Genomic DNA, 57,360 nt, shown 5'->3' with positions numbered 1-57,360 from the left:
AGATGGAGGCTTTTTTATTTAACTAAAATCAATGAGTTTTAGGTTGAGTGAGTTGCTGGTATTTCTGGATATATTCTTCACGGATCGCCAGTCGTTCTTCTGGCGATGCTTTTTGCATCCGCGCACCTAACTCCTTACGTTCCTGACTGCTCATCATTTGCCAGGTTTCACGCATACGCCGCTTTTCAGCTTTAGGAAGCTGAGTGAACCAGTCCATGCGTTGCTGTAAATTAATACGTTGCTGTTCAGGTATTTCTTTTAAGGACTGATAACGTTTGATTAATGCCAGTTGTTCGGAATCAGAAAGAGTATCCCAGGTTTCATTGACCTGCGTATTGGCATCTTTGGAAAAAATCCAAAAACGTTCAAATCCCGCAAAGCTGGTTTGCAGGAAGCTGAATGCACAAAATGCAATTGCTAATCTTTTAGCTGCCATGTGGAACTTTGTCCTCACCTAAAACCATTAACATTTCCAGATCTTCAAGCATCTGTGGGGAGAGTTTGGGGGTAGATACTACCTGAGTCTGAGGTTCGTTATGGCTGACAATATTCGGTAGCACTACCACGCCAGCAATCGCAGCAGCCAAAGCAAAGCCAGACATTTTTAGAAATGCAAAGCGTGAATGTTGTGCGTCATGAATATGCTCCAGCACATGATTCATCACCACCGGTTTATCTTTGTGGTGCTGTGCCAGTCCATCAAGTTTGGAAGTTACTTGCTTTAAGAAATCATCTTGCTTCATTCGGATGATCCTCCCAGATATGGATTTAAGTGTGCTAGAGAGGCACGTAGACCTTGAATAGCACGGTGATAATGGGTTTTCACACTGCCTTCTGTACAGTTCATAATTTGCGCTGTAGTTTGAGTATCAAAGCCTTCCCAGGCTCTGAGCATAAATGCTTGCTGCTGACGCACAGGTAATTTGGCAACCGCCTCCTGAATTTCTTCAGCAGTTACTGCCTGATCCAGAAATTCTAAAGGTGAGGGCGTAGATTCATCTACCAGATTGTCAAATTCGACTTCGTCGTCATCGAAGCTGACTTTTTTGAAAAAGGAAAATGGCTGGTTGCGACGTGCTTCTTTACGACGCCAATCCTGTAATTTGTTATTCAGAATCGTATAGAACAGGGGATACCACTCTTCAGTGCTTTTCTCTGCATAAGATTTATGCAAAGAAATAAAAGCTTCCTGAACCAGATCCATTGCGATTCCATGTTGTCCTTGAGTCGCACTTTCCATCATCACCAAAGCACGCCCAGTCACGTCCTGCATGAAATTTTTCAGGCGAGACTCTGCCGTACTCTTTAGAATACTCGCATCTTGTGACTGCAACGGTTTCGGTGCTAAATCCATAGAGATGGAAAATCCTGTCATTGGATACCCACCATTATTCCCAAGTTCATGTGCATATAACGTTGGGAATAACGATTTGGTTGACAATAAAACTTATTATTTTTGTAGTGTAATCTATTTTATAAATACACTGACTGGAATTAAAACAATGTAACCTAAATACCGTATTAGATACGTTGACGTACCATCTCAAAGAAACAGATAGAGCCTGCAATCGCAACATTCAGGGATTCCTGTCCACCTGGCTGTGGAATAGTCACCGCTTCGGCATGTTGCAGGGCATAGTCAGATACACCTTGGCCTTCATTGCCCAGAATCCAGACGCAGGCTTTATGCAAGTCCTTGCTATACAGGCTGCTAGAACGATGTGAGCTGGTGACATATACCGGAATCTTGAATTGCGGTAAAAGGTCTTCTAGTGCAATATTTTCAAAAGTTTGCAAAGAAAAATGTGCGCCCATACCTGCACGTAATACCCGTGGTGACCAAAGAGATGCTGAACCCTTGGTACAAATGACCTGATCAATACCGGCAGCTGCTGCTGAACGTAGCAGGGTACCGACATTGCCGGGATCCTGCACATTTTCAAGGATCAGGGTGTCAGCCGTAAAATCAAGTGCCTGGTTTGAGCTTGGAATATCCACAATCGCCATACAGGCAATTGAAGTGCCTAAGGTACTCAGGTCTTTATAAAGCGATTCACCAATGACAAAGACCACACCAGTATATTTGTTTAAAATAATGTCGAAATCAGGATGCTCTAAAGCATGTTCAGTCGTGAAGATCGAATTGATTTTCTTGTTTTCATGTAACCATGCAAGACACAGGTGCGTGCCTTCAAGCACAGTCTGTCCTTGTTTTTTTCGATAAGAATTCTGTTCAATTAAACCGCGTAAGTTTTTGATTTTAGGATTGTCTTTGGATTCAAGGAAGATGGTTGGCATAAGAAGAAAGTCCACGGCAGTCAATCAAGGATCAACTGCCGTTTAAAAATTAGTGGTGGTAGCTGGTCACAAGCTCAACTTCATTTTTTGAGCCAATGATGACAGGAACACGTTGATGCAGATTTGTAGGTTCGATTTCAAGAATGCGGACACGACCAGTCGTTGATGCACCGCCAGCCTGTTCCATTAGCATACTCATTGGATTGGCTTCATACATTAAACGTAAACGACCTGCTTTAGTTGGGTCTTTTAAGTCGTATGGGTACATGAAGATCCCGCTACGGCACAGAATACGGTGAATATCGCCGACCATACAAGCAACCCAGCGCATATTGAAATCTTTGGCGCGAGGACCTGTTTTACCTGCCAGCAATTCATCGATATAACGCTGTACAGGCGCTTCCCAGTGACGCTGATTCGATGCATTGATTGCATATTCTTTAGTATCAGCAGCCACCTGAATCGCTTCAGAAGTCAGCAGAAACTCTTGAGTTTCAGGATCGAAAGTGAAGAATACCACACCAGCACCCACAGTAAGTGCCATCATGGTTGATGGGCCATACAGGACATAACCAGCAGCAACCTGATTGACACCAGCCTGCATGAAGTCTTCTGCCTGGGTTACACTATTTTTTGCAGGAAGAATCGAAAAAATGGTACCCACACACATGTTGATATCAATATTGCTTGAACCATCAAGTGGATCGAACAATACTAGATATTGACCATTTTCCTGAGCTGAAGTGAATTCATCCAGTTCTTCAGAAGCTAAACCGCCTACATGTGGATGTACTTTTAATGCATCAATCAGATAATCATTGGAAATCACATCCAGTTTCTTTTGCTCTTCGCCTTGAACATTTTCATGCTGAGCACTACCTAATACACCCGCTAGAGCACCTTTTTGCAGGAGTTGGTCAATACGCTTGCAGGTATTTCCAATTGTTTCAATTACTTGTGCAAGTTCAGGTGTGAGGTTCCCGTTTTGTTGTTGTAGAAATTGGGATAAGGTGCGGTATGACATAAGGGAAAAACTCCAAGACTTATAATCGGGGAAAAAGATCAAAACGATATACGGCTATATTTTAGATGAGAACGTTCGAAAAGGACAATTAAACTGAATTATTTGTTGTGATTTTGCCCTTGCAACTCCTGTGGAAAGTGCTATGTTGAATCAAAGGAAAAAATGATCATAGGAGCACAGAGATGACAACATTAAAGTTTGATGCGACTCCAACGCCGAGCGAAGCGATTAATCTCGATGAAATTTCTGAAGACAAAATGAAAGAAGCGTGGAAGGATTACGAAGCAAAACCTGAATATAAAAAATTCAATAAACACGACATGATTGAATCCATGCAAACTGCCGAAGAAGTTGAAGGCAAAGAGTAATTTTATTCTTTGATCTTTCAAATATCTTCCTAATAAAAAAGCACTCAATTGAGTGCTTTTTTATTAATGATGCATTATTTAAATGATCACTTATTTTAGTAGTGGTGGAACAGCTTCGTAGTTGATTTCTACACGGCGGTTTTCTTTCCATGCACTTTCATCATGACCAGGATTAACTGGCATTTCTTTACCATAGCTCACTGCTTCAAGTTGGCCTGCATTTACACCAGAGGTGATCAGGAAACTTTCTACTGCTTTGGCACGACGTTCACCAAGCGCCATGTTGTATTCACGTGTACCACGTTCATCTGTATGGCCTGTCAGAGCTACACGAGAGTTTGCATTTGCCATCAGGAACTGGGCATGTGCTTGCAGAGTGCGGATATCGTCATTGCTCAGTTCACTGCTGTCATAGTCAAAGTGAACTACACGTTTAGCTAAATAAGCCTTATTTTCCGCAGTTACACCTTTAGCAGATGCACCAGCCATATTTTGAGCGCTTAAAGCTGCATCTTCACTTAGACCTTCAGTGCTTACAGTGGTGGTGCCACTCGTATCTAGGTTGCCAGTTTGAACTTCAGCTGCTGGTTTACGGCTGGCACAACCAGTCATTACGATTGCGGCTGCAAGTAAAGGAAGTGCAAATAATTTTACTTTGTTCATTCTTCATCTCCATGAAGGTTGATTATGGGGTAAAGCATTTATAAATATTGAACTATTATTTTGGTGCCCAAGCAGGTTCGCGGACTTCACCTGTTTCACTTGGTAAATTCATGCGGAACCGACCATCAAGAGACATGATGGATAACAATCCACGGTTACCTTCGCGAGTGGCATAGACCACCATCTGACCATTTGGCGAGAAGCTAGGTGATTCGTCCAGGCTGGTTGGCGTCAGGATATTGGTCACACCTGAGCTAATATCCTGTACAGCCACTTTATAGTTACTGCCACTTGGACGATGAACCAATGCAAGTTTCTTACCATCTGCACTTAAGGTTGCACGGGCATTAAATGCGCCACGGAAAGTCAGACGTTTGGTACTTTCATTATTAAAATCATAGCGGTAAATCTGCGGAGAACCACCACGATCTGAAGTAAAGATAAATGATTTTCCATCCGGCGCATAACGTGCTTCTGTATCAATTGCGCTATCGTTGGTCATGCGTTTTAACTGGCGTGTTTCCAGATTCATCTGATAGATTTCCGGGTTACCATGCATAGACGCCGTAAATAGCATGCTCTTGCCATCTGGAGAGAAGCTTGGTGCACCGTTTAATCCACGGAAGCTGGCCAGCTTTTCACGTTGACCAGTCGCCAGATCCTGTACATAAATGGCCGGACGTTTGGTTTCAAAAGATACATATGCAATTTTTTTCGCGTCCGGTGTCCAGGCAGGTGACAGGATTGGATCACGCGAAGTCAAAATGGTCTTTGGCTGTTCACCATCCGTATCGGCAATCTGCAAGGTATAACGCTGATCAGGCGTTGCCGGGTTACGCAAGACATAAGCAATACGGCCAGTGAAATCTCCCGGAATACCAGTTAATGCCTGATAGATGGCATCACTGATCATATGGGCTGCGTGACGGGTACGTGAAGCAGGAACAGTCAGCAACTCATTCAGTAAGTATTGACGTTTTTCGACATCATACAATTGATACTGAATGCTATAAGAACCATCCGGATTGGTCTTGGATGAACCGGTCACCACATAAGGTACGCCTGCAGCTGCCCATGCTTCAGCATTTGGCGAATTCAGTTGTGCTGTAGCAGGTAAATTCTTCGAGGCACTGGCAAATTTTCCAGAACGATTCAGGTCATTTTCCACCACCGGATAAATACTCTGATCCTGGCTAAAAGGCACAATGGCAATTTTAGGGGCAGCTTCAGGAGCTTTGGTAATTTCCAGATGCAGTTGGGCCTGAGACTGGGTCGCAGTGACGGCACCCAAAGTGGTCATGATTGCAAGGCAGAGTAGGTGTTTGCGTGTCTTTTCCATCATTCGTTATTTACTCAAATCAACGGAGTTATTTATAAGTGATTGGGCTACATCATTGCATGGATTTATGCGAAATAGACCACGAATTTATCATCAAACTGTTATATCACTATGGAGAGTGATTATTATTTAATCTGTTTCAATTGAAGTTTAACTCAAAAAAACAGCCATAACACTTTTTCTTTATTATGGCTGTTTCTTATTAATGAGCTGTAAAGGTTGAAGTAAAACTTCGTGCTTCACGGCGTGCATCCGGATCTGAAGGCATTGGATAAGGTGCAGCAGCACGTACTGCCGCTTCTACACTGGCTTTCATATCTGGATCACTGGCACTCACCACCACAGAAACCACAGAACCACTATCGCTTAAAGTGACCCGAGCAGTCGCTTTCTGGCCTGAAGAGCCCACTGGGGTATCCCATGCACGTCTGATTTTATTTTCGAAATCACGTTTTGCAGTAGAGGCAATTCGTTTAGATTCCGCTTTTTTCTGTGCAGCTTCTTCAGCAGCCTGTTTGGCTGCAGAGGCTTTGGCATCAGCTTCTGCCTTGGCTTTCGCATCTGCATCTGCTTTAGCCTTTGCCGCAGCGTCAGCTTTATGTTTAGCATCCGCCTCTGCTTTAGCTTTTGCAGCGGCATCAGCTTTATGCTTGGCATCAGCATCCGCTTTGGCCTTCGCAGCCGCATCAGCTTTACGTTTAGCTTCGGCATCTGCTTTAGCCTTCGCAGCCGCATCAGCTTTACGTTTAGCTTCAGCCTCTGCTTTGGCTTTTGCCGCAGCGTCAGCTTTATGCTTGGCATCAGCATCCGCTTTGGCCTTCGCAGCCGCATCAGCTTTACGTTTAGCTTCAGCCTCTGCTTTAGCTTTTGCAGCGGCATCAGCTTTACGTTTAGCTTCGGCATCTGCTTTAGCCTTCGCTGCCGCTTCAGCTTTACGTTTAGCTTCGGTATCTGCCTTGGCTTTTGCCTCGGCTTTTTGCTTGGCGGCTAAATCAGCCTTTTTCTGCGCTTCAAGTTTGGCTTTTTGCGCAGCATCGGCTTTACGCTGTGCTTCTACTTCGGCCTTACGCGCTGCTTCAGCTTCAGCCTTAGATTTTTGTGCAGCCTCTGCTTTGGCTTTGGCAGCAGCCTGTTTTGCCTGTTCGGCGGCTTCAGCACGTTTTGCAGCTTCGGCTGCTTGTTGGGCAGCCTTGGCTTGAGCAAGCTCTGCTGCTTTTGCTTCTTGCTGAGCTTTTTGAATATCGATCTGTGGGGGTGCTGGTGCAGGCTGCGGTGCCGGAGGTGCCGGTGCAGCTGCCGTTGGAACCACAGGCGCGGGCTCTACACTCGGTTCAGCAGTTTGGGTAATTTCTTCTGCAATATTTTCATGTGCAGTTTCTTCAAACTCGGTTTCTTCACGAGTCACTGGCTTGAGGTCTTCAGGTTTAATTAAGACCGTTTTAATCTGTTTTGGCGGTTCAGGTGGCTTACTCATGCCCAGAAAAAGCAGGCCCACCAAAGCAACTGCATGGATTCCTAGCGTAAACCCAATTGCAATTGCTTTCTTCTGAAACGGTGGTTTCTGATAATTTTTCATACTTTATTCTAATGGCTTGGTTAGTAAGCCCACTTGGGATAAACCGGCATCCTGCAGGCTTGACATCAAGGCCATCACATCGCCATAAGGGCGAGTAGTATGACCATTGATCACGACATTTAGGATCTTGTTTTCACTTTCAGCAGTGCTTTGCGCTTCTATCAAAGTCTGCGTCAAAGCCTCTAGGGTGACAGGACCTGTGGTCTGATTTTTATATTCCAGAAAATAAGTACCATCTTCTTTTAAAGTGACAATAGTAGGCGCATCTTTGGATTCGATTGGCAAGCCATTGGCCTGCGGCAAATCGACCTTGATGCCACTGGTAATCATTGGGGCAGTCACCATGAAAATGACCAGAAGTACCAGCATTACATCGATGTAAGGCACTACATTCATGTCACTTTTCAGTGGTTTTTTAATACGCTCGAAGCGTCCTGAACGTTGAATGGCCATTAGTCATTGTCCTGCGTAGCGCCCACAGATTGACGTTGCAGTAGTGCCACCATTTCTTCAGCGAACAGAGCACGGTCAGAGTACAGTGCTTCACCTTTAGATGTGAAATGGTTAAAGGCTAAAACCGCAGGAATTGCAGCAAATAAACCAATCGCCGTTGCAATCAGGGCCTCTGCAATACCAGGTGCGACAGTGGCCAAAGTGACCTGATCCACATCTGCCAGACCAATAAAGGCATTCATGATGCCCCAGACGGTACCAAACAGACCGACATAAGGAGCAACTGAACCAATACTGGCCAGCGCACCCAAGCCTTGTTCCAGATGTCCCTGATCACGACTTAAACCTACACGCAGAATACGTTCGGTTCCTTCAATCGACTGGGCAGTTGGTGCATGGCGTTTTTTAAGTTTAAGGAACTCGCCCAGACCCTGATAGAAGATATCTTCCAGACCGGTACGTTTGGAATTGAGCTGGGCATTGTTATAAAGCGTCTTGAGTTCGGCACCTGACCAGAAAATTTTCTGGAAACGATCGTCGTCAGCCTGAGCCTTTTTATAGCTCATGGTTAACTTGGCAATCAGATACCAGCTGTACAACGAGGCTAACAGGAGAGAAAGCATCACCAGTTGTACGACAGGGCTTGCTTGTAAAATAAGATCTGAGACTTGAAGAGATGATTCTAACTGAGTTGCCATAGCTGTTACGTGTGCCAATAAATTTTTTTAGTCTTGTTCCAATTCTTTTTGAATTAGTTCGCGGATTTCATCCGGGAGTCGACGTGGTCGCATCTCTGCACTGATACATGCCAACTCAACCTCACCTGATGCAAGCATGATTTCACCACGATAAATATTTTGTTGCAATACAAATGATGAAGCTTTACATGAAATGACACGTGCAGTCACGGTAATCAGGTCATCCATGAGGATTGGGCGCATATATTTGACGTTAATTTTGTGCACAACAAAGTTGTAGTCGGACTGATGCCAGTAGTGACTCACTCCGGAAGCACGTAACCATTCAGTACGGGTACGTTCCATATAGCGAATATGGTTAGCGTGGTAGACAATGCCACCCGCATCAGTATCTTCAATATAGACGCGGATATTGAATTCAAAGTGATTCGCCATAGTTTTGTTCCATGCAGATTTTACGAAATTATTGCTTGTTTTTAGAGGCTGGAGCAGGCTTAGAATTTGCCTTATTTATTCCAAAAGTCAAGCAATTTAGCGCGTCAAAGTTTAGCACTGTGAGCTTTGAGACCAATGGCACAAGATGTCAAATCTGGATGGAGTAGGGGCTAAGCCAGTACGGAACGGCCAATTGCTTATTAATACGGCTAAGTAAAAGCATGAATGAGACCAGTCATTCATGCTTGAGGAACTAAGAATCAGCTTTTGTTATTTTGTTTCCAGCTTACTTGTACCTGATTAGCCACTTTTGGATAATCCAGAATAAAGCGGACATGACTTTCTACGCCGGTTTTTAAAGTCGCATCATCGACTATAAAATTCGGGTTATGGTTTGGTGCTGCTTTGGCTGGGTCCTGATCTGCTGGGGTTGCTCCGACGAACACAAAGAGCGATGGCATGAGCTTGCCATAATAAGCAAAGTCTTCACTGGCACTAGCATTGTTATCAAGCAGATGCAGTTTATCTTCACCATTCACTTTAGCCAGAGTCGGACGCATCAACTGGGTCAAGGTTTTATCATTGGTGATAACAGGTGCATAAGGTGCAATTTCTACTTTGACTTTGACATCATTGGCTGCGGCATTGTGTTCCAGCATTTTCGGCAAGTCTTTTAAAATACCTTGACGGACATCTTCACTATTAGAACGAATCGTACCGACCATATTCACCTGATTAGGAATTACGTTTCCTGTGGTACCCCCCTGAATACTTCCAATACTGACCACGCCCATGCCTTTGGTTAAATCAGCTTTACGACTTACCAGACTTTGTAAATTATTAATCATCTGTGCAGAAGCATAGATGGGATCACGACCTGCCCAAGGCATTGAACCATGTACCTGATGGCCATCTACCTGAATACGTAAATGATCCGCGCTATTGAGAATCGCACCATCTTTATAGAAAATATTACCGCTTGGCATACCAGCCATCACATGCATTCCAAAAATGACTTCAGGCTGGGGATTCTTGAGTGCACCATCGGCAAGCATTTTACGTGAGCCGATCTGATCGCCCTGGCTAAAGTTATCAATATCTGCACCGCCTTCTTCAGCAGGCTGGAATACAAATACCACGGTTCCGGCAATCTTATCTTTATTGGCAGCGAGCACTTTGGCGGCACCTAGTAGCATTGCAGTATGCGCATCATGACCGCAGGCATGCATCACATAAGTTTCCTTACCTTGATAAATGCCTTTCTGCTTGCTGGCAAAAGGTACGGCTGCCGTTTCCTGAATCGGCAAGGCATCCATATCTGCACGTAATGCCATGACTGGGCCAGGTTTTGAACCTTTTAGAACGCCGATCACACCTGTTTTGGCATAACCTTTACGTACTTCAATGCCATAGGACTTTAATTCTTTTTGTATTAATTCCGAGGTTTTAAATTCCATATTGCCCAGTTCAGGATATTGGTGAATATGCTGGCGCAGTTTGATGGTATGCGCTTCGGCTGCTTTAACTGAATCATCTACCCAATCTGCTAAAGCTAGTTGACTACAGAATAGAAGAGGGAGACAAAGTGAAAGCGTCTTATGCATGTTCATATCAGGGAGAACCTTAAAAATCTGAATAGAGTTAAAGTGATGCCTGAGCATTACATAATGCACTACATTTGACCAAAACCCTCTGAGTATGGGTTTCATACCTTTTTGGTATATTCATTTTTAGTACTTGCTGATAAAGGGAATTTTACAGAGGTAGATATTGTAAAATTATGTAATTATAAAAATCTAATGGTCTATTTTATTTAAAAAATTCAAACTAATAGGGAATTTTTGAAGGGAATTTATATCTGATTTAAAAAACTCTCATTATGTAAGTTTCAACTATTTCTCTAAGTTAAATACTATTTTGGCATAAAAGTTGCTTTGGTTATTTCATAATTATTATTGATAGAATTTTTAAAAGAAATAGCCTAAGTATTTGTTTGAAGGGCAATAATTATATAGCTAAATAAACTACTTAATAATAAAGATTTGAGTTTGTGCTTTTGGAGCTAATTGATTGCAGTAGTCAATTAGCTCTTTTTCTTTGCGATAAAAAATGGCTAAGCCAAAAGAATTTTATCTTTACTTTGGCTCAGGGGGCGTCATGCCAAATTGTAAATAAGCCATATTGGTCGCAATACGACCGCGCGCAGTACGCATCACATAACCTTGCTGAATCAGATAAGGCTCAATCACATCTTCCAGAGTACCTGAATCTTCTGCCATTGCTGCTGCCAAAGCTTCTACACCCGCCGGGCCACCATCAAAGCGTTCCAATAACATCGACAGGTAACGACGGTCAAGCGTATCCAGGCCATCTTTATCCACGTTCAACATATCTAATGCACGTTGAGCCATTTCCTGAGTGACTTCACCTGTGCCTTTGACTTGAGCATAGTCACGTACACGACGTAATAAACGATTGGCAATACGCGGTGTACCACGTGAACGACGTGCAATTTCTTTTGCGCCATCTTCGGTCATTGGCACATCCATCAAACTCGCAGAACGTTTCACGATATGGGTCAGATCATCAACCGAATAGAATTCCAGACGCTGCACAATCCCAAAACGGTCGCGTAGTGGAGAGGTGAGTAGACCAGCACGTGTGGTTGCAGCGACCAAAGTAAATGGTGGTAAGTCCAATTTAATCGAACGGGCAGCAGGGCCTTCACCAATCATGATATCCAGCTGGTAGTCTTCCATGGCTGGATAAAGGATTTCTTCAATCACGGGTGACAGGCGGTGAATCTCGTCAATAAATAGAACATCACCTTCCTCAAGGTTGGTCAGCATTGCCGCCAGATCGCCCGCACGTTCTAGTACTGGGCCAGAAGTCGATTTCAGGTTACCCCCCATTTCACGGGCAATAATATTCGCTAATGTCGTTTTACCCAGACCCGGAGGTCCAAAGATCAGGGTATGATCGAGAGCTTCAGCACGGCCACGAGCTGCACCAATAAAGATTTCCATTTGCTCACGTACCACAGGTTGACCGATATAGTCATCGAGGGAAGTTGGGCGGATGGCACGATCAAAATGATCTTCGGGTTTTTCAGAACCACTGATGAGACGGTCTTGCATATCTTTTGAGTCAATCTCTATGGTTTATTTGAGGTGAATAAAGTCATAGCCTCAAAATGCATTAAAAATTCAGATGCCATTGTGTAGGCGTTGTCTTACTTTTGAAAGATCAAAAGTAACAAAAATCTTTTTGTTGAGTTGAAGGTACGTCCTGTACCCCAACTCAACTGGCGACATCCATGTCGCGAGTAATTTATATAAATAGGAGAATAAACAGTCTTATTTAAAGTAAAGTCATTTTCCTATTATCTATTCATCGACTTTAATGCAGCACGGATGATGTCGCTGGCTTCGGTAAATTCACCTTTAGCTGCATTCACCAGTTTTTGCGCTTCAGCCGGTTTATAACCGAGAGACTGTAATGCAGCTTCCGCTTCAGCCATGGCTGAATTGCCCATAAACTGAATTTGTGGAGCTGTCGAATTGCTTGGAGCAGTGCCCGCAGACATGGCTTTAAAGCGGTCGCGCAGTTCAATCATCAAACGTTCAGCCGTTTTTTTGCCGACTCCAGGCACTTTGACCAAGGTATTTACATCTTCATTTTCAACAGTATGGATCAGCATCTCAACACTTAAAGTTGAAAGAATGCCAAGTGCCATTTTCGGGCCAACGCCGTTCACTTTTAATAAAGTGCGGAAAATGGTTTTTTCCTGAGCATTTAAAAAACCATACAGTAATTGTGCATCTTCACGTACGGCCAGATGTGTCCACAGGGTAATTTTCTGGCCTTTTTGCAACTGGCAAAAAGTGGTGAGCGGCATATCAATTTCATAACCTACACCATTCACATTTAATAATACAGTCGGTGCTTCCAGCGCCAGCACTTCACCAATCAGGCATCCAATCATCTTTTATCATTACTCAATTCAGTTTTGCAGCATAGTAATCAGCATTTTCAGGAAAGGCAAAATCTCCTTCTGCAAAACAGGTGATTTTGCTGCAATAAGCATCTAATCCAGCAAGATGTTTTATAACAATCCGGCTTTATTGCCTTGCAATTCCTGTGACAGGTTATAAGCCTGATGATCCGAAAATTTCGAGATAATATCCAGCACCTGCATGATATTGTCATAATGGCTGTCTTTAAAATTCGCCCCTGAACGTTGCAAAATCGACATTAAACGCTGTTCTTTAAAACTCAGGTTTTTATGCGGTGTGGTCAGAGGAATAAAAGCATCCAGAATATTTTGCAGACTTTGATGGGCAATGATTTCTAAGCCTGCTTTCTGTGGATGTTCAAAAATCTTGTCACGTGCCAGTTCTTTGGCGCGATTAATACCGCTTTCAATATCTGATGAACAATACTGCAATAAAGTGCCTTGTAACTGGCCAGATAGAATCTGGTCATGGTGACGTGCAAAAGCAGTGGTCACTTCATTCACCAGACGTTTCATCACACGGCCACGCAGTGCAGCAATTTTCTGTTGCCAGGTCGTGTCAGGCATGCCGATTTCAGAAGGCGTGCCATAATCTCCGAGCAGATTTAAAAATACCGGTTCCACTTCAGCATAGCTGAGTATGTTCAGGCTAATGCCATCTTCAAGATCAATCAGGGCATAGCAGATATCATCGGCTGCTTCGAGTAGATAGGTCAGTGGATGACGACAATATCGATACTCGCCGAGCTGGATTAGTCCAAGCTCTTCCGCGATCTGCTTTAAAATCTCTTTTTCTGCCTGATAACAGCCAAACTTGGCACGGCTACTGGCAGGCAAATCTACCTGCGATGCCATGGTTTTTGACAGCCACGGATATTTTAAATAAGCACCTAAAGTGGCATAGGTCAGGCGCATGCCACCATCATTTGGATGATAGTCAATTTTGGTAAGCAGGCGCAGGCCTTGGGCGTTACCTTCAAACTGACGTACATCTGCTTCCTGTTCAGGGCTTAAATCTTTTAAGAAGTCAGTATGTGATACATCATCAAACCATTCCCGGATCGCATATTCACCGGCATGGCCAAAAGGCGGGTTACCAATATCATGCGCCAAACAGGCAGCTTGAATGATGGCACCTACATCAGCGGGTGACACCCAGGGTGGAAGCTGATCTTTAATTTTCTCTGCGGCCAGCATCCCTAGCGAGCGGCCAATACAGGAGACTTCCAGTGAATGCGTCAGGCGCGTATGAATACCATCGTGCTGAGTTAAAGGATGCACCTGGGTTTTACGGTTGAGCTGCCGGAAGCTCTGGGAAAAAATAATACGGTCATAATCTTTGTGGAACGGGCTACGTGCCAGTTCAGTGCTCTGCTTTTTACTACCAATCCGAACTGTCGAAAGCAGTTCCAACCAACGCATTTGAGTCATTTATCATTATTCAGTTCTCTACTTTCTGCATCATGCCAAAAAAGAGCGTAAAGCACTAGGGCAGTGCGACATGAATTGTCTTGCTGCATATGGTTATTTCAGTCAGCTGGAAAAGACTGAGATTAAAAATCGAAATCATCAAATGAACAATAAAAAGCAGGCTCAATGGCCTGCTTTTTGTTTAAGGCGAAGAATCAGATTAGCTCTTCGCCATTTTTCTTGGCCTGTTGTGTGTCTTTATAGACATTCAGGCAAATCGTGAACAAGACCAAGCTTGCCACCAATGGCCAAAAAAGTACATATAGGGTCAATAATTGACTTGTCATCTGAAATCTCCTTATTTACTTTTCTCAGATAGCTGGTGAAACTCAATCACCATCTTATTGATTTGTTTAAAATCAAATCGTTCTTTACTGTAGACCAGCGTCAACACAGTACATACCAGTGCACTAGTGCCATAAGCTGTTAGTGAGCTTAACAAGGTGCCGTATTCGTGCAAGAAGCCGATGGTCCATGGCATGAAGCCAATACTGGCCAATATGCCAACGACCAGACCCACTTTCTTGCCGAAGAAACCAAAGGTCATCAGTCCCAGCACCACACCAATCCCCAAGGTTGCAACGAGTTCAAAGCCAAGTGCGATCAATCCCTGAATCGGAAGCCATTCAAAACGTACTATCAGAAAGCTGAAAAATGCGAGGCCCACTGACCAGTTAAAGGCCTGGGCATTCACCTTGTCCCAATACAGGCTGACAATCACTGGGAACACAATAGATCCCCAAAGCGCTCCCACAAAAATCAGCATCGATAAAATGTCAAATTTCAAGGTGGCAATCACAATTCCAAGCATGGTGGCAACGATCATGGTCATACGGCCAATGAATAGCATTTTCTTTGGATCAGGGCGGTTTTTCGCAATCTGTTTGCCATAAATGTCCGTCATGACAATCGCAGACAGGGCAGACAGATCCGAGTCAGCGGTAGAAGACAGGGCTCCAATCACCATGATAAATAACAGCGCAACCATAAATGGCGAAAGATAAGTCGCTGCCATTTGTGGAATCAGGTTATTCAGGTTGCCATCAATGGGCTGAATACCTGCAAATAACGCCAATAATCCAAGCATGCCTAGACCAATAACAATTGCAGCATAACCAATCGTTGCAGTGATAAAGCTTGGCTTAATCAGATCTTCACGGACTGCAAACAGGCGCTGGGCAATGGTCTGATTACCAATTGCGTAGGCCAATACGGCAACAAAAAATGGCGCGCCTTGTTCCAAGAAGGCTGTTTTAGAGAAAAAATCCAGCTGTTCCGGTTGCAGATGATGAATCCCGCTTTGAAACAGGGATGGCCCACCTAAGGTAAAGAATAAGGTTGGAATAATAATCACCGCCGCGACAATCATTGCCACCAGTTGACCAAAATCGGTAAAGACTGAGGAGCGGAAGCCCGACCAGAGGGTATAGGACAGTACACCGATACTGGTAATCAGCACGCCATGGATAAAGCTTAAAGGAGATAAAATTTCAACCAGTGCCCCGGCGGCAGTAAAGTTTACCATCAGGCTGATCACGCTACCCACAATATTGGAACCCGCCAGAATCATCTGGCTTTGATTGCCATGCCGGGCATGCATGATTTCCGCCAAAGTATGTGCATTAGGCGCCAGTTCACGAAAGCGCTTGCCAAAGGGATAGATAAATAAAATCATCAGCGCACCCCACAAACCATAGTGTAGGGCACCGGAAACGCCGTATGTATATCCGGATGAAGCTGCTGCATAAAACGAGGCGGCCCAGATCCAGGTGGCGGTCATACTGGCCGCAGACATTCCAAATCCGATGGAGCCATTCGAGACCATGTAGCCATCGACATTTTCATTTTTCTGTTTAATACGTAACGATAGTAAAAAGGTGATGCCATAGAAAAGCACCATCAATAGTACAGTTGCTGTACTAGTGAATTGAAACATACATACTCCTTAAGCGGGTCACCTTTTGTTCTTGAAAATTAAATCATTGGTGACAGATTAAGGCTCTAAAATAGACAGAGCAGTGAAGCTATAGAACATCAAAAAATTAGTGTCCGAATATAGAATTTATATTCATCTCTACAGCAGAAAGGAAAAACCATTGCTAGGCCCAGAATTTGGACATTTCCTCAGCAATTCGGCTAGAGCTTAACATAAAATCATCAAATTTACTGATGAAGTGTCTATTTGGTAAAATTCTAAGCTGATATAGACGTGTGAGTCTGTTCCTCTGTTAGTTGAATAAAAAATAAAATTTTAGATATTTTTTAAGTGATTACAAATATTTATTTTAAATTTTTCGAGTTAAATAAAACCTGAGAATATGGATTAAATAAAAAGGTAACAAAATTTTATTATTAATTATTTCTTCATTATTTTTTTATATAGGCCTCATAATTTTTTTTAAATTTTCTTATAAATACGAGTGGTGTTTTGCTATTTATATTGTGCTTTTTACGCATAATAAAAATAATGAATAAGTGATGAAATTTCAAAATATTGGATATGGTAGGGTAATTTTATCGATATCATTTTTGGTTGTTCAGATAAGTAAATTTCGCTTAATTATGATCTAAGAAAATAAATATCAAATATGAAAAAATAAAGGGATTAAATAAGGAATTTTATTTTTATTCTTTTAGAGGATGAGAATAGATATCTGGTTTTCCCCCTGCACATGATGCCAGATTAAAATACCACTCAGTATTAATTATTCTTTCATAGAGGGTAGTAATTTGCCTCTGGTGCTGTAATGGCGGAGATCAGCGGAGAACTGTTCCTTGTGGTGCAGAATGGCAGAAGACCTTTAACCAGTTTTCTAATCTTAGAAGTCAAAGTTAAGAGTCAATCAAAATAATTAAAAACAGTCTGCAAAAAATATGACTTCATGAAATCTTGTAATCAAGTATTTCATTTTGGCCTAATCGGCGCTTTGACAGGTCATGACAATAAAACCTGAATTTGATTTTGTCCCGATTGTTGTTGAAAAATAATACAATTTTTATGCAGAAAATTATTCTGAGGCGGTTTTGATTTTTCTTGAAAAAAATGTGTTAAGCTGTGCGACTACATTCAATTTTTTTATCTGAAAATAAAAGCATTATTTATAAAATGCTATAGCTTTTCGCTTGAGTTTTCTCATTTCCTCTCTAGCCGATTTATATATTTCACAGTAGAATATGCGCTCTCTCAAGTCACATTGTGGCATGGTCGCTCGATCATCCCGTGGAGCCAAAATCAGCATGTTTATCGTTGCCGGTGCACCTGCACATTCTTCTTTTAAGAAAGCTCAACTACTCACACGTTTATCGTCAATTAGTTCTGTTCAATCACTAGAAAGTCAATTTGTTTATCTTTTTGACCAAGCGCTCAACGAGCAACAACAGCAATCCGCTTTACAGCTTCTCAACGATGGTCAATCATTTGAACTGCACCAGGCTGCAAGTGATGAAATCCAGATTCTAGTGACACCGCGTGTCGGCACGATTTCACCGTGGTCATCAAAGGCAACTGATATTTTTGCCAACTGTAATACACCGATTCATCGTTTAGAACGCGGTGTTTTGTTTACTTTGAAGGGCGAAAAAGAGCTTTCTAAAGAAGCATTACAGATCTTGCATGACCGCATGACTGAAAGCGTTTTCAATGCGATTGAAGATGCTGCAGTATTATTTACTGAAACTGCTCCGAAACCCTTGAACTCGATTGATATTCTGGGTCAAGGTAAAGAAGCATTGGTTAAAGCCAATAATGAATTCGGTTTTGCGCTGTCTGAACAGGAAATTGATTACCTGACAGAGGCATTTACTAAACTGGGTCGTAACCCGAACGACATCGAACTGATGATGTTTGCTCAGGCAAACTCAGAGCACTGCCGTCATAAAATCTTCGGTTCTGAATGGACGATTGATGGTGAAGTTCAACCATTGTCATTGTTCCAGATGATCAAAAATACCTATAAAGAATCACCAACAGACGTATTGTCGGCTTATAAAGACAACGCATCGGTGATTGTTGGTTTTGATACGCAACGTTTCTATCCAACTCAAGAAGATAACGGTCAACACGTTTATAAATACAAAAGCCAGGCCGCTCACATCCTGATGAAAGTGGAAACTCACAACCACCCAACAGCGATTGCACCATTTGCTGGTGCCGCAACAGGTTCAGGCGGTGAGATTCGTGACGAAGGCGCGACTGGTCGTGGTGGTAAACCTAAAGCGGGTTTAACTGGTTTCACCGTATCTAACCTGAATATTCCTGGCTTCGAACAGCCTTGGGAAGAAAACTACGGCAAACCTTCACGTATGGCATCTCCATTGCAGATCATGATTGAAGGTCCATTGGGTGGCGCAGCGTTTAACAACGAATTTGGTCGTCCAGCGCTGACGGGTTATTTCCGTACTTTCGAACAAAACGTCAATGGCGAAGTGAAAGGCTTTCATAAGCCAATCATGATCGCGGGTGGTTACGGTAACATCCGTCCAGACCACGTTGAGAAAGATGCTATCCAGCCGGGTGATCTGTTAATCGTTCTAGGTGGTCCAGCCATGCTGATCGGCCTTGGCGGTGGTGCAGCATCTTCTGTAGATAGCGGTAAACTGGGTGAGAACCTGGACTTTGCTTCGGTTCAACGTGAAAACCCGGAAATGGAACGCCGTTGTCAGGAAGTGATCGATACTTGCTGGCGCATGGAAGATGGAAACCCAATTGTTTCTGTACATGACGTCGGTGCGGGTGGTATTTCGAATGCGATGCCTGAGCTGGTAAACGATCATGAGTTAGGTGCAGTACTGGATCTTCGTAAGATCCCATCGCTTGAGCCAGGCATGTCGCCAATGGAAATCTGGTCAAACGAAGCGCAAGAGCGTTATGTGCTTGCGATCCGTCCAGAATCTTTACCATTGTTTGAATCTATCTGTGCACGTGAACGCTGTCCGTTTGCGGTACTGGGTGAAGCAACTGAAGCACGTCATCTGACTGTTGAGGATCCATTGTTCGGCAACAAGCCTGTGGATATGCCAATGCAAGTGATGCTTGGTGGTACACCACGTATGAGCCGTTCATATGAAACTGCTCCGCGTAAAGGCGATGACTTTGATGCGTCTAAAGTCACTGATCTGAAAGATGCGATTTATCGCGTGATCAAGAATCCAACAGTTGCATCTAAATCATTCCTGATCACCATTGGTGACCGCTCGATTACCGGTATGGTTGCACGTGATCAAATGGTTGGTCCATGGCAGGTTCCTGTAGCAGATGCTGCAGTAACGACTACCAGCCTTGTCGGTTACACGGGCGAAGCAATGGCAATGGGGGAACGTCCACCAGTTGCATTGTTAAACCCAGCGGCTTCTGCACGTTTATCAGTTGCTGAATCGATCTCGAACATCATGTCTGCGAAGATTGATCAGATCAGCGACATCAAACTGTCTGCAAACTGGATGGCGGCTGCAGGTCAACCGGGCGAAGACCAAGCCTTGTTTGAAGGCGTAAAAGCCATTGGTATGGAAATGTGTCCAGCGCTGGGCATTGCAATTCCAGTCGGTAAAGACTCATTGTCAATGCGTACCACCTGGAATGACGAAGGCGAAGACAAATCTGTTACTTCTCCAATGTCAGGCGTGATCACTGCATTTGCACCTGTAACTGATGTTCGCAAAACATTAACCCCTGAGCTGAAAAATATTGAATCTGTACTGGTTCGTATTGATCTGTCTAAGGGTCAGTTCCGTTTAGGCGGTTCGATCTTGGCTCAGGTATACAAAGCAATTGGTTCAGTGACTCCTAATGTCGATAGCTTTGATGACTTCAAAGCATTCTTCGCACTGGTTCAAGACTGGAACAACCGTGGTCTGATCAAGGCTTACCATGACATCGGTGATGGTGGTTTACTGGCAACTGTTGCGGAAATGATGTTTGCTGCACGCCTAGGCGTAGCGCTAGAAGACCAATCAGTTGAAGCATTGTTCGCTGAAGAAATCGGTGCAGTTCTGCAAATAGCGAAAGCAGATTGGGAAGCATTACAAGCAGAAATCACTACTTCTACTCTAAAAGATGCGATCTCTGTAGTAGGTACAGTGAACAGCTCTGACCAGTTATCTGTAAATGGTTTAGTACTTGACCGTGCTGATTTACAAGTCGCTTGGACTGAAGTTTCTCATCAAATCCAGCGTCTGCGTGACAACGTAGAAACTGCAGATCAAGAATTTTCGTTGGTTACTGACAAATCACACAAAGGTTTGATTGCTCAACCGACATTTGATCTGAACGAGCAAATCGAAGCGCCGTACATCAATTCACGTCGTCCAAATATGGCAATTTTGCGTGAACAGGGTGTGAATGGTCATGTAGAAATGGCAGCAGCATTCGACAAAGTCGGCTTCAATACTGTTGACGTACACATGAGCGATCTTCTAGCTGGCCGTATCAGCCTGGATGACTTCGAAGGTCTGGTCACATGTGGTGGCTTCTCTTACGGTGACGTATTGGGTGCAGGTGGTGGCTGGGCGAAATCAGTATTGTTCAATCAGCAACTTCGTGACCAATTCGAGAAATTCTTTAACCGTCAGGAGACCTTCTCTCTAGGGATCTGTAATGGTTGTCAGATGCTGTCACAATTAACTCCACTGATTCCAGGTGCAGATGCTTGGCCTCGTTTCCATCGCAACAAGTCAGAAGTATTTGAAGCACGTAGCGTTAATATTCGCGTAGAGAAATCTCATTCTGTATTGCTAGAAGGTATGGAAGGTTCAATTCTTCCAATCGCTGTGGCACATGGTGAAGGTCGTGTGGTTGCATCAGCTGAAAGCATTGCTGCATTGAATGCCAATAACCAGGTGATCATGCGCTATGTGGATAGCCAAGGTAATGCGACTGAGCAATATCCATTGAACCCGAATGGTTCGCCTGAAGGGATCTCTGGTGTAACTTCGAAAGATGGTCGTGCGACGATCCTGATGCCACACCCTGAGCGTAACTTCCGTGCGATCCAGCACTCTTGGAAACCAGAAGACTGGGATCAGGACGGTGCATGGTTACGTATGTTCCGTAATGCGCGTAAGTTCATTGGCTAATCTGATTTAGCTTCAAAAAAGGGTCGCAGTAGCGGCTCTTTTTTATTATTAGAATTTTAAGTGACCCAGCAAAGCTAGAAAAATCATTTACTTTTGTTTAGACTAGCTTCATCAATTGCCACCAGTGGGTGGCTTTTTGCTTTTTAAGCAGTTTGAAACATTTATTTAATTTTCTCCCGCTGAACTGGTTTAGATTTTGCTTTTATATCTGCACAGAAATGATATTGTGTAAATAATGCACAATATTTATGCACTTTAAAGGAAAGATGGTATAGATCAGTTCAGTATCAACACTCAAGAATGAGGTGATGACATGGCTAAGACGCTCAGAATAATGGATAGAACAGAATTACGTCAGAAAGGTTGGTGGTTATTTGGTTTTGTTGTTGGCCTACAGGTACTGTTCTTGGTAGGTAGTTATTTGCTACAGGGTTCTTGATCAACAGATTTAAAAAAGCCACCGAGAGGTGGCTTTTTCATTTTTAAAATTATATATTTGTTGAAAATGGGTGAAAAATATAAGATGGATAATCAGGAAAAATTAATAAAAATAGAAACTATTCAGAATTTACTTATAGCTCGTGCTACAGGTAGTAATGAAAATACTAGCGAATATGAAACTTTAAGATTCTATTTATTAAAAGAAGCTGATATTAAAAATTTATTACCAAAATACATTCTAACGTGTAGAAATCTACAGCAATTTTGGCAATTTATTAAATTTGAATATGCAACATATGCTGAAAGACGGGATTTCATTTGGAAGTCCTTTCAACCCATATTAGAAAAACTAGAATTTAGTAGTGAAGTCCCTTCTGATCAAATTATAAAGAATGTCGTTCAAAATATAGATTCATATTATATCCATACAATCTGGAACAAAGCCTTAGAAAGAAGAACGACTGATCCAGATGGTGCAATTACTCTGTCTAGAACTCTTTTAGAGTCAACATGCAAACATATCCTAGATGAGCTAAGTGTAGAATACGGTAATGCTCCAGATATAAACCAGTTGTATAGATTAGTCAGTAGTAATTTAAACTTGTCTCCATCACAGCATACAGAGCAGATATTTAAGCAAATCTTAGGTGGCTGTAGTGCGATAGTTGAAGGTTTAGGCTCATTAAGAAATAAAATCAGTGATGCTCATGGTCAAGGTAAAAATAATGTGAAGCCTTCTCCTAGACATGCTGAGTTTGCAGTAAATTTAGCAGGAACAATGGCAGTTTTTTTATTTTCTACTTGGGAAATGAAAAAAGAAAAGACATAAAACAGACTACCTTTTGATGGTCTTTGACAGGATACTTACACAGCCAGTTGAATTTCCTTTAACCTCACCTTCAGCGTATTTTCATAATCAAACTGATCATTGGTACTATCCTATAACGCCAAACTACATAACCATCCGGACGAACCAGAACTGCCACAGATTCATGAATTTCAGACTTAGCAATCCAGGTGCTATACACATCATGAGAAACAATCCGAATCACATCCAAATATGGCAAGTTCAGTGATTCAGCTGCCTGACCCCCGCTTTCACCCGATTCAGTGTCGAATACTGTGTCATGCAAGACACCATGTGTAAACTTGATACAGGCATAAATGTATGAGGGGGCAAAATCTAGCCATGTATAAAAGGTAGTTATATGAGTATTAGCATAAGCTATTGATCTATTAATATTTTCAATATGTTGGCCTAAATCTAAGATAAGTACCTATTTTTTGAAGTGAGCAATCTATGGAACTTCGACATTTACGCTATTTTATTACCGTGGCGCAGGAGCAGAGTTTCACTAGGGCTGCTGAAAAACTGTTTACGGCTCAACCTTCTTTAAGCCAGCAGATTAAAGATCTGGAGCAGGAAATTGGTGTTAACCTGTTTGAACGTTCTTCACGAAAAATACAGTTAACCGATGAAGGCAAGGCCTTTTTAATCTATGCAGAAAAAGCTCTGGAAAATGCCAAATTGGCTGTTGCATCAGCACGACAGGTGGCCCAGCAGAAAAATAATCAGATTCATATTGGCTTTCTGAATGTTGCCGAACTAAAAGTTATGCCACATATTTTGGCCAAGCTGAAAAAGACCATGCCAGATTTAAAAATTCATCTGCATAGCCTGTTCTGTCTGGAACAGCTTCAACATCTAAAAAATGCTGAATTAGATCTAAGTATTACCCGTTTTCAGCTGGATCATCCGGATTTTGAAAATATCCATTTATTGACGGAACAAATTCACTTGGTTGCAGCCAAGCATTTGCACCCAACCGATCGGATACTGAAATTACAGGAACTGAAAAATCATACGATTATTATGTGTGATCAGAATGCATCACCCATATTTTACGAAAGACTCAATGCCTTGATGTCCTTTGATCAGCTAAAGCACGATCAGGTGCTGTGGGCGACCAATGTGCTACAGCATATTAACCTGATCAATATGGGGATGGGTTTTAGTTTTGCTCCCGATTATCTATTACTGTTCCTGAATGATGAAGTGAAAGTGATCCAGACAGATCGACCTTTACCCCAGGTAGAACTATATGCAACATTTAACAAGAACTCTCAAAATCCATCATTGAATATTATTACCGAAGCCCTTAACAATACGGTAAATGCTTGAAAAACTTGTAGAGATATATGCTTAAACTGATTTATTACGTACCAGATGAAAACCTAGAGGAAACCAAGAAGGCCGTTTTTGCAGCAGGTGCGGGTGGGATTGGTGAATATATCGACTGTGCCTGGCAAGTGCTGGGAACTGGACAATTTAAGCCGCAGCAAGGCGCAGATCCTCATATTGGGGAAATTGGCCAATTGGAAAATGTGGAAGAATGGCGGGTCGAAATTCTTGTACCTGATGAAAAGGCGGTTGAAGTGGCTAAGGCTCTAAAAGACAGTCATCCTTATGAAGAACCGGCATTTGAATTTATCCAGCTCTTAGATATAAAAGTTTAAATTTTAGAAGTGATAGGCTTTGTTGCACAAACCTATCTTTAAAGGCTTATTCCACCATATAATTTTCAAATGAATAAGCTTACACCTAAAATTTATCGTACAACCAATTGGTCTTCATATAACCGAGCACTCATTAATCGTGGAAATATTGCCATTTGGTTTGATCCTGCTACGCAATGGTATGCCCCATCAAAAGGCAAACAAGGACGAAATCAAACTTACTCTGACACAGCTATCCAATGTTGCCTAATGATTAAATCTCTCTTTCGATTGTCCTTACGTATGGTCACTGGCTTTGTTCAAAGTCTCATCCATCTTTGTGGGTTAAATTGGGTAGCGCCAAACTACACTACAATTTGTAGACGACAACAGCGTATTGATACTACGATTGGCTATCAAAAAAGTAGTGATGGACTACATCTACTTGTCGACTCTACTGGTTTGAAGTTTCTAGGTGAAGGTGAACGGAAACGAAAGAAACATCAGCCTGAATATCGTCGACAATGGCGCAAACTTCATATTGGTATTGATATGCCGACACCTTGCAAATACGTGCAGTACAGCTCACTACAAATAATGTGAGCGATTCACAAGTACTCGATGATTTAGTTACTCAAATTCCTTTAGACGAACGAATTGATTCGGTCTATACCGATGGTGCTTATGATACGAAGTACTGCAGACAAGTCATTTTAGATCGAGATGCACATGCGGTCATTCCACCAAGAAAAAATGCGAAGCCATCGAAAGATAAAAAGATGGGCTCGCTAGAACGCAATGAATTGCTTCGAACAATTAAGCGTTTAGGAAGAACTATTTGGAAGAAATGGTCAGGCTATCATCGGCGAAGTTTGGTTGAAACCAAGATGCATTGCATCAAATTGTTGGGGGATAAACTCAGTGCGAGAAATTTTCAAAGCCAAATCAATGAGATTCATGCACGTGTGGCAGTATTAAATAAATTTACGGACTTAGGCAGACCACATACCCGAGTTGTCACTTAAATTTGAGTAGATATGAGAAATCTTTACTTTTAATTCTTTGTGCAACAAAGCCTTTTTCTAATATACTTAATTAATCGACATCCATGTCATCAAATATTAAGTAAATTAATATTCTTAAATCCTTTAAATACTATTTTTAAACTCAAACCTTCTGAATAAACAGCTCACGATCAAAACGATACTGTGGGAAGAACACACCATCTTTGGCACGTTCACCAGCACCAATCACCATCACTGGATATTGCTGGTCATTCAGATCTAGAAGTTCACGAACCATTGGTTCATCGAAGCCTTCCATCATACAGCTATCAAAACCATAAGCACGTAAAGCCAGAACCAGATTTTCACATGCCAGTGCTGTGGTTTTACTTGCCCATAGCTTGGCATCGGCTGGACTAAATGCAGAAACTGGCATTTGTTTATCGAGTGTACGAGCTACTTTGAAAGCAACTTTCTTAAAGTTACCAAAGGCATTCAAATAACCGGTCTTGTAGTTGTAGGGAATGTACTTATAGTACTTTTTAATGGCTGGAGGCGCCTCAGGAAATGGAAACTCGCTGATATTCAGTTTTGCCATTTCATCTATACGGTCAGTACGTGCCACACAGATAATCAGCTCTGAAGCCGTTTTAGCAGCAAGCTGGCTCATACATGCTTTAACCAGACGTTTTTTCTTGGATGGGTTCTGCACCACATAAAAAGTCCACGGCTGCAGGTTTGAGGAGTTTGGCGCCAGCAAGGCTAAATCCAGACAGGCATCGAGGACCTCGGCAGGAATTGGCTTTTTGGTAAATTTACGTACAGAACGGCGGCTTTCGATGACCTTTCGGAAATTGTCTACATCAATATCCTGAGGAGCAGGTTCATAATAACGTTTCTTTTCAGGATTTGAACTATCGGTTGTTTGAGAAGTCGTTTGGTAGTTTTCATTATTCATAAGCTAGATTCTTTCAAAAAAATAAAAGATTGAGGCAGTCTAAACTGCCTCAATTAAAAGATAAGTTTCAGAATTAGTTGAATTGTGTGAAATCAGGTTTCCGTTTTTCCATAAAGGCCTGAACAGCTTCCGTCATTTCAGGTGAACCCACACGTTTCATAAATATCTCAGCTTCATCATCAATACACTCGATAGTTTCAGCCAGATTATGCTTCATCAGTGCTTTGGTTTGTTTAATAGAAGCCAGGGGTAAAGCAGCAAGAGTTTTTGCCTGTTTTTCAGCAGCAGCATAGACATCTTCTTCAATGCTATTTACCAGACCTGCACCCAATGCCTTTTCACTATTAAACCGTTGTGCAGTAAGTAACAGTTCAGCTGCTTTATGATAACCCGCTTGTTGTACCAGCAGCTTGCTTGAAGCACCTTCAGGCGACAGGCCAAGGCTAACAAACGGAATCTGGAACAGGGCAGTATTGTCACTATAAACCAGATCAGCATGCAGCAGAATCGTTACCCCGATCCCAATCGCAACGCCACGAACGGCAGCAATTAAAGGCTTGGAAAATTTTGCAGCGGACTTCAACAGCACAAAAGGAGGGGTATCGCCAGCCTTACCTTGTAGAGGCGTCTGAATAAACTTCATGAAGTCCTGCATGTCATTGCCGGCACTAAAGTCTGCATCCTGACCACGTAGAATCACGACACGCACACTACTATCCTGATCTGCTTCATCCAGTGCCTGTGCGATCCATAGATATAGTTCGCCGTAAAGCGCATTTTTTGCCTCAGGACGGTGAATGGCTAAGGTCAGTACGCCATTGTCTACATTCGCATTTAAATGCTGATGCGGTTGTTGAATACAGCTCAGTGTCATCGTACTATCCTTGCTTTATTAATATGAATTTATTGGCGCTTATTATGTCGCAAAAAATTCCCTGTGGCATAACTGATGCGTTCATAAAAGTAAGATGTGCTATGAAGTATAAATTTGATTACCTAGTGTTTATTGGTCGTTTTCAACCTTTCCATCTGGCCCATATGCAAACGATTAAAATTGCCTTGCAGCAAAGCCAGCAGGTGATTCTGGCATTAGGCTCAGCACAGCAAGAACGCAATATTAAAAATCCATTTCTAGCCACTGAACGTGAAGAAATGATCCTGTTGAATTTTTCTGAAGCAGATCAGAAGCGCATTAAATTTGTCCATGTCATTGATGTCTATAATGATGAAAAATGGCAAAAACTGGTGAAATCGTTGGTATCTGAAGTAGTTGAAGCAGAAGCAAAAGTTGGTCTAATTGGACACTTTAAAGATGAATCTTCTTATTATTTAAGTTTGTTCCCAGAGTGGGAAATGGTGGAACTCGATAGCTTGGTGGGTGCAATTTCAGCCACCCCGTTACGTGAAGCGTATTATCGTGGGGAAGTAGTGGAATCAGCTTTTCCTTTAGGCACCAGTGAATTTTTACATAAATTTAAAAATAATGAGATCTATCAACAATTGGTCAACAAGTTTGAACTAAATGATAAAACAAATCTGGGCTGAAACCGTTTTAAGGTAGTGAGTTCATTTGATTGTTAAGGATGAACACAATGAACCTATTGCTGAAACATATAGCTTATGCAGGCACTCTATCTGCTATGTGTATATCGGCTGCGTATGCTAAAAGCTGGACATTGACGCCTCAAAGTAGTGTCGGCTTTAGCATTAACTCCTTGGGTTTGAATGTGGTAAAGGGAAATTTTCAAGAGTTCAAGGCAACCATGCAGTTTGATCTTGATCGGCCACAAAAGTCATCTACTGAGTTCACTATGCAGGTCGATAGCCTTGAGGTTTCCAAACCTAGCCTTAAAAATATGATTATGGATGAGGACCTGTTTCATGCATCGCGCTATAAAACAGTCAATTTCAAAAGTACGCAGTTTAAGCCAAATGGTACGAATCGTTATCAGGTCATGGGTCAACTCACCCTAAGAGGTGTTACTCGACCAGTGGTATTCGATACCACGCTGATACCGAACAAGGGTAATCCTAATTTACTCGATGTGAAATCCACTACTGTAATTAATCGCTCAGATTTTGGGATGAAAAAAGCCACTGCAGGCGTGGGTGAAAAAGTTAATATTCATTTAATGGGGCAGTGGAAAACTCAATAATGTGATATCCAATTTCTGTAAATTCGGCAGGACATAATAGAACTATTTATTGAATTGGACTATTCATGCACTGTTCTGACTGTTCCAGAATGACTTTGGTTAAATGTTCTAGAGCGGGAGACTGCTGTTTCCAGTGATGCCAATATAAAGGTACATCACAACTGCATTCAGGTAGTATCTCGATCAGTGTCCCATTTTGAATCCGGTCCGCAATTTGATAGTCTGGCACCAAACCGTATCCCAATCCTGAAAAAATGGCATCCGCAAAGGCGGTTGAGGAGGGGATATAGTGAAAAGGAAAACATTGCTGGTTTAAGCCAAATTGAGCCAACAGCAGATAGCTATGTAAATGATCCTGATCATTATAAATCACAGCGGGTGCCTTACGCAGTGATTCCCGGTGAATGCCTTGTTTAAACCAGGAATGCACAAAGGCAGGTGTTGCGACCATTCTATAATGCATCTGTCCAATAAAATGAGCCTTACAGCCCGGCATGGCTTCACTTTCACTGCTAATACAGGCATTGACTTGACCCTGCTCTAGAAGCTTATGAGTTTCACTTTGAACAGCAACCTGAAGATTCAAAGTAATTTTCTCTGCAAGCAGAGTGGTGTTCAGACAGGGAAATAACCAGGTTGCAAGAGAATCTGCATTTACCGCAATATGAATCGAGCTAAATTCTGCTTTATTTTGACCATTTAATTGCTGGATTAATTGTTGCTGCAACAGACGTTGATGCTGCAAATAATTCAGTAAGGTTTGACCGGCATTGGTCACTTTACAAGGACGCTCACGTAACACCAGAACTTGCCCCAAATCTCTTTCTAGATTTTGCACTCTTAAAGTGACTGCCGAAGCCGTTATATTTAATACTTTTGCGGCAGCATCAAAACTTTGGGTTTCTGCAACAGCCAGAAAAGCATCACAGTTTTTAGAATTAAGTGGCATAGCTTACCTAAATAAAATTTAGTCTGAATGATATTTTCTTAATTATATTTAATTGAAAAGAATAACATAGATAATGATCTCCATCTTTATAATTCCATGATATTCCAATGTTAAATGCATATATACAAGGTCTGGCGGTAGGCTTTAGCCTGATTATTGCCATTGGTGCGCAAAATGCTTTTGTATTGAAACAGGGCTTGAAACAGCAGTATGTTTTTGCGATCTGTATGTGTTGTGCCTTATCTGATGCAATATTGATTTTTGCCGGTGTTTTGGGATTTTCACAGTTGATGCTGGTCAATCCACACTGGATCAATATGGCGAAATATCTGGGCGCGACTTTTCTGGCGATCTATGGCGCTCAGCATTTTTATCAGGCCTGGAAGAATGAGCAGCGTCTGGACACAGATCAAAAAGATGTGCCTTCTTTATATAAAGTTTTGCTGATCTGTTTGATGCTGACCTGGCTCAATCCGCATGTCTATCTAGATGCTTTGGTCTTGATTGGTTCTATCTCCACCCAGTATTCCAATGCACAGATACAATTTGCCTTAGGAGCGATTAGTGCGTCCTTTGTATTCTTTTTTGGACTGGGCTATGCAGCACGTTATTTGCAACCTATTTTTCAGCGACCACAAGCCTGGAAAATATTGGATATACTTATTGGCTGTGTAATGTGGTCGATTGCGGTTTCTTTAGTGAACTGAATTATTCTTTGCAGCAACTCTAAAGAAAAAGGCATGATATTTCTATGCATGCCTTTTTGATTCTATGAAACACCTTAAGCAGCCTGTAAAGCTTTCAAATCTTCTAAAATCTGTTCAGCATGGCCAGCAGCTTTCACCTTACGGTATTCTTTGACCAGTTTGCCATTATGGAAAATGAAGGTAGAGCGCTCAATGCCCATCACTTTCTTGCCATACATATTCTTTTCTTTAATGACATCAAAGTGTTTACATAACACTTCTTCTTTATCACTGATCAAATTAATGGTCAGATTCTGTTTTTCAGTAAAGTTCTGATGCGCTTTAACTGAGTCACGTGATACGCCCAGAATAGTCGTATTGAGCGCATCAAACTGATCTTTTAAACAAGAGAAGCCGACTGCCTGAGTAGTACAGCCAGGTGTCGAATCTTTAGGATAAAAATAGATAACCAGCCATTCTGCATTTAATTGGGCCAGATTAATTTCACCTGTAGTGGTCGGAAAAGTGTGCTCAGGTAAGCTGATCTCAGACATGATCTCTCCAATTTTTCTAAATTTTTTCAAAAAAATAAGCCACATTATAGTGGCTTATTCTAGAAAAATATCCGTCAGGATTATTTCTTTTGAGCGGCTTTATTGGCTTCTGCAGCAAGTGAGTTTAATTTACCTGCGAGCTGTGGGCCTACACAAGACTGCACGTTTTGGCTTTGTTTTTTAACAAAGTCTAAAGTAGCAGGGTTTTTCTTCTGGTTAATGGTGCTTTGAATCTGCCATTTCTGAGCTTGGGTCAATTTACCTTCTGCATCCACTTCACATGTACAAAGCTTATTCACATCAGACTGGGTCAGTTTTTTGTACTTCACTGCCTGTTTGTAGGGAATAGCGCAGGCTTTAATTAAACCGTCACGCACATTTGAACTGCTTCCAGCATTTTTCATAGCAGTTGTATATTCTTTTTTCATCGCCTCAAATTCTGCTTTTGCCTTAGCTTGATCATTATTTGCAAAAGATGCAGTTGAAAAGAGGGCAGACAAAGAGAGTAGGCTAGTCGCAAGTAATTTGGCTTTAATATTCATAATATGGATTTATAACCTTGATCGATTTTAAAGGTAATAACGTGTCGGGTCTTCAACACCTGCATCAGCAAAACCTTGCTTGCGTAAACGACAACTGTCACATGTTCCACACGCACGTCCTTGGTCATCTGCTTGGTAGCAAGATACCGTTTGACTGTAGTCTACGCCATGTTCTAGGCCTAAGCGAATGATATTTGCTTTGGATAAATGTAACAAAGGTGTTTCAAATTTCAGGGCTTGACCTTCAACACCGACCTTGGTTGCAAGGCGTGCCATATTGGCAAAAGCTTCAATAAATTCCGGGCGGCAGTCTGGATAACCTGAATAATCCACCGCATTAATCCCGATCACAATTGCCTCTGCACCGAACACTTCTGCAGCGGCCAAAGCATAAGATAAGAAGATGGTATTTCGTGCAGGCACATAGGTTACAGGAATACCTTCCTGCAATTGATCCGGTACCTCAATGCTATGATCAGTAAGGGCTGAGCCGCCCAGGTTACCTAAATCAATATTGATGACACGATGTTCTACTCCCGAGCGTTGAGCCAGCGCACGAGCTGCATCAAGTTCTGTAGTGGAACGTTGGCCATACATAAAACTCAGTGCGATACATTCATAGCGTGCCTGCGCCCAAGCCAGACAGGTTGTTGAATCTAATCCGCCAGATAACAATACAATGGCACGAGGGCGCATAACAAATACTCCAATATGGTAAATTTACAAAAATTAACGACCAGTTTCATCATTCCATAACAACTTGTGCAGCTGCAGCTGGAAACGAACAGGGAGATGGTCTTCTAAAATCCATTGAGCCAGATCACGTGCCAATTGTGGCAAGCGCGCAGCTCCTTTTTCAACTGCAAATGCAGGGGAGAACCAGACCGTGCTGACTTTTTCATTTAACTGGTACTGTTCTACCTGCTGTTTTGACCATTCATAATCTTCACGATTACAGATTACAAACTTAATCTGGTCATGCTGAGTTAAATGATCCAGATTTGTAAGCAAATTTCGTGCAACTTCACCTGAAGTTGGTGTTTTTAAATCTAGAACTTTGGATACACGTGTATCCACTTTAGAAACATCTAACGCACCACTGGTTTCTAAAGAAACTTCACAGCCTAAATCTGCAAGTCGTTGCATCAGAGGTAGGGCGTTCGGTTGCGCTAATGGTTCACCACCGGTTACACAGACATAAGGCGTTTTAAAATCAAGCGTGGTCTGGATGATGTCATCTAAAGATTTGCGTTCACCACCTTCAAAAGAATACGTAGTATCACAATAGGTACAGCGCAGCGGACATCCGGTTAAGCGAATAAATACGGTCGGTAAACCTGCGGTATTGGCTTCACCTTGTAATGAATAGAAGATCTCCGTAATGCGTAAGCCCGCAGACGGATCAGAAACTGGAATTGCGGAAGATCGAAGCGTATTCATAACAACATTAACCACTGAAAAATAAATAACAATGTATAAAAATAAAAATCCCTACGATCATTGCTGACCGTAGAGACGAGGAGCGGTTGAAGCTCCGAGGAACACAAATGTTTCCTCTAAGTTAAGACATCTTAGTCTTCGCGTAGCAGATCGTTCAGGCTAGTTTTAGCACGAGTTTTCGCATCTACTTTTTTCACGATTACAGCTGCATATAAGCTGTATTTACCACATTTAGATGGCAGGCTGCCTGATACCACAACAGAACCAGCAGGTACGCGGCCATAATGGATTTCGCCAGTTTCACGGTCATAAATCTTGGTAGATTGACCAATGAATACGCCCATTGAAATGACAGAACCTTCTTCAACGATTACGCCTTCAACGATTTCAGAACGTGCACCGATGAAACAGTTGTCTTCAATAATTGTTGGGTTAGCTTGAAGCGGTTCAAGAACACCACCGATTCCTACACCACCTGACAAGTGAACATTTTTACCGATTTGAGCACATGAACCTACAGTTGCCCAAGTATCGACCATCGTACCTTCATCTACATAAGCACCGATGTTCACATAAGAAGGCATCAGTACCACGTTTTTCGCCTGGAAAGAACCTTTACGCGCTACCGCCGGAGGAACAACACGTACGCCAGCAGCTTTAAACTGCTCATCAGTCCAGTCAGAGAATTTAGTATCTACTTTGTCGTAGAAGCGAAGATCACAAGCTTCCATTGGTTTGTTATCGTTTAATTTAAATGATAACAATACCGCTTTCTTAATCCATTGATGAACAACCCATTCACCTTCGATTTTTTCAGCAACACGTAAAGTACCATTGTCCAGGCCAGCAATTACTTCCTCAACTGCTTGACGGATTTCAGCAGGGCAATCTGCTGCTGTGAAATTCGCACGGTCTTCAAACGCTTGTTCAATGATTGTTGAAAGCTGAGACATGATCTTCCTTCCAGAAAAAAATTTCCGATATTTTACACTATATTGCTCTAAAAAGATGGAAAACTAAGAAGGGTGCTGAATTAAATTCGCAAGTAAAGTGATTAGTATCATTTTCGTATTTTAGATATGTACAAACATTGTTTAAAAAAGGCTTATCATTCAACAAGAAAAATTAATATGTATCAAAAAATAACAAAAGCCCAGCAAAACACGAATAAAAAATATTCATTGGCTCCTTTATATTGAGCTCATCACGAATAACTAATGATGAAAAAAAAGTTCTTTTGAGGAGAGAAATAATGAAAGCTTTATATCAACTTTTAGCAGTATCCGTTCTAGCTGCCACAGCTGGATCTGTCATGGCTGCTGATGAGACAATCGTAACAGATGAAGGCGTAGCTGAATTCTCTTTCTTTAAACCTGCAGCTGTTCGTGCTGAAGTCGGTACTACCGGTTACGGTGGCGCGATCTCTTGGAATGCTAACCCTTATGTAGGTGTTACTCTAGGTTATAATGGTGGTGATATTTCTTGGACTGATGATTTATCAATCAATGGTACAAAATATGACCTAGATATGGATAATAACCTGACTTACTTGAATGCTGAGATTCGTCCTTGGGCGAACTGGTTCTATATGGCTGCCGGTGTAGCATATATTGATAATGATTACGATCTATCTCGCCGTATTGGTAGTGGTGAAACTTTAAGCATTGATAACAATGACTATCAACTTGCTGCTGGTGCTACAGAAGGTCGTGTAAATGGTAAGTTATCTTACAAAAATAATATTGCTCCGTATGTAGGTCTTGGTTTCTCTCCAGCAATTACTAACCGTTGGGGTGTATTTGGTGAAATCGGCGCATACTACAATGGTAACCCAACTGTGGATTTAACTGCTACAGGTCTTGCACCAGTAGAAGGTTCTCCTAGCGTAGGTACAGCGATTGAAAATGAAGAGCGTAAAATTCGCGAAGATAATAAATATGAATGGTTCCCAGTGGCAAAACTGGGTGTAAGCTTCCGCTTCTAAGCTGTAGCTGCTAAGCCTAATAAAAAAACGAGCTTCGGCTCGTTTTTTTATTTATTAAAAGCTATTGAAAATGATAGCCCAACTTCATACCTAGGATCCAGGCACTGTTATCAGAAACTGCGGATAAACCTGCGATCTGCGGCGTAATAGGTTCGGATAAGGAAATTTCAGGTTTTTGAAACTTTAAATAATATAGTCCTGTAGCAATATCCCAGGTTTCTTGAATCTTATAAAGATGACCTAGTCCGATGCCCCAATAGCCATCACTCGGATTCAGGGTTGAAGCCGGATTTCCTGTACCAGAATCCCATAAGAGTTCGATAGAATTTATGCCAAAAGATGGCCATTGATGAGCAAGTCCGATTTTTCCAGACCATTGATCCTCACGATAATCAATCATCCTGAATGGTTTTACTTCCGGAAACTGTAAGGCCGCATAGTCAATTACAGCGCCAAATTTAGGCGGCTGGATCACGAAATTTTGCCAGTTTGACCAACGCAGCGTGCCATAGAGCGCATTTCGATCAGTTAAAGCTGTCTGAAAATCCAAGTTCACAGACTGTGGAGTTTGAATTTCTGTATAAGGTGCTGGATTCGTACCTACAATAATCGACTCAGTGGTTTTATTGTGATGAGTAATTGCAGAGCGATAGGTCAGTGCGGTTCTAAAAAAATATTCTGGAATCTGATAACTGATTCCAGCAAGCCAGCCCCGAGCGGCATCTCGTTCAAATGTGGCCCAATAACCATTGAATATATAAAATGTCTGTCCGGATAAATATAAATTTCCTTCTAAGCTTTGATAACTTAGCCCTGTATAAAAATTCCAGTTATCGTTTGGTTGAAAGCCAATTAATGAGGTCAAATTATGGCTCTCAAACTGAATGGTAGCAGCCTCAATTGGAAGTGTTGCACCTGCAAAAACAGGATCATAATGATAAGCGATATCTATAGAATAAGGCTGATCGTAAATCAGTCCCCACGACACTTGAGGATTCAACTGGAATTTTAATGCGACATTAGAGATCAATTGGTTATGGACAAGATTTCCTGTTGAAAAATCCGTGATGCCTAATTGTTGCAGCTCTTCGGTATGTTGTACCTGACCGCTGATATCAGGGCGAACCCAAGCCAGTAAAACTTCAGCATAATTATTTTTTTCAAAAAACGATTGGATGCTTTGGTTAGATTGTTCAAACGCTGCTGCATAACCTGACCCGGAGAAAAACAAGCCCACGGAGAAAAGAGCAAATTTATTATTGATCATCTTGGTATAATTCAATTTATTATGCACGTGATTATGCTTGATATTTATATTCTTTATCCACTCAAAAAATAAAAAAGAGGCAATACGCCTCTTCAATTTAGAAAGTACAACCCATATTATTCATCTGGATAAGCGACTTTTTTCAGTGCCTTGATATCTGCATCTGGTGAGCATAAAGAAATAAACTCATAACCATAACCACGTAATAAGTGACCTTTACGTACTGCAATCCAGGTAGTATTTACCCCAAAAATATCGGTTTTAATCTGTTTCAGGCGATAGTCACGTTCTGGATCATAAGCCAGATCATTGACAATGCCGACACCCATGTTGAGCTCTACATAAGTTTTAATCACATCGGCATCCAGAGCTGACATTACAATATCCACATCCACACCGGCTTCTTCAAAGGCTGAGTCGATTTTAGAACGGCCTGTAAAACCACCGTGATAAGTAATAATCGGATAGCCAGCGAGGTCTTCAATACGAACCTGTTCTTTGCTATTCAGCGGGTGATTTTGCGGCGTAATAATACTGTGCTGCCAGTTATAATAAGGCACACTCGCCAGATTTTCTTCAGTCGTCAAGGCTTCAGTCGCAATCCCGATATCTGCTTCACCCTGAAGAAGCATTTCGGTGATTTCCATTGGACTGGCTTGTTGCAAAATCAGATGAACTTTCGGAAATTCTTTTTTAAATTGGTTCACGATTGGCGGTAATACATAACGTGCCTGGGTATGTGTCGTTGCAATCGTTAATGTACCTTCATCGACCTTGTTAAAGTCATCTGCAAGACGTTTGATATTGTCTGCATCAACCAGCATACGCTCTACAATGCCGAGAAGTGCCTGACCTGGTTCAGTCAGTCCTAAAAGGCGTTTACCTTTACGGATAAATAGCTGTACACCAAGCTCATCTTCTAAATCTTTAATATGCTTACTGACACCTGACTGCGAAGTATAAAGCGCGGCTGAAGCTTCAGTTAAGTTAAAATTCTGTCTAACAGTTTCTCGAATAATTCTTAATTGTTGGAAATTCATAATTCTTTACCCTATAAGAGGATGGGGCATTTAAAAGCCCCATCTTGCAGTCTTACGCGACCTGGTTTTCAAATAAATGCAGATTTAATGCACTCAACCAAACAGTTTGATCCGGACGGAATTGATGAGCGCGAGCTTCTTCTGGTGTCAGTGAAATTTCAATCAGATTACCTTGGCGGTCATTCAGTTCCGCAACAACTTTTCCTGCAATCCAGAGTTCACGAATAAACGTGGCCTGAATCGTATTCTCTTGTGGTTGTGCATGAATACGCAGTTCATCCGGGCGAGCGAATACAATGACATTACCCTGAGCTGCCTGTTTGGCGGCATCGAACTGGATACGGTCTTCACCTAGCTGAAGTATGCCGCCATTATTCTGGCCTTCGAAACGGTTAGCTTGTCCCAGGAAGTCAAACACGAATGGTGTTTTCGGTGTTTCATACACTTCACGTGGTGAACCGATCTGTTCCACATTGCCTTTATTCATCACTACGATCTGATCAGCAACTTCTAAGGCTTCTTCCTGGTCGTGAGTGACAAAAATTGAAGTAATGTGCAGTTCATCATGCAGGGTACGTAACCAGCGGCGCAGTTCTTTACGGACTTTGGCATCTAGTGCGCCGAACGGCTCATCCAGTAACAGTACACGTGGCTCAACGGCTAGTGCACGCGCAAGTGCAATACGTTGACGCTGACCACCAGAAAGCTGAGCCGGATAACGGTCTGCCAGGAAGCCAAGTTGTACCAGATCAAGCAAACGGGTCACACGTTTTTTAATTTCTGCTTCTGATGGACGGGTTGAACGTGGGCGTACACGTAGACCAAAAGCCACGTTATCGAATACGGTCATATGACGGAATAGGGCATAGTGCTGGAATACAAAACCCACTTCACGTTCACGTACGTGGACATTGGTTGCATCCTGGCCTTCCAGAATCACCTGACCACCGTCAGCAGATTCCAGACCTGCAATAATACGCAGTAGAGTCGTTTTACCACAGCCTGAAGGACCAAGAAGGGCAACCAACTGACCATCCGGGAAATCTAGGGAAATGTTTTTCAGTGCATGGAATGCACCAAAGTGTTTTTCAATATTTTTAACTTGAATACTCATGTGGGCATTCCTTAAGAAACTGTTGAATCGTCATTACGTTTGTCTTGTTTTTCCTGGCGCAGTTCGACCCAGGTTTTCAGAACCAGAGTCACAATTGCGAGGAGAGCTAGGAGCGATGACACGGCAAACGCAGCACTAAAGGTATATTCGTTATATAGAATTTCGACATGTAGCGGCAAAGTATTGGTTTCACCACGGATATGGCCAGAAACCACTGATACTGCACCGAACTCACCCATGGCGCGGGCATTACACAGAATTACGCCGTAAATCAGACCCCATTTGATATTTGGCAGGGTCACTTTCCAGAAGGTTTGCCAGCCAGATGCACCGAGTACAATCGCAGCTTCTTCTTCTTCAGTACCTTGCGCTTCCATTAAAGGGATCAGCTCACGTGCTACAAAAGGTACAGTAATAAAGATCGTTGCCAGAACAATCGCAGGAACAGCGTAAAGGATCTTGATGTCATTATCCATCAACCAGCCACCCATCCAGCCTTGAGTACCGAAAATCAGTACCAGCATCAAACCTGCAATAACAGGTGATACCGAGAAAGGCATATCGATAATGGTGGTCAAAATTGATTTACCCGGGAAGTTAAACTTCGCCACTGACCAGGCTGCAGCTACGCCGAATACTACATTCATCGGTACCGCGATCACAGCCGTTAGCAAGGTCAGTTTGACCGCAGATAAAGTATCTGGATGAACGAGGGCTTGCGTATATACGCCAACGCCTTGTTTAAACGCTTCAACAAAGACCAGAACCAAAGGCAGAATCAGGCAGCTTAAAAAGAAGATCAGTGCAATCGCAATCAGGGTATAACGTACCCAGGTCGGCTCACGAGTCGCATCGCGGGATTGCAATTTTTCAGCCAGCGCATTGCTGTTGGTATTTAAACTCATCGTGCAGTTCTCCCGGTACGACGGCTCGCCCAAGCTTGCAATAAGTTAATCAGGAAAAGCATCACAAAGGAAATGAGCAGCATCACTACAGCAATTGTGGTCGCACCTGCATAGTCATATTCTTCCAGACGGGAAATAATCATTAATGGCGCAATTTCAGTTTCAAAGGGCTGGTTACCGGCAATGAAAATCACTGAGCCATATTCACCGACACCACGTGCAAAGGCCAAAGCAAAACCTGTGATCAGTGCTGGCAGCAGAATTGGAAAAATGACTTTGGTGACGATCTGAAAACGGTTCGCACCGAGTGCAGAAGCCGCTTCTTCCAGTTCAGTTTCTAAATCAGAAAGAACTGGCTGTACCGTACGGACCACAAAAGGAATACCGATAAAGATCAAAGCCAGGGTAATACCGATCGGAGTATAAGCCACCTTGATGCCAATTGGATCTAAATACTGACCAATCCAGCCCGTCGGTGCATATAAAGAAGTCAGAGCAATACCGGCAACTGCAGTTGGTAGGGCAAAAGGCAGATCGACCAGTGCATCGACAATACGTTTACCCGGAAAGCTATAACGCACCAGACACCATGCCAGTAACAGGCCAAAAACTACATTAATCAAAGCAGCGATAATGGCTGAACTAAAGCTTAGCTGTAATGATTTCAAGATACGTTCAGAGCTCAGGATTTCCCATAAGCCTTCCCAGCCAATGCCGAGTGATTTAATAAAAACGGCAGATAACGGGATCAGAACGATTAATGACAAATACGCTAGGGTAAAGCCTAGAGAAAGACCAAATCCTGGCAGCACTCGGGATCGCTGCGACATGATTACTCCTCAAAAGAGAGAATGCTGGTTAAAGTTAACCAGTGAAAATTAGAAAATAGAATCGCCACAAGCATAATTTGCAGGGACTAAAATGCAAATTTAAAATAATACTTGCTCTCATCAACTTTGCTGATATGGTGCATAGCCTTTTCTGAAATCAAATATTGTTCAATTTCAGGGAAAGGACCAAAACCGGAAGCAACATTGACATGGCCTACAGCTCCCAGATTAATCGGTTTGATATTCCAGGCTTTCGCCAGAACCTGGGCATCTTCAAAACTTAGCCATGGATCATTTTCACTGATCAGCAAAGTCGTTGGAGCCTGAATCTTGAGCTGCTGGAAATAGGCGCTGTAATCCGTCTGGCTATCACGGGCAAAACCATTTTCCCCAAAACGTGCCGGATTGGCAGGTGCAACCAGAACCAGATTTTTGACTTTAGTATTCAGTTCAGGATGCTGGGCCAATGATGCCACGCTGGTCAAACAGCCAAAGCTATGTGCCACAATTTGTACATCATCTGGAATGACTTGCAGAGTTTTAACAAATTCTGCGACCCATACATCCAGTACCGGATGATTCCAGTCCTTTTGCTGCACACGGGAGCAACGCATGAGCCGGTGTTGCAGGCAGGTTTGCCAGTGATTGTATTCACTGCCACCCACACCGGGAACAATAAGCGTATGAGTCATGTCGATGCTCCTGTATGAAATCAGCTTAAATTAATTTTTTGCGCTGTTAGCTTTAACGATCTGGTCAAAAACACCACCATTTTCAAAGTGGGCTTTCTGTACTTTATCCCAGCCACCAAACTCCTGATCAATAGTCACCAGTTTTAATGGCTTAAAGACTTGGCTATATTTCGCCAGTACTTTTTCATTACGTGGGCGATAGAAGTTACGTGCTGAGATTTCCTGAACCAGTGGTGAGTACAGGAAGTTTAAATAACCCTGGGCCAGGTATTTGTTACCTTTTTTATTGGCATTCTTTTCAACAATTGCCACGGGTGGCTCAGCTAGAATTGACAGGGAAGGAGTCAAAATTTCGAACTTGCCCGGTTGTTCACGCAGGGCTAAATGTGCTTCATTTTCCCAAGCCAGTAATACGTCACCGATGCCACGTTCAGCAAAAGTGGTGGTTGAACCACGCGCACCTGAATCAAGTACTTTGGTTTGTTTATAGATTTTACGAACAAATTCTTGTGCAGTTTTGTCGTTACCGCCCGGTAAGTGTTTTGCATATGCCCAAGCTGCTAAATAGTTCCAGCGTGCACCGCCTGAGGTTTTAGGATTTGGTGTGATAATCTCTACACCCGGTTTTACCAGATCACCCCAATCCTTGATGCCCTTTGGATTGCCTTTACGTACCAGGAATACAATAGTAGAAGTATATGGTGTTGAGTTTTGTGGTAATTTTTTCTGCCAGTCTGCAGGTAACAGTTTGGCTTTTTCGACCAGTACATCAATGTCAGCGGCTAATGCCAAAGTTACGACATCGGCATCCAGACCATCAATCACGGCACGCGCCTGTTTACCTGAACCACCATGTGACTGTTTAAAGTTAATGCTTTGGCCAGTACGGCTTTTCCAGTATTTACCAAATTCTTTATTGACATCTTCATAGAGTTCACGCGTCGGATCATAAGAGACATTCAGAAAGTCGCGCGCTGCAGCAGAAAACGAAGTTGCTGAAATAACAGCAGCCAGAACCCCTAGTTTTAGTTTTGTTGAAATGCTCATGTGAACCTCAAACTCTTACACGTTTTGTAACATGGGTGAAGAATAAACCTATTCTTTATGCATAAAAAATAATTAAAAATGAATTTTATATGAAAATATAAGATAAAAGATTTTATAAGTATTTGAAGCAACAATGGCCTTATTCAATAAGGCCATTGCATAGACATTTATTATTACGATTTTGTGCTATTTGCCTTTACGATCTGGTCAAAGATACCGCCATTGGCAAAGTGTTTTTTCTGTACTTTGTCCCAACCGCCAAACTCTTTATCAATGGTCACCAGCTTCAGCGATTTAAAGACATTACTGTATTGTTTTAATACTGCCGCATTACGTGGGCGGTAGAAATTCTTTGCAGCAACCGTTTGACCCGCAGGTGAGTACAGGTAGTTCAGATACGCTTTCGCCAGATTTTCATTACCATCTTTTTTGGCATTCTTTTCAACGATTGCCACTGGTGGTTCAGCCAAAATCGACAGAGAAGGGGTGATGATTTCAAACTTGCCTGGTTGCTCACGAATCGCTAGGTGCGCTTCATTTTCCCAAGCCAGTAACACGTCACCGATCCCGCGTTCCGCAAATGTTGTGGTTGAACCACGTGCACCTGAGTCGAGTACTTTAGTTTGCTTGTAGATCTGGCGAACAAAGTCTTGAGCTTTAGTATCGTTACCGCCTGGCTGATGTTTCGCCCAGGCCCACGCTGCTAAATAGTTCCAGCGCGCGCCACCAGAGGTTTTCGGATTTGGCGTAATGATTTCTACGCCCGGTTTCACCAGATCGCCCCAGTCTTTAATGCCTTTAGGGTTGCCTTTTTTCACCAAGAAAACGATGGTTGAGGTATAAGGTGTCGAGTTTTGCGGGAATTTTTTCTGCCAGTCTTTAGGTAGCAGGCCGCGTGCTGCAATCTCATCAATATCTGCAGCTAGGGCCAAAGTCACGACGTCCGCATCCAGACCATCAATGACAGCACGTGCCTGTTTACCTGAACCGCCATGTGACTGTTTGAAGTTAACATCCTGACCAGTAGATTTTTTCCAGTAAGCACTGAATTCTTTATTAAAGTTATCGTACAATTCGCGAGTTGGATCATAAGACACGTTCAGGAAGTCTTTTGCAGATACGCTAAAAGCGGTTGCTGAAATAAGTGCTGCCAATACCCCAATTTTTAATTTACGGATGTTCATATTTGCCTCAAATGTTTCTTTGTTTTGTTGGATGGGGCAAGAATAGCTGGAGATTTTTTGCAGAAAAAATAATTAAAAACGAATTTTATGTGAGTAAAACAGATATATAGACAGAGCTTATATTTCATCGCTCTATCCGTCACCCAAGAGGCCTTAAAAGCATGTTGTATTTAAAAAATGCTCAACTCGTTAAAGATATAGATGTGCTGGATCGTGCCTTTCATTATGGTGATGGCTGCTTTACTACCGCCCGCATACGTCGAAACCAGATCGAGTTAGCAGACCGTCATTTAGCACGTTTAAGGATGAGCCAGCAAAAATTAAGTTTGCAGGCTGATCTGGACCTGATTGAAAAAAGTTTGCAAGCGTTATTGAAATCAGAAGCTGAACTGAACGGAACCTTAAAGATTGTACTGAGTCGTGGTATAGGACAGCGTGGTTATAGCCTGCCAGACCATCCGGCAGATCTTTGGGTGTTCTATTATCCGAAAACTGTACAGGACTTCAGTTATGAGCAGATTCAGGCGGGTGTATTGCAACAGGCCATTGGTCTCAGTATGCCGAATCTGGTGGGGCTGAAAACCTTAAACCGTCTGGAACAGGTTTTGCTTAAACAGGAAGCGGATCAGCATGGCTGGCCGGAAGCACTGGTCACGGATGTGCAGGGTACAATTGTTGAAGGGGTGAGCAGTAATTGCTTCATTCGTATAAACAATACATGGATTACACCAGAACTTCGTTATAATGGCGTCTTCGGTGTGATGCGTGCAGAAATTTTGCAACGTATGCAGGATCAGGGCATTATCTGTCAGCAGCGTGATGTGGAAATGGATGAAATTCCCCATATCGACAGCTTGTTTTTCTGCAATGCGCTCAGTCCGATGAAAATTGCCACTCAATTTGAGCAGCGTNNCAGATGCCTTATTAATATGTCAGCTTCCAAGTCTAAAACCAAAAAGAAAAATAATGCCAAACGCCCTGGTTTCATGAAGGGGATAGCTCTATTTCTAATCGGGATACTCCTGGTTCTAGGGCTGATCCTGAAAGCCAGCCTATGGAAAGATTATCCTGTAGAAGGTCAAAAACAGTTACTGGCAATTAGTAATGGTGAAACCTATTCTGGATTTATTGATCGGCTGGCCAAAGAAAATCATGTCAGCTTTCCGGTTATTTTAAAGCTGTATCAGCGCATCATGATTCATGACACCATGAAGGCGGGTGTCTATGAAATTCCTCAAGGTATGAGTATTCGTGCAGTACTGGACATGATTTCCAATGCAGAAAATGCTCAGATGAACCGGATTCTGGTGATTGAGGGCACGACCTTTAAACAGCTGATTGATGCCTTAAAGAAAGATGATCTGGTGACTAAAGAAGTGGTGAATTTGCCAACCGATCAATTGCTCAAAGAACTCAATATTCCATTTAATCATCCTGAAGGTCTATTTGCTCCAGATACCTATTTCTTTGCCAAAGGTGAAACGGATCGCAAGATTCTGACCGATCTTTATCAGCGCCAGATGAAGTCTCTGGATCGGGCTTGGGAAAAACGTGCTTCAGATCTGCCATATCAGAATAAATACGAAGCGCTAATCATGGCATCGATCATTGAAAAAGAAACCAGTCTGGATAGCGAGTTACAACAGGTATCTGGTGTATTTGTGCGCCGTTTGAAAATCGGCATGCGTCTACAGACAGATCCAACTGTTATTTATGGTATGGGTGAGAATTACAAAGGTAATATCACCCGTCAGGATCTACGCACTCCAACACCCTATAACACCTATACCATGGCTGGCTTACCACCGACACCGATTGCCTTGCCAAGCAAGAAAGCCATTGAAGCAGCGATGCATCCGGACAATTCACAAAATATTTATTTTGTTGCAACGGGTAATGGTGGGCATAAATTCAGCAGTAGTCTGCAAGACCACAATAGAGCAGTGCAAGAATATCTCTCTGTTTTACGTTCAAAAAATAAGGAATGAGCATGTTTATCAGCTTTGAAGGCACTGAGGGTGTAGGGAAAACCACACTCATTCGTCGTATCTATGATGATTTTATTGCTCAAGGTAAAGAGGTCGTGCTGACCCGCGAGCCGGGCGGTACACCGATGGCAGAACAGATTCGTTCGCTATTGTTGGCCGTAAACCACGAAGAAGCGATGTGCCATGATACAGAGTTATTGCTGATGTATGCGGCACGTGCCCAGCATCTGACACAAGTGATTCTACCCGCTTTAAATACTGGAAAAATTGTCTTATGTGATCGCTTCAGTGATGCCAGTTTTGCCTATCAATGTGCAGGGCGTGGACTCAGTGAAGACAAGTTGAATCTGTTGAATCAAAATTTCGTGGAACGTATGCCGGATATTACGTTCTGGCTGGATGCACCGATTGAACTGGGTATGAATCGTGCCCGTGCCCGAGGTGCTCTGGATCGGTTTGAGCAAGAGAAAGTTACTTTCTTTGAGAAAGTTCGCGCCGGATATGCCACGCTATGCCAGCGTCATCCAGAGCGGATTAAATGTCTGGATGCGACTCAAACACCGGATCAGGTGTTTGAACAGGCGCTGTCTTATTTAAAATAATTTTATTCTAAAGACATTTTTGGCATACTTTTCTCTAGTTAATTCAAGGAAGAATCTTCTATATTGGAAGAAATCAGGAAGATAAAACATGATGAAAAGTACAAGAGAAGAAATCATCCAGTTTTTACAGCGGGAATTTCCACAGAGCCTAGAAAAGTGCCAGATCGAAGCTGTAGTGCCTCAGGGTGCAACCTTATTGTATCGAGTTAGTGAGCAGGAATTACGTCCCGGCGGCACAGTGTCTGGCCCCACCATGATGACCTTAGCTGATCTGGCTTTATATATTGCGATCCTCGGTGAGATTGGACTGGTTGGCCTGGCAGTGACTACGAACTTAAATATCAATTTTCTGCGTAAACCTTCGGGTGGTGTTGATCTGCGAGGGGAAAGTAAATTGATGAAAGTGGGGAAGGCGCTCATTGTGGGAGAAGTCTGGATTTATTCGGTTGATCAGGAAGAGCCGGTTGCCCATGTGACAGCGACCTATTCGGTTCCACCACGTAAAGAACACGTGCATTCCTTAAAATGCTGATTAATTCTTACAAATCATAGGCTTTATTTAAATCCTGATTATTCTAAAAACTTAAAAAATCAGAGCCAAAGAAAAGGCAGATAACATTTAAAAATATTATCTGCCTATATCTTTAAGCATTCACCAAAGGAGTTTCTACTTCAAAACTTGGTGGAATCAGTACAGTTTTACGTAGTTCAGGCAGCAATTCTGGATAATCCAGGGTGAAATGCAGGCCACGAGATTCTTTACGTTGCATGGCACAACGCACAATCATCTCTGAAACTAACACCAGATTACGTAGCTCAATCAAGTTTTTGCTCACCTGATAATCCTGATAGTATTCGGTAATTTCTTTCTTTAACATCTCAATCCGGTGCAGGGCACGTTCCAGACGTTTAGTCGTGCGGACGATACCCACATAGTTCCACATGGTCTGACGCAGCTCGTCCCAGTTTTGCAGAATAACCACATCTTCATCAGGATTGGTCACCTGAGAATCATCCCATTCTGGTACCTCAGGGATAGCTTGATCTGCCTTGAAATTTTCCTGAATATGTTTGGCAGCACTCATGCCATATACAAAACATTCTAAAAGTGAGTTACTGGCCATACGGTTAGCGCCATGTAAGCCGGTATAGGACGTTTCACCAATGGCATAGAGTCCGGCAATATCGGTCTGGCTATTTTCATCTACAACTACACCGCCACAGGTATAATGCGCAGCAGGAACCACAGGAATCATTTCCTTGGTGATGTCGATGCCAAGNNCCAGACATGACGAATGCCCAGACGTTTAATCTCATAGTCAATTGCGCGTGCCACAATATCACGTGGTGCCAGTTCAGCACGCTCATCAAAACGCAGCATAAAGCGCTCACCATCAGGAAGGCGTAAATAGGCGCCTTCACCGCGCATAGCTTCGGTGATCAGGAATGAACGCGCTTGCGGATGATATAAACAGGTTGGATGGAACTGGTTGAATTCCATATTGGCAACCCGGCAACCGGCACGATAGGCCATCGCAATCCCATCACCAGTCGCGATATCCGGATTGGAAGTATAAAGATAAGCTTTCATCGCACCGCCACAAGCCAGGGCAGTAAATGGTGCTAAGAAAGTATGAACTTGTGCACTTGCTTCATTGAGTGCATATAAACCTAAGGCGCGATTTTCACCATCTAGGCCCAGTTTTTGTGAACAGATCAGGTCGATCGCAATGTAATTTTCAAAGATGGTAATATTTTCTTTTTCCTGAGCACGCTGTACCAACGTGGTAGAAATGGCACGCCCAGTCGCATCAGCCGCATGAATGATTCGGCGCTGTGAATGGCCGCCTTCACGGGTCAAATGTAATTGTTCCTGCTCATCCAGAGTAAATTGGACGCCGTGTTTCAGCAGAAAATCCACCGAAGGCTTACCACCTTCAACCGTCTGCTTCACCGCATCCATTTCACACAGATGTACACCTGCAATCATGGTGTCATCAATATGCTGTTCAATCGAGTCTGTCTCATCCAGTACGGCTGCAACACCGCCTTGAGCATAATAGGTACTGGCATCGGTCAGGGTAGATTTAGCAAGAACTGCAATATTAAAATGTTCAGGCAAAGAAAGTGCTAGACTTAGGCCGGCACCACCACTGCCCACAATGATCACGTCAAAATGATGGGTAAGGGGAAAATTAGACATGTCCATCAGCTAATTGAAAAAAGTCCGGTAATCAGAGCGCTTTTTTGTACAAAAGGCAAGCGTTTAAGTGCTCATTTATTGATGAAAAAAATTAATAAAAGCTTTAACTTAATGCTTTAGAAAAATTAAAGGTTGCCAACATTCAAGCTTTCGAACATATTGTTACTTAAAATATATGAAGTTTGTGATAAAACCTATTTACATAAATTTATCAACAATTTGGGTGAATAATTTATATGAAAATTCTGGATTTAAAAAAAGGATTATTTGCAGCGACCGTTACTATGAGTGCTGCTCAGTTACAGGCAGTAACACCCGTCGATTTTTCTAACCTGGTTGATCAGGTCAGTCCGGCAGTTGTCAGTGTGAGTGTTGTCAAGAAAATGAGCGAAGAAGAGCTCTTGCAACAACAGGTTCCTGAAATTTTACGCCGTTTCTTTGGTAATCAGGTGATTATTCCACAGCCACGCGTACCGCAGGAAAAAACCGGATATGGGAGTGCCTTCTTCATTAGTAAGGATGGCTATCTGCTGACCAACCACCACGTAGTTGAAGATGCGTCTAAAGTGACAATTACCTTGAATGATCGTCGGGAAATTGATGCAACAGTCGTGGGAAGCGACGAGCGTACTGACGTCGCTTTGTTGAAAGTCAATGGTTCAGGTTTCCCGGAACTGCGTACTGGTGATGTCGATAAATTACGTGTAGGTGAACCAGTATTAGCGATCGGTTCACCTTTTGGTTTTGACTACTCCGCTTCTGCCGGCATTGTCAGTGCCAAGATGCGTAACATGATGGGCGAAACAGCCGTACCATTTATTCAGACTGACGTTGCCCTCAACCCGGGAAACTCGGGTGGACCGCTATTTAACCAGCGCGGTGAAGTGGTTGGGGTGAACTCACGAATCTTCAGTGGTACTGGTGGTTATATGGGGCTGTCATTTTCGATTCCCATTGATGTCGCTATGGAAGTTGCTGACCAGCTGAAACGCGATGGTAAGGTGACCCGTTCTTATTTGGGTGTAAGCCTGCAAGATATCGACCGTACTTTGGCTGAATCTTATAAATTATCTAAGCCAGAAGGTTCTTTAATTACCCAGGTGGCACCAAACTCGCCAGCAGCTAAAGCGGGTCTGCAAGCCGGTGACGTGATTTTAAAATACAACGGTACTGATATTTCACGCACTAGCCAGTTGCTGAACTATTTGAACCGTTCTGCGCCTAAACAGCAGATCCAGTTAGAAATATTACGTGATGATAAACGTCGTAATATCAATGCAACACTCACGACTGCGCCAGATGAAACGCCAGCCAAAGCAGGCAACCAGGCTCAGCCAAATAAAGGGCCGGTATTAGGCGTTACTATTCGTGAATTAAGCCCGGCTGAAAAAGAACGTTTAGAGATTAAGGGTGGTGTAGTCATTCAGGACGTCCGTAGAGACGGGATCGCAGCTCAGGCACGGATCATGCCAAATGATGTTGTGACTCAAATCAATGGTAAAGCGATATTGAACAGTAACCAGTTTGTGGAAGCGGTGGCAGACCTGAAAAAAGGTAGTGTTGCCCGTGTCGGTCTGATTCGTCAGGGTCAACGTGCCATTGTCGGGATGCGCATTTCATAAAATAAATGAATCTTCAATAAAAGACCGCTTGTATGGGCGGTTTTTTTATTTTTCGCAATTTACCCGAGCCATAATTTCTGTAGACTCTGTATATGGAAAAAATTGCGATAAAGGATTAGAGAAAAGTGAACGGTATTTTTGACCAAGTTTTAAAGGTACAACCTGAACATATCGACCGTTTAGGACATGTGAATAACGTCATTTATGTGCAGTGGATGCAGGATGTGGCCTCGGTCCATATCGAGCAATTAGGACTCGGTTTAAATGAGTATCTACAACTTAAACATGCCATGGTTGCAGTTGAACATCATGTCCAGTATCGCAAGGCGGCATTTGAAGGGGATGAGCTGATTCTACGAACCTGGTTAAGTGATCTGAATGCCTTATATTCATTCAGACAGTATGCTTTTTATCGTCCACAGGATCAGAATGTCCTATTTACTGGTAGCACGCAGTGGGCCTGTATCGAAATTGCGTCGGGTCGCCCGAAGCGTATGTCGCCAAGTTTTACCCAAGCTTATCAGCCCCTCTCAGACAGTATTAACCCTTATGATTTTTCTACTTTATTTTTGAGTGAAGAAGCAAAGGCAATAAGAGAAGAATCAATCTAATAAGGTGATGATATCGAGATTGAATAGAGGGGAGCTACCAAATAGGAAGCAACCCATTTAACAAGCTGTTTCTAAGAAAAAAGCTGAGGAAAAGAAAAATAAGAAGAAACTGGTCATGTGCTTAAGACAGCTAAGAGAGAAGAAAGATAATTCTTTTTCTGTATCTCCATTCTGCTATAATCCTCGGCAATTTCTATTCGGCTTTTGTTATGCAATGACTTTTTAAATTGCATGGCGCGTTTTTTTCTCAAGGTAGCCCATGGCGCAAGCTAAAAAATCTGTTGATATTAAAAACATTCGTAACTTCTCGATTATTGCGCATATTGACCACGGTAAATCGACTCTGGCAGACCGTTTTATTCAAACTTGTGGTGGTTTACAGGATCGTGAAATGCAGGCTCAAGTTCTTGATTCTATGGAACTTGAACGCGAACGTGGGATTACCATCAAAGCGGCTTCGGTCACCTTGTACTATACCCATCCAAATGGTCAAGAGTATCAGTTGAACTTCATTGATACCCCGGGACACGTGGATTTCTCTTATGAAGTTTCACGTTCTTTAGCGGCCTGTGAAGGTGCACTTCTCGTTGTGGATGCAGCGCAAGGGGTAGAAGCGCAGTCTGTAGCAAACTGCTATACCGCGATTGAGCAGGGTCTGGAAGTTTTACCAGTACTGAACAAGATTGACTTGCCACAGGCTGAACCCGAACGTGTAATTCAGGAAATTGAAGATATTATCGGGATTGAAGCGACTGAAGCACCGACCTGTTCAGCAAAAACTGGCCTAGGTATTGAAGGTGTACTTGAAACGCTGGTGAATGTCATTCCTGCACCAACAGGTGAACGTGATGCACCGCTGCAAGCGTTGATTATTGACTCATGGTTCGATAACTACTTGGGCGTGGTATCTCTAGTTCGTGTGAAACAGGGGCGTGTTCGCAAAGGCGACAAGATGCTGGTGAAATCGACGGGTCAGACACATATCATCACTTCAGTCGGTATTTTCAATCCGAAGCATACTGAAACCGATATTCTTGAAGCGGGTGAAGTTGGTTTCGTAATTGCCGGTATTAAAGACATTTTTGGTGCACCAGTGGGTGATACCATTACACTGGCAACTACTCCAGAAGTTCCAACATTACCTGGTTTCAAAAAAGTAAAACCACAGGTCTATGCGGGCCTGTTCCCAATCGATTCCAGTGATTTTGAACCTTTCCGTGAAGCATTGCATAAACTGCAAATCAATGACTCTGCGCTGTTCTTCGAACCAGAAAGTTCTGATGCTCTAGGCTTCGGTTTCCGCTGTGGCTTCTTGGGTATGCTGCACATGGAGATCGTACAGGAGCGTCTAGAACGTGAATACGATCTGGATTTGATCTCTTCAGCACCAACGGTAATTTATGAAGCAGTGATGAAAAATGGCAATACCATTTACATCGATAGCCCGTCAAAAATGCCAGATGGCTCAACTGTTGAAGACCTGCGTGAACCAATTGCAGAGTGTCATATCCTCGTGCCACAGGAATACCTGGGTAATGTCATGACCCTATGTATTGAGCGCCGTGGTGTACAGAAAGACATGAAGTTCATGGCGAATCAGGTATCCGTTACTTTTGAAATTCCAATGGCCGAAGTGGTGATGGATTTCTTTGATAAATTGAAATCTTGTTCACGTGGTTTTGCGTCACTAGATTACAACTTTGTGCGTTTTGAAAGTTCATCACTGGTGAAAGTGGATGTCCTGATCAATGGTGAAAAAGTCGATGCTTTAGCAATGATTTGCCATCGCCAGGATGCACGTCACCGTGGGATTGCACTGGTTGAAAAAATGAAAGACCTGATTCCTCGTCAGATGTTTGATGTGGCAATTCAGGCGGCTATTGGTGCGCAAATTATTGCCCGTTCTACTGTAAAAGCAATGCGTAAAAACGTATTGGCAAAATGTTATGGTGGTGACGTATCACGTAAGAAGAAACTTCTTGCAAAACAGAAAGAAGGTAAGAAACGTATGAAACAGGTGGGTAGCGTTGAAATTCCACAAGAAGCGTTCTTAGCTGTACTGAAAGTCGAACGCTAATACTATAAGGATAATAAGCCCATGGATTTTGATTTTAATTTGATTCTTGTTCCTGCGACCTTATTTTTCGTCGCGGTCTGGTTGCTGGATAAGTTTGTTCTGAAACAACGACAGACCAAAGGCAAGGGCAATGAAAACTTCATTATTACCTGGGCTTATGATTTCTGGCCGGTTTTGGCGGTCGTTTTAGTATTGCGTTCTTTCCTGTACGAACCTTTCAATATTCCATCAGACTCCATGGTTCCAACCCTGGAAACCGGTGATTTTATCCTGGTCAATAAATTTGACTATGGTGTGAAATTACCAATTGTAAATACAAAAATTCTGGATACAGGTAGCCCGGAACGTGGTGATGTCGTGGTCTTCCGCTATCCGCCACAACCAACGATTAGCTATATCAAACGTGTAATTGGTTTGCCAGGTGATCATATTATTTATGATCACGGCCAGTTAACCATTAATGGTGAGAAAGTAGCAAAAGTTCCAGTAGAATTCAGCCGTGAAAAAGATCGCCTGGATACGCCAAATTCGATTTATCATAAAGAAACCATTGGCGAACATACTTTCACTATGCGTGAACTGGAAGGAGTAAATGTAGCTCGTCAGGCTCCATTCCTTAACTATATAGAAAATGGTAAGTTTTCAGCTGAAAATGGTTTATATTGGGAAGTGAAAGTTCCAGAAGGCCATTACTTTGCGATGGGGGATAATCGCGATCAAAGTGCTGACAGTCGTTTCTGGGGCTTTGTTCCGGAAGAAAACTTAACAGGTCGCGCATTCTATATCTGGATGCATAAAGAACCTGGCTTTAAACTGCCATCGTTTAGTCGAAACGGAATAATCGATTAATTATTTCAGTCAGGAAAATAAAAAATGAAACATCAACAAGGTGCTTCGTATATTGGAATTTTATTTGCAATCGTGGGGTTTGCTTTTCTTGCCAAAGTGGCGATTGCAGTTTGGGGGCCATACTTTGATGATCGTATGGTGGACAATCAGATTGAGGAACTTTTAAAGAGTTCTCCGGCAAATATTGCGCCAGAAAAATTTCGTCAGCAGATGGGTCAGCGTTTAGAAATGAACAATATTCGCGATCTGAAATTTGATGAAATTGCCAAGGTAACCAACACTGATGGTTTACAGGTGCACAAGAATTATGAAATTCGCAAGAATTTCATAATGAATATCGATTTAGTGATGAAGTTTGAGAAAGATTTTGATCAAAGCACAGTCAAAACTAAATGATGAGCGTCTTGCCAAACGGATCGGTTATCAGTTTAAACAAACTGATCTGTTAAAACTGGCATTGACCCATCGTTCAGTCAGTCATAAACACAACTATGAACGCCTAGAATTTCTAGGCGATTCTCTTTTAGGGATGATCATAGCCAATTATCTCTTTACTGCTTACCCGCAGGAAAACGAGGGCCGTCTGACGCGTATGCGTGCGACTCTTGTCCGACAGGAAGCGTTAGGGAAAATTGCTAATGATCTAAAATTGAGTCAGAACCTGATTCTCAGTACGGGTGAGCTGAAATCGGGTGGTCATCATCGTGAGTCTATACTTGCGGATACGGTCGAAGCCATTATTGGTGCGATCTATGTGGATTGCGGTGATCTCACTGTACTACAGGCGATTGTGCTAAAATGGTACGAACCGTATTTAGACAATATAGAACCAACTGACCAGCTGAAAGACCCTAAATCACGCCTACAGGAATATTTACAAGCACGTAAAAAACCTCTCCCAGTTTACGAGGTTGTAGATATTCAGGGTGATGCCCCGAACCAGCATTTCAAAGTGGAATGTCAGGTAGAAGGCTTACCGGTCATGGCCGGTGAAGGTTCAAGCCGACGATTCGCTGAACAGGCGGTTGCGGCAGATATTTTAAAACATTTGGAGCATAAGTCTTAATGACTACTCATTCCGATCACATTGATGCTGATCACGAGTCGCAAAGCGACAGCAATGACTTGATTAGTCAATTTTTTAGTGCACAGGGTACTGAAATTCCTTCTGATTATCGTAGCGGTTTCGTGGCGATTGTGGGACGTCCAAACGTAGGTAAATCGACCTTGATGAACCACTTACTGGGCCAGAAACTTTCGATTACTTCACGTAAGCCACAAACCACACGTCATAAAATCGTAGGGATTGATTCACGTGAAAAATCTCAGGCAGTATTTGTTGATACACCGGGGATGCATAAGAAAGAAGTGCGTGCCATCAATAAAATGATGAACCGAGCTGCGCACTCTGCACTGCGTGACGTGAACCTGGTACTGTTTGTAGTTGACGCACAGAAATGGACCCAGAACGACGAGCTTGTTCTGGAGAAATTAAAAAATGCGGATATGCCAGTAATTCTGGTGATTAACAAGCTGGACACGTTTGAGAACAAGAATGAGGCCTTACCGCTGATTCGTGAACGTGCCAAACTGATGAACTTTGCTGAAATCGTACCGGTATCTGCACTTCGTGGTGCAAATCTCGAACACTTACGCGATACGATTGCCAAGTACCTGCCATTCCAGCCACCGTTGTATTCACTGGATCAGCTTACCGATCGTTCAGAGCGTTTCCTGGCCTCTGAAATTATTCGTGAAAAGATCATGCGTCAGTTAGGCGAAGAGCTGCCATACGATTTAACTGTTCAGATCGAGTCTTTCAAAACTGAAGAGCCGACCCTGAACGAAAAAACAGGTCATATGAAGCCGGCATGTACTTATATTGATGCCACCATTTTCGTTGATCGTGCTGGCCAAAAAGCCATTGTGATTGGTGAAAAAGGCTCCAAGCTGAAAAAAATCGGTATGGATGCACGTGTCGATATGGAAAAGATGTTCGAACAGAAAATCATGCTAACGCTTTGGGTGAAAGTCAAAGGCGGCTGGTCTGATGATGAGCGAGCCCTGAAAAGTCTAGGTTATAGCGACATTTAAATTGGATAGGAAAGGATCATGATGAAATTTCTGGCAGTTATTGCATGTGTTTTATTTTTGCAGGGCTGTATTCATAAAGTAGTGACCGTTCCTGCCAAAGTTGCCTATAAAACCACAAAGTACGCGGTCAAAGGGACCGCGGCTGTTGTGGGTGCCGCCATTCCCGATGGGGATGACGAAGAAGACGAGAAAAAATCAAAAAAGAATAAAGACTAAAGAAGCAGCCTATGCGTAATGAAGTGCTGCATGGATACTTGATTCATCATCGTAAATATCGCGATCGCAGTCATATTGTGCATTTATTTACCCAGGAATATGGCCGTATTGACGGGATACTGAGACAAAATCCTCCACCACAATATCAACCCATCAGCTTGCTAGCCTCTGGCAAATCTGAACTCAAAAACTTCACCAAATTAGAAATTGTTAATCAGCCGATATTTTTTTTTGGCGATGCCTTCTTTTCTGGCTTTTATCTAAATGAAATCCTGTTGCGTTTATGTCCGCTTGAAGTGCAAATGCCGCTGACCTTTGCCAAATATGGCGAAACGTTGAATGCCTTGCAAAAACTCCCCGATCAGGAAAAACCCAATACTTATTTAAAACAGGTTCTGCGTCAGTTTGAACATATCTTATTAGAAGAACTGGGCTATGAACTGGATTTTTCGGTCGATGCCAATCAGGTACCAATCAATCCCTTGCAACATTACTATTTTCAGTTGAATGAAGGTTTTATGCCTTCGGCCAAGGCCTTGCGCTCAACCATGTCGGGCCAGCAGATTTTAACAATGCAGCACTATGAAAATGGTAGGGATTTTAATCCAGAACAGTTACAATTACTGACGAAGCTATATCGACAGGTGATCACTGCTTTGCTGGGTGACCGACCACTGAAAAGTCGACAATTGTGGATCCAAAATTCTCAATCTCAATCGTAGTTAGGAAAATATTATGGCTGCATTACTTGGTGTCAATATTGACCATGTCGCAACTTTAAGACAAGCACGTGGTACAACGTACCCAGACCCAGTCAATGCTGCATTGATCTGTGAGCAAGCCGGTGCAGAGGGAATTACCCTGCATTTGCGCGAAGACCGTCGCCATATTCAGGATGATGATGTACGTCGTATGCGTCCGGTATTGACCACGCATATGAATCTGGAAATGGCAGTCACGGATGAAATGGTGGCTTTTGCTAAAGAAATTCAGCCGCATCATGTCTGCTTTGTACCGGAAAAACGTCAGGAAGTGACGACTGAGGGTGGTCTGGATGTGGTTGGCCATTTTGAAGATGTAAAGAAGGCTACTCAGGAACTGACTGCGATTGGTTGTGATGTGTCGCTATTTATTGATGCTGACTTTGCCCAGATTGATGCAGTAGTGGCTTGTGGTGCACCTACAATTGAGCTTCATACAGGTGCTTATGCCGATGCAGCAACACCTGAAGCACAGCAGGTTGAATTGGAGCGCATTATCAAAGGGGCAGAGTATGCGGCTTCTAAAGGTCTGGTGGTCAATGCAGGTCACGGTCTGAACCTGGATAATGTCACTCCAATTGCTGCAATTCCTCAAATTCATGAATTAAATATTGGTCACTCGATTATTGCAGATGCAGTTTTTGTTGGTCTAGCGCAAGCGGTTCAACAAATGAAGGCTGTAATTAAAGCTGCGCGTTAAGATTGCAAGAAACATATGTCAAATATTGATTATGAAGAACTGATGAAGCCTGTCATTGGCTTCCTGGGTTGTGAAACACCAAAAGCCTGGCTCGATGAGGCATTACAGAATCTGGAGATCCTGATGCAGGATCATGCTAACTGTGAGAAGAAAGCAGCCAGTACAGCAATGAACCTGATGTTCCGCTATAGCTTCTTTGTAGATTTGCAGGTGAAACTGGCGCAACTGGTACGTGAAGAAATGCTGCACTATGAACAGGTGCTGGAATTCATGAATAAGCGTGGCCAGCAATGGATTGGTCTCAGTGCAGGGCGTTATGCGAGTGGTTTGCGTAAGGAAATCCGGACCTATGAACCAGAAGCATTAATTGATGTGCTGGTGATTGGTGCTTTTGTAGAAGCACGCTCTTGTGAGCGTTTCTATGCGCTTGCTCCGCTGGTGGATGACGAGTTAGAACGCTATTACCGTTACTTGCTCAAATCTGAATCTCGCCATTTTGAGGACTACTTGGCCTTAGCTTTGGATGTGGCTAAAACTGCAAAACTGAAAAATCCGCAAGAAGATATTCAAAGCCGAATTGAGCATATCCGGGAAGTAGAAAAGAATCTGATTCTCAGTCCAGATGAAATGTTCCGTTTCCATAGTGGTGTGCCAACAAAAGCAGCTTAAGAAGCTACTTTATTAAGACATCAAAGAAGATCCTCCAAATCGGGGGATTTTTTTATAACTATAAAGAATCTGTAGCTAACTTATTTATTAAAAGAATTTAAAATAGCCTAAGCGATATAAAATTTAATCTGATGTTTCTTACAGTAAGAGTGGAGAAATTAACATCATGCAAGATAGTAAACGTTGTTATCAACTAAAAATAAGTATGTATAAACACATTTGATTAAATGAAAATATAGTCCAATCTAACTAGGGCGTGTCCTCATTTG

58 protein-coding genes and 3 pseudogenes are annotated in these 57,360 nt (G+C 42.6%); 26 read left to right on the top strand and 35 right to left on the bottom strand.

What is annotated here, in order from left to right; translation table 11 throughout:
• Positions 1-28: 28 nt before the first annotated feature.
• The 5 genes from B3J29_RS14705 to B3J29_RS14685 all read right to left on the bottom strand — a co-directional run bounded on the left by B3J29_RS14705 (position 29) and on the right by B3J29_RS14685 (position 3,322).
• A complete protein-coding gene (locus B3J29_RS14705; protein ID WP_286966005.1) occupies positions 29-436 on the bottom strand; it encodes a DUF3106 domain-containing protein in 408 nt (135 codons plus the stop codon).
• Positions 426-743: a hypothetical protein gene (locus tag B3J29_RS14700; protein ID WP_034702803.1), complete on the bottom strand. Its 318-nt coding sequence runs from the start codon at positions 741-743 to the stop codon at positions 426-428. The genes B3J29_RS14705 and B3J29_RS14700 overlap by 11 nt, the downstream gene beginning before the upstream one ends.
• Positions 740-1,354, bottom strand: a complete 615-nt coding sequence (locus tag B3J29_RS14695) for an RNA polymerase sigma factor (protein WP_034170930.1) — start codon at positions 1,352-1,354, stop codon at positions 740-742. The genes B3J29_RS14700 and B3J29_RS14695 overlap by 4 nt, the downstream gene beginning before the upstream one ends.
• Positions 1,355-1,521: 167 nt before the next feature.
• A complete protein-coding gene (locus B3J29_RS14690; protein WP_034170929.1) occupies positions 1,522-2,298 on the bottom strand; it encodes a TrmH family RNA methyltransferase in 777 nt (258 codons plus the stop codon).
• A 49-nt stretch (positions 2,299-2,347) separates the two neighbouring features.
• Complete coding sequence (locus B3J29_RS14685) at positions 2,348-3,322, bottom strand: class 1 fructose-bisphosphatase (RefSeq protein WP_034170928.1); 975 nt, start codon at positions 3,320-3,322, stop codon at positions 2,348-2,350.
• 182 nt (positions 3,323-3,504) lie between these two features.
• Here B3J29_RS14685 and B3J29_RS14680 point away from each other — a divergent pair, with 182 nt between their 5' ends.
• Positions 3,505-3,690, top strand: coding sequence for an NF038105 family protein (locus B3J29_RS14680; RefSeq protein WP_004784609.1), 186 nt, complete (start codon positions 3,505-3,507; stop codon positions 3,688-3,690).
• Positions 3,691-3,780: 90 nt separating this feature from the next.
• On the opposite strand, the gene pal is transcribed toward B3J29_RS14680, so the two are convergent.
• The 12 genes from pal to B3J29_RS14620 all read right to left on the bottom strand — a co-directional run bounded on the left by pal (position 3,781) and on the right by B3J29_RS14620 (position 16,275).
• The gene (gene pal / locus B3J29_RS14675; RefSeq protein ID WP_034702801.1) at positions 3,781-4,353 is read right to left on the bottom strand and encodes a peptidoglycan-associated lipoprotein Pal; all 573 of its coding nucleotides are present in this window, start codon (positions 4,351-4,353) and stop codon (positions 3,781-3,783) included.
• Between the two features lie 55 nt (positions 4,354-4,408).
• Complete coding sequence (gene tolB, locus B3J29_RS14670) at positions 4,409-5,692, bottom strand: Tol-Pal system beta propeller repeat protein TolB (protein ID WP_171069914.1); 1,284 nt, start codon at positions 5,690-5,692, stop codon at positions 4,409-4,411.
• 202 nt (positions 5,693-5,894) lie between these two features.
• Positions 5,895-7,268, bottom strand: a complete 1,374-nt coding sequence (gene tolA, locus B3J29_RS14665; RefSeq protein ID WP_175967937.1) for a cell envelope integrity protein TolA — start codon at positions 7,266-7,268, stop codon at positions 5,895-5,897.
• A 3-nt stretch (positions 7,269-7,271) separates the two neighbouring features.
• The gene (tolR, locus tag B3J29_RS14660) at positions 7,272-7,721 is read right to left on the bottom strand and encodes a protein TolR (protein WP_034170925.1); all 450 of its coding nucleotides are present in this window, start codon (positions 7,719-7,721) and stop codon (positions 7,272-7,274) included.
• Positions 7,721-8,419 (bottom strand): protein TolQ, encoded by a 699-nt coding sequence (tolQ, locus tag B3J29_RS14655; protein ID WP_034170924.1) that lies wholly within the window; start codon positions 8,417-8,419, stop codon positions 7,721-7,723. The genes tolR and tolQ overlap by 1 nt, the downstream gene beginning before the upstream one ends.
• A 27-nt stretch (positions 8,420-8,446) precedes the next feature.
• Positions 8,447-8,854, bottom strand: a complete 408-nt coding sequence (gene ybgC, locus B3J29_RS14650; protein WP_034702794.1) for a tol-pal system-associated acyl-CoA thioesterase — start codon at positions 8,852-8,854, stop codon at positions 8,447-8,449.
• A 260-nt stretch (positions 8,855-9,114) separates the two neighbouring features.
• On the bottom strand, positions 9,115-10,464 hold the full coding sequence (locus B3J29_RS14645; protein ID WP_034702792.1) for an amidohydrolase: 1,350 nt from the start codon (positions 10,462-10,464) through the stop codon (positions 9,115-9,117).
• 525 nt (positions 10,465-10,989) lie between these two features.
• Positions 10,990-11,991, bottom strand: a complete 1,002-nt coding sequence (gene ruvB / locus B3J29_RS14640) for a Holliday junction branch migration DNA helicase RuvB (protein WP_034170977.1) — start codon at positions 11,989-11,991, stop codon at positions 10,990-10,992.
• Between the two features lie 245 nt (positions 11,992-12,236).
• Positions 12,237-12,839, bottom strand: a complete 603-nt coding sequence (ruvA, locus tag B3J29_RS14635) for a Holliday junction branch migration protein RuvA (protein ID WP_286716601.1) — start codon at positions 12,837-12,839, stop codon at positions 12,237-12,239.
• Positions 12,840-12,959: 120 nt separating this feature from the next.
• Positions 12,960-14,300, bottom strand: coding sequence for a deoxyguanosinetriphosphate triphosphohydrolase (locus B3J29_RS14630; protein ID WP_034702787.1), 1,341 nt, complete (start codon positions 14,298-14,300; stop codon positions 12,960-12,962).
• A 194-nt stretch (positions 14,301-14,494) separates the two neighbouring features.
• Entirely contained in the window at positions 14,495-14,626 is a 132-nt protein-coding gene (locus tag B3J29_RS14625) for a putative transporter small subunit (protein ID WP_004645659.1), read from the bottom strand.
• An 11-nt stretch (positions 14,627-14,637) separates the two neighbouring features.
• Positions 14,638-16,275: a sodium:solute symporter family transporter gene (locus tag B3J29_RS14620; protein ID WP_034702785.1), complete on the bottom strand. Its 1,638-nt coding sequence runs from the start codon at positions 16,273-16,275 to the stop codon at positions 14,638-14,640.
• Between the two features lie 1,301 nt (positions 16,276-17,576).
• On the opposite strand from B3J29_RS14620, the gene purL reads away from it, so the two are divergent.
• The 3 genes from purL (at position 17,577) to B3J29_RS14605 (ending at position 22,680) form a co-directional block, all read left to right on the top strand.
• Positions 17,577-21,410 carry a phosphoribosylformylglycinamidine synthase gene (purL, locus tag B3J29_RS14615; RefSeq protein ID WP_034706115.1) on the top strand — a complete coding sequence of 1,278 codons (3,834 nt, stop codon included), beginning with the start codon at positions 17,577-17,579 and terminating at the stop codon, positions 21,408-21,410.
• 313 nt (positions 21,411-21,723) lie between these two features.
• Entirely contained in the window at positions 21,724-21,849 is a 126-nt protein-coding gene (locus B3J29_RS14610; RefSeq protein WP_253144109.1) for a KGW motif small protein, read from the top strand.
• Between the two features lie 84 nt (positions 21,850-21,933).
• The gene (locus tag B3J29_RS14605; protein ID WP_175967930.1) at positions 21,934-22,680 is read left to right on the top strand and encodes an abortive infection family protein; all 747 of its coding nucleotides are present in this window, start codon (positions 21,934-21,936) and stop codon (positions 22,678-22,680) included.
• Positions 22,681-22,750: 70 nt separating this feature from the next.
• Here B3J29_RS14605 and B3J29_RS14600 read toward each other — a convergent pair whose 3' ends face one another.
• Positions 22,751-22,984 (bottom strand): hypothetical protein, encoded by a 234-nt coding sequence (locus B3J29_RS14600; RefSeq protein ID WP_034171716.1) that lies wholly within the window; start codon positions 22,982-22,984, stop codon positions 22,751-22,753.
• A gap of 167 nt (positions 22,985-23,151) precedes the next feature.
• Here B3J29_RS14600 and B3J29_RS14595 point away from each other — a divergent pair, with 167 nt between their 5' ends.
• The 3 genes and pseudogenes from B3J29_RS14595 to B3J29_RS14585 all read left to right on the top strand — a co-directional run bounded on the left by B3J29_RS14595 (position 23,152) and on the right by B3J29_RS14585 (position 25,372).
• A complete protein-coding gene (locus tag B3J29_RS14595) occupies positions 23,152-24,033 on the top strand; it encodes a LysR family transcriptional regulator (protein ID WP_034171715.1) in 882 nt (293 codons plus the stop codon).
• 17 nt (positions 24,034-24,050) lie between these two features.
• Positions 24,051-24,368, top strand: a complete 318-nt coding sequence (locus B3J29_RS14590) for an NGG1p interacting factor NIF3 (protein WP_286966001.1) — start codon at positions 24,051-24,053, stop codon at positions 24,366-24,368.
• A gap of 69 nt (positions 24,369-24,437) precedes the next feature.
• A pseudogene (locus B3J29_RS14585) lies at positions 24,438-25,372 on the top strand (IS5 family transposase).
• Positions 25,373-25,514: 142 nt separating this feature from the next.
• On the opposite strand, the gene B3J29_RS14580 reads toward B3J29_RS14585, so the two are convergent.
• Both B3J29_RS14580 and B3J29_RS14575 read right to left on the bottom strand, forming a co-directional pair.
• Positions 25,515-26,309, bottom strand: a complete 795-nt coding sequence (locus tag B3J29_RS14580; protein ID WP_286966000.1) for a nitroreductase family protein — start codon at positions 26,307-26,309, stop codon at positions 25,515-25,517.
• Between the two features lie 73 nt (positions 26,310-26,382).
• Positions 26,383-27,183, bottom strand: coding sequence for an enoyl-CoA hydratase (locus B3J29_RS14575; RefSeq protein ID WP_034704987.1), 801 nt, complete (start codon positions 27,181-27,183; stop codon positions 26,383-26,385).
• A 101-nt stretch (positions 27,184-27,284) separates the two neighbouring features.
• On the opposite strand from B3J29_RS14575, the gene B3J29_RS14570 reads away from it, so the two are divergent.
• Positions 27,285-27,854, top strand: a complete 570-nt coding sequence (locus tag B3J29_RS14570; RefSeq protein ID WP_034171201.1) for a nicotinate-nicotinamide nucleotide adenylyltransferase — start codon at positions 27,285-27,287, stop codon at positions 27,852-27,854.
• Between the two features lie 47 nt (positions 27,855-27,901).
• On the top strand, positions 27,902-28,465 hold the full coding sequence (locus tag B3J29_RS14565) for a YceI family protein (RefSeq protein WP_034704984.1): 564 nt from the start codon (positions 27,902-27,904) through the stop codon (positions 28,463-28,465).
• Between the two features lie 46 nt (positions 28,466-28,511).
• Here B3J29_RS14565 and B3J29_RS14560 read toward each other — a convergent pair whose 3' ends face one another.
• On the bottom strand, positions 28,512-29,414 hold the full coding sequence (locus B3J29_RS14560; protein ID WP_034704980.1) for a LysR family transcriptional regulator ArgP: 903 nt from the start codon (positions 29,412-29,414) through the stop codon (positions 28,512-28,514).
• Positions 29,415-29,521: 107 nt separating this feature from the next.
• Between B3J29_RS14560 and B3J29_RS14555 the strand changes: the two genes are divergently transcribed.
• Entirely contained in the window at positions 29,522-30,121 is a 600-nt protein-coding gene (locus tag B3J29_RS14555) for a LysE/ArgO family amino acid transporter (protein WP_004784563.1), read from the top strand.
• Between the two features lie 74 nt (positions 30,122-30,195).
• Here the strand turns inward: B3J29_RS14555 and B3J29_RS14550 are convergent, their stop codons facing one another.
• From B3J29_RS14550 to dapD, 5 genes are all read right to left on the bottom strand, one after another.
• Positions 30,196-30,654, bottom strand: a complete 459-nt coding sequence (locus B3J29_RS14550) for a peroxiredoxin (RefSeq protein WP_034704977.1) — start codon at positions 30,652-30,654, stop codon at positions 30,196-30,198.
• 80 nt (positions 30,655-30,734) lie between these two features.
• Positions 30,735-31,196: a hypothetical protein gene (locus B3J29_RS14545; protein WP_034171206.1), complete on the bottom strand. Its 462-nt coding sequence runs from the start codon at positions 31,194-31,196 to the stop codon at positions 30,735-30,737.
• A gap of 27 nt (positions 31,197-31,223) precedes the next feature.
• A complete protein-coding gene (queC, locus tag B3J29_RS14540; RefSeq protein WP_034704975.1) occupies positions 31,224-31,892 on the bottom strand; it encodes a 7-cyano-7-deazaguanine synthase QueC in 669 nt (222 codons plus the stop codon).
• 33 nt (positions 31,893-31,925) lie between these two features.
• Complete coding sequence (gene queE / locus B3J29_RS14535; RefSeq protein ID WP_034171208.1) at positions 31,926-32,636, bottom strand: 7-carboxy-7-deazaguanine synthase QueE; 711 nt, start codon at positions 32,634-32,636, stop codon at positions 31,926-31,928.
• 131 nt (positions 32,637-32,767) lie between these two features.
• Positions 32,768-33,589 (bottom strand): 2,3,4,5-tetrahydropyridine-2,6-dicarboxylate N-succinyltransferase, encoded by an 822-nt coding sequence (gene dapD / locus B3J29_RS14530; protein ID WP_004784553.1) that lies wholly within the window; start codon positions 33,587-33,589, stop codon positions 32,768-32,770.
• 299 nt (positions 33,590-33,888) lie between these two features.
• Between dapD and carO the strand changes: the two genes are divergently transcribed.
• Positions 33,889-34,620 carry an ornithine uptake porin CarO type 6 gene (gene carO, locus B3J29_RS14525; protein ID WP_034171210.1) on the top strand — a complete coding sequence of 244 codons (732 nt, stop codon included), beginning with the start codon at positions 33,889-33,891 and terminating at the stop codon, positions 34,618-34,620.
• Between the two features lie 61 nt (positions 34,621-34,681).
• On the opposite strand, the gene B3J29_RS14520 is transcribed toward carO, so the two are convergent.
• The 8 genes from B3J29_RS14520 to B3J29_RS14485 form a co-directional block, all read right to left on the bottom strand.
• Entirely contained in the window at positions 34,682-35,914 is a 1,233-nt protein-coding gene (locus tag B3J29_RS14520) for an OmpP1/FadL family transporter (RefSeq protein WP_286966023.1), read from the bottom strand.
• A gap of 89 nt (positions 35,915-36,003) precedes the next feature.
• Complete coding sequence (locus tag B3J29_RS14515; RefSeq protein ID WP_004784546.1) at positions 36,004-36,927, bottom strand: CysB family HTH-type transcriptional regulator; 924 nt, start codon at positions 36,925-36,927, stop codon at positions 36,004-36,006.
• A gap of 52 nt (positions 36,928-36,979) precedes the next feature.
• On the bottom strand, positions 36,980-38,041 hold the full coding sequence (locus B3J29_RS14510; protein ID WP_034171211.1) for a sulfate/molybdate ABC transporter ATP-binding protein: 1,062 nt from the start codon (positions 38,039-38,041) through the stop codon (positions 36,980-36,982).
• Between the two features lie 11 nt (positions 38,042-38,052).
• The gene (gene cysW, locus B3J29_RS14505; RefSeq protein WP_034171212.1) at positions 38,053-38,946 is read right to left on the bottom strand and encodes a sulfate ABC transporter permease subunit CysW; all 894 of its coding nucleotides are present in this window, start codon (positions 38,944-38,946) and stop codon (positions 38,053-38,055) included.
• Positions 38,943-39,776: a sulfate ABC transporter permease subunit CysT gene (gene cysT, locus B3J29_RS14500; RefSeq protein ID WP_004784537.1), complete on the bottom strand. Its 834-nt coding sequence runs from the start codon at positions 39,774-39,776 to the stop codon at positions 38,943-38,945. Before cysT ends, cysW begins: the two co-directional genes overlap by 4 nt.
• 86 nt (positions 39,777-39,862) lie before the next feature.
• Positions 39,863-40,468: an RBBP9/YdeN family alpha/beta hydrolase gene (locus tag B3J29_RS14495; RefSeq protein WP_034703953.1), complete on the bottom strand. Its 606-nt coding sequence runs from the start codon at positions 40,466-40,468 to the stop codon at positions 39,863-39,865.
• Between the two features lie 30 nt (positions 40,469-40,498).
• The gene (locus tag B3J29_RS14490; RefSeq protein WP_034703951.1) at positions 40,499-41,515 is read right to left on the bottom strand and encodes a sulfate ABC transporter substrate-binding protein; all 1,017 of its coding nucleotides are present in this window, start codon (positions 41,513-41,515) and stop codon (positions 40,499-40,501) included.
• 173 nt (positions 41,516-41,688) lie between these two features.
• Positions 41,689-42,699 carry a sulfate ABC transporter substrate-binding protein gene (locus B3J29_RS14485; protein ID WP_034703949.1) on the bottom strand — a complete coding sequence of 337 codons (1,011 nt, stop codon included), beginning with the start codon at positions 42,697-42,699 and terminating at the stop codon, positions 41,689-41,691.
• 161 nt (positions 42,700-42,860) lie between these two features.
• Here B3J29_RS14485 and pabC point away from each other — a divergent pair.
• From pabC to B3J29_RS14465, 4 genes and pseudogenes are all read left to right on the top strand, one after another.
• A pseudogene (pabC, locus tag B3J29_RS14480) lies at positions 42,861-43,610 on the top strand (aminodeoxychorismate lyase); the annotation flags it as partial.
• Between the two features lie 18 nt (positions 43,611-43,628).
• Positions 43,629-44,687: an endolytic transglycosylase MltG gene (gene mltG, locus B3J29_RS14475; RefSeq protein ID WP_034703945.1), complete on the top strand. Its 1,059-nt coding sequence runs from the start codon at positions 43,629-43,631 to the stop codon at positions 44,685-44,687.
• A 2-nt stretch (positions 44,688-44,689) separates the two neighbouring features.
• On the top strand, positions 44,690-45,289 hold the full coding sequence (tmk, locus tag B3J29_RS14470) for a dTMP kinase (RefSeq protein ID WP_034703943.1): 600 nt from the start codon (positions 44,690-44,692) through the stop codon (positions 45,287-45,289).
• 91 nt (positions 45,290-45,380) lie between these two features.
• Positions 45,381-45,821, top strand: a complete 441-nt coding sequence (locus B3J29_RS14465; RefSeq protein ID WP_171069926.1) for a PaaI family thioesterase — start codon at positions 45,381-45,383, stop codon at positions 45,819-45,821.
• A 112-nt stretch (positions 45,822-45,933) separates the two neighbouring features.
• Here B3J29_RS14465 and B3J29_RS14460 read toward each other — a convergent pair.
• Positions 45,934-47,492 (bottom strand): annotated as a pseudogene (locus B3J29_RS14460) (L-aspartate oxidase).
• 236 nt (positions 47,493-47,728) lie between these two features.
• Here B3J29_RS14460 and B3J29_RS14455 point away from each other — a divergent pair.
• The 11 genes from B3J29_RS14455 (at position 47,729) to B3J29_RS14405 (ending at position 57,091) form a co-directional block, all read left to right on the top strand.
• The gene (locus B3J29_RS14455; RefSeq protein WP_004784522.1) at positions 47,729-49,114 is read left to right on the top strand and encodes a Do family serine endopeptidase; all 1,386 of its coding nucleotides are present in this window, start codon (positions 47,729-47,731) and stop codon (positions 49,112-49,114) included.
• A gap of 125 nt (positions 49,115-49,239) precedes the next feature.
• Positions 49,240-49,725 (top strand): acyl-CoA thioesterase, encoded by a 486-nt coding sequence (locus B3J29_RS14450; protein ID WP_214002035.1) that lies wholly within the window; start codon positions 49,240-49,242, stop codon positions 49,723-49,725.
• Positions 49,726-49,984: 259 nt separating this feature from the next.
• On the top strand, positions 49,985-51,802 hold the full coding sequence (gene lepA, locus B3J29_RS14445) for a translation elongation factor 4 (protein ID WP_004784519.1): 1,818 nt from the start codon (positions 49,985-49,987) through the stop codon (positions 51,800-51,802).
• A 21-nt stretch (positions 51,803-51,823) separates the two neighbouring features.
• Complete coding sequence (lepB, locus tag B3J29_RS14440) at positions 51,824-52,651, top strand: signal peptidase I (protein WP_214002036.1); 828 nt, start codon at positions 51,824-51,826, stop codon at positions 52,649-52,651.
• Between the two features lie 24 nt (positions 52,652-52,675).
• Positions 52,676-53,047, top strand: coding sequence for a DUF4845 domain-containing protein (locus B3J29_RS14435; protein WP_034171224.1), 372 nt, complete (start codon positions 52,676-52,678; stop codon positions 53,045-53,047).
• Positions 53,019-53,717 (top strand): ribonuclease III, encoded by a 699-nt coding sequence (gene rnc, locus B3J29_RS14430; protein ID WP_034171225.1) that lies wholly within the window; start codon positions 53,019-53,021, stop codon positions 53,715-53,717. Before B3J29_RS14435 ends, rnc begins: the two co-directional genes overlap by 29 nt.
• Positions 53,717-54,745, top strand: coding sequence for a GTPase Era (era, locus tag B3J29_RS14425; RefSeq protein ID WP_214002037.1), 1,029 nt, complete (start codon positions 53,717-53,719; stop codon positions 54,743-54,745). The genes rnc and era overlap by 1 nt, the downstream gene beginning before the upstream one ends.
• 18 nt (positions 54,746-54,763) lie before the next feature.
• On the top strand, positions 54,764-54,961 hold the full coding sequence (locus B3J29_RS14420; RefSeq protein ID WP_034171227.1) for an NF038104 family lipoprotein: 198 nt from the start codon (positions 54,764-54,766) through the stop codon (positions 54,959-54,961).
• Positions 54,962-54,972: 11 nt separating this feature from the next.
• On the top strand, positions 54,973-55,683 hold the full coding sequence (gene recO / locus B3J29_RS14415) for a DNA repair protein RecO (protein WP_214002038.1): 711 nt from the start codon (positions 54,973-54,975) through the stop codon (positions 55,681-55,683).
• A gap of 13 nt (positions 55,684-55,696) precedes the next feature.
• The gene (pdxJ, locus tag B3J29_RS14410) at positions 55,697-56,422 is read left to right on the top strand and encodes a pyridoxine 5'-phosphate synthase (protein WP_214002039.1); all 726 of its coding nucleotides are present in this window, start codon (positions 55,697-55,699) and stop codon (positions 56,420-56,422) included.
• A 15-nt stretch (positions 56,423-56,437) separates the two neighbouring features.
• Positions 56,438-57,091 carry a tRNA-(ms[2]io[6]A)-hydroxylase gene (locus B3J29_RS14405; RefSeq protein ID WP_286965993.1) on the top strand — a complete coding sequence of 218 codons (654 nt, stop codon included), beginning with the start codon at positions 56,438-56,440 and terminating at the stop codon, positions 57,089-57,091.
• The last annotated feature ends 269 nt before the right edge of the window (positions 57,092-57,360 follow it).

Origin of the sequence: Acinetobacter sp. UBA5984, assembly GCF_002429925.1 — a bacterium.
Classification (GTDB): domain Bacteria; phylum Pseudomonadota; class Gammaproteobacteria; order Pseudomonadales; family Moraxellaceae; genus Acinetobacter; species Acinetobacter variabilis.
Note: the sequence above shows the minus strand (reverse complement) of the source record. Positions and strands in the feature narration are given on the sequence as shown.

Excerpts from the sequence above, each read along its gene's own strand:
- B3J29_RS14705 (WP_286966005.1), bottom strand. The coding sequence starts at position 436 with ATGGCAGCTAAAAGATTAGCAATTGCATTTTGTGCATTCAGCTTCCTG.
- B3J29_RS14700 (WP_034702803.1), bottom strand. The coding sequence starts at position 743 with ATGAAGCAAGATGATTTCTTAAAGCAAGTAACTTCCAAACTTGATGGA.
- B3J29_RS14695 (WP_034170930.1), bottom strand. The coding sequence starts at position 1,354 with ATGGATTTAGCACCGAAACCGTTGCAGTCACAAGATGCGAGTATTCTA.
- B3J29_RS14690 (WP_034170929.1), bottom strand. The coding sequence starts at position 2,298 with ATGCCAACCATCTTCCTTGAATCCAAAGACAATCCTAAAATCAAAAAC.
- B3J29_RS14685 (WP_034170928.1), bottom strand. The coding sequence starts at position 3,322 with ATGTCATACCGCACCTTATCCCAATTTCTACAACAACAAAACGGGAAC.
- B3J29_RS14680 (WP_004784609.1), top strand. The coding sequence starts at position 3,505 with ATGACAACATTAAAGTTTGATGCGACTCCAACGCCGAGCGAAGCGATT.
- pal (WP_034702801.1), bottom strand. The coding sequence starts at position 4,353 with ATGAACAAAGTAAAATTATTTGCACTTCCTTTACTTGCAGCCGCAATC.
- tolB (WP_171069914.1), bottom strand. The coding sequence starts at position 5,692 with ATGGAAAAGACACGCAAACACCTACTCTGCCTTGCAATCATGACCACT.
- tolA (WP_175967937.1), bottom strand. The coding sequence starts at position 7,268 with ATGAAAAATTATCAGAAACCACCGTTTCAGAAGAAAGCAATTGCAATT.
- tolR (WP_034170925.1), bottom strand. The coding sequence starts at position 7,721 with ATGGCCATTCAACGTTCAGGACGCTTCGAGCGTATTAAAAAACCACTG.
- tolQ (WP_034170924.1), bottom strand. The coding sequence starts at position 8,419 with ATGGCAACTCAGTTAGAATCATCTCTTCAAGTCTCAGATCTTATTTTA.
- ybgC (WP_034702794.1), bottom strand. The coding sequence starts at position 8,854 with ATGGCGAATCACTTTGAATTCAATATCCGCGTCTATATTGAAGATACT.
- B3J29_RS14645 (WP_034702792.1), bottom strand. The coding sequence starts at position 10,464 with ATGAACATGCATAAGACGCTTTCACTTTGTCTCCCTCTTCTATTCTGT.
- ruvB (WP_034170977.1), bottom strand. The coding sequence starts at position 11,991 with ATGCAAGACCGTCTCATCAGTGGTTCTGAAAAACCCGAAGATCATTTT.
- ruvA (WP_286716601.1), bottom strand. The coding sequence starts at position 12,839 with ATGATTGGATGCCTGATTGGTGAAGTGCTGGCGCTGGAAGCACCGACT.
- B3J29_RS14630 (WP_034702787.1), bottom strand. The coding sequence starts at position 14,300 with ATGACTCAAATGCGTTGGTTGGAACTGCTTTCGACAGTTCGGATTGGT.
- B3J29_RS14625 (WP_004645659.1), bottom strand. The coding sequence starts at position 14,626 with ATGACAAGTCAATTATTGACCCTATATGTACTTTTTTGGCCATTGGTG.
- B3J29_RS14620 (WP_034702785.1), bottom strand. The coding sequence starts at position 16,275 with ATGTTTCAATTCACTAGTACAGCAACTGTACTATTGATGGTGCTTTTC.
- purL (WP_034706115.1), top strand. The coding sequence starts at position 17,577 with ATGTTTATCGTTGCCGGTGCACCTGCACATTCTTCTTTTAAGAAAGCT.
- B3J29_RS14610 (WP_253144109.1), top strand. The coding sequence starts at position 21,724 with ATGGCTAAGACGCTCAGAATAATGGATAGAACAGAATTACGTCAGAAA.
- B3J29_RS14605 (WP_175967930.1), top strand. The coding sequence starts at position 21,934 with ATGGATAATCAGGAAAAATTAATAAAAATAGAAACTATTCAGAATTTA.
- B3J29_RS14595 (WP_034171715.1), top strand. The coding sequence starts at position 23,152 with ATGGAACTTCGACATTTACGCTATTTTATTACCGTGGCGCAGGAGCAG.
- B3J29_RS14590 (WP_286966001.1), top strand. The coding sequence starts at position 24,051 with ATGCTTAAACTGATTTATTACGTACCAGATGAAAACCTAGAGGAAACC.
- B3J29_RS14580 (WP_286966000.1), bottom strand. The coding sequence starts at position 26,309 with ATGAATAATGAAAACTACCAAACGACTTCTCAAACAACCGATAGTTCA.
- B3J29_RS14575 (WP_034704987.1), bottom strand. The coding sequence starts at position 27,183 with ATGACACTGAGCTGTATTCAACAACCGCATCAGCATTTAAATGCGAAT.
- B3J29_RS14570 (WP_034171201.1), top strand. The coding sequence starts at position 27,285 with ATGAAGTATAAATTTGATTACCTAGTGTTTATTGGTCGTTTTCAACCT.
- B3J29_RS14565 (WP_034704984.1), top strand. The coding sequence starts at position 27,902 with ATGAACCTATTGCTGAAACATATAGCTTATGCAGGCACTCTATCTGCT.
- B3J29_RS14560 (WP_034704980.1), bottom strand. The coding sequence starts at position 29,414 with ATGCCACTTAATTCTAAAAACTGTGATGCTTTTCTGGCTGTTGCAGAA.
- B3J29_RS14555 (WP_004784563.1), top strand. The coding sequence starts at position 29,522 with ATGTTAAATGCATATATACAAGGTCTGGCGGTAGGCTTTAGCCTGATT.
- B3J29_RS14550 (WP_034704977.1), bottom strand. The coding sequence starts at position 30,654 with ATGTCTGAGATCAGCTTACCTGAGCACACTTTTCCGACCACTACAGGT.
- B3J29_RS14545 (WP_034171206.1), bottom strand. The coding sequence starts at position 31,196 with ATGAATATTAAAGCCAAATTACTTGCGACTAGCCTACTCTCTTTGTCT.
- queC (WP_034704975.1), bottom strand. The coding sequence starts at position 31,892 with ATGCGCCCTCGTGCCATTGTATTGTTATCTGGCGGATTAGATTCAACA.
- queE (WP_034171208.1), bottom strand. The coding sequence starts at position 32,636 with ATGAATACGCTTCGATCTTCCGCAATTCCAGTTTCTGATCCGTCTGCG.
- dapD (WP_004784553.1), bottom strand. The coding sequence starts at position 33,589 with ATGTCTCAGCTTTCAACAATCATTGAACAAGCGTTTGAAGACCGTGCG.
- carO (WP_034171210.1), top strand. The coding sequence starts at position 33,889 with ATGAAAGCTTTATATCAACTTTTAGCAGTATCCGTTCTAGCTGCCACA.
- B3J29_RS14515 (WP_004784546.1), bottom strand. The coding sequence starts at position 36,927 with ATGAATTTCCAACAATTAAGAATTATTCGAGAAACTGTTAGACAGAAT.
- B3J29_RS14510 (WP_034171211.1), bottom strand. The coding sequence starts at position 38,041 with ATGAGTATTCAAGTTAAAAATATTGAAAAACACTTTGGTGCATTCCAT.
- cysW (WP_034171212.1), bottom strand. The coding sequence starts at position 38,946 with ATGAGTTTAAATACCAACAGCAATGCGCTGGCTGAAAAATTGCAATCC.
- cysT (WP_004784537.1), bottom strand. The coding sequence starts at position 39,776 with ATGTCGCAGCGATCCCGAGTGCTGCCAGGATTTGGTCTTTCTCTAGGC.
- B3J29_RS14495 (WP_034703953.1), bottom strand. The coding sequence starts at position 40,468 with ATGACTCATACGCTTATTGTTCCCGGTGTGGGTGGCAGTGAATACAAT.
- B3J29_RS14490 (WP_034703951.1), bottom strand. The coding sequence starts at position 41,515 with ATGAGCATTTCAACAAAACTAAAACTAGGGGTTCTGGCTGCTGTTATT.
- B3J29_RS14485 (WP_034703949.1), bottom strand. The coding sequence starts at position 42,699 with ATGAACATCCGTAAATTAAAAATTGGGGTATTGGCAGCACTTATTTCA.
- mltG (WP_034703945.1), top strand. The coding sequence starts at position 43,629 with ATGTCAGCTTCCAAGTCTAAAACCAAAAAGAAAAATAATGCCAAACGC.
- tmk (WP_034703943.1), top strand. The coding sequence starts at position 44,690 with ATGTTTATCAGCTTTGAAGGCACTGAGGGTGTAGGGAAAACCACACTC.
- B3J29_RS14465 (WP_171069926.1), top strand. The coding sequence starts at position 45,381 with ATGAAAAGTACAAGAGAAGAAATCATCCAGTTTTTACAGCGGGAATTT.
- B3J29_RS14455 (WP_004784522.1), top strand. The coding sequence starts at position 47,729 with ATGAAAATTCTGGATTTAAAAAAAGGATTATTTGCAGCGACCGTTACT.
- lepA (WP_004784519.1), top strand. The coding sequence starts at position 49,985 with ATGGCGCAAGCTAAAAAATCTGTTGATATTAAAAACATTCGTAACTTC.
- lepB (WP_214002036.1), top strand. The coding sequence starts at position 51,824 with ATGGATTTTGATTTTAATTTGATTCTTGTTCCTGCGACCTTATTTTTC.
- B3J29_RS14435 (WP_034171224.1), top strand. The coding sequence starts at position 52,676 with ATGAAACATCAACAAGGTGCTTCGTATATTGGAATTTTATTTGCAATC.
- era (WP_214002037.1), top strand. The coding sequence starts at position 53,717 with ATGACTACTCATTCCGATCACATTGATGCTGATCACGAGTCGCAAAGC.
- B3J29_RS14420 (WP_034171227.1), top strand. The coding sequence starts at position 54,764 with ATGATGAAATTTCTGGCAGTTATTGCATGTGTTTTATTTTTGCAGGGC.
- recO (WP_214002038.1), top strand. The coding sequence starts at position 54,973 with ATGCGTAATGAAGTGCTGCATGGATACTTGATTCATCATCGTAAATAT.
- pdxJ (WP_214002039.1), top strand. The coding sequence starts at position 55,697 with ATGGCTGCATTACTTGGTGTCAATATTGACCATGTCGCAACTTTAAGA.
- B3J29_RS14405 (WP_286965993.1), top strand. The coding sequence starts at position 56,438 with ATGTCAAATATTGATTATGAAGAACTGATGAAGCCTGTCATTGGCTTC.